51 protein-coding genes, 2 pseudogenes and 1 riboswitch are annotated in these 54656 nt (G+C 72.0%); of the genes and pseudogenes, 25 read left to right on the forward strand and 28 right to left on the reverse strand.

The features are described from left to right. Positions 1-96: 96 nt before the first annotated feature. Both ABZT12_RS25950 and ABZT12_RS25955 read right to left on the reverse strand, forming a co-directional pair. Positions 97-927 (reverse strand): alpha/beta hydrolase, encoded by an 831-nt coding sequence (locus ABZT12_RS25950; RefSeq protein WP_356388845.1) that lies wholly within the window; start codon positions 925-927, stop codon positions 97-99. A gap of 163 nt (positions 928-1090) precedes the next feature. Continuing rightward, positions 1091-1882 carry an LLM class F420-dependent oxidoreductase gene (locus ABZT12_RS25955; protein WP_356388847.1) on the reverse strand — a complete coding sequence of 264 codons (792 nt, stop codon included), beginning with the start codon at positions 1880-1882 and terminating at the stop codon, positions 1091-1093. Between the two features lie 339 nt (positions 1883-2221). Here ABZT12_RS25955 and ABZT12_RS25960 point away from each other — a divergent pair, with 339 nt between their 5' ends. The 6 genes from ABZT12_RS25960 to ABZT12_RS25985 all read left to right on the forward strand — a co-directional run bounded on the left by ABZT12_RS25960 (position 2222) and on the right by ABZT12_RS25985 (position 9955). Then, positions 2222-3208, forward strand: coding sequence for a cytochrome c oxidase assembly protein (locus tag ABZT12_RS25960; RefSeq protein ID WP_356388849.1), 987 nt, complete (start codon positions 2222-2224; stop codon positions 3206-3208). Between the two features lie 65 nt (positions 3209-3273). Then, on the forward strand, positions 3274-4476 hold the full coding sequence (locus ABZT12_RS25965; protein WP_356388851.1) for an MFS transporter: 1203 nt from the start codon (positions 3274-3276) through the stop codon (positions 4474-4476). 44 nt (positions 4477-4520) lie between these two features. Further along, positions 4521-4614, forward strand: a riboswitch (TPP riboswitch). Beyond that, entirely contained in the window at positions 4606-6045 is a 1440-nt protein-coding gene (locus ABZT12_RS25970) for a cytosine permease (RefSeq protein ID WP_356388853.1), read from the forward strand. It overlaps the preceding riboswitch by 9 nt. Further along, entirely contained in the window at positions 6042-6854 is an 813-nt protein-coding gene (gene thiD, locus ABZT12_RS25975; RefSeq protein ID WP_356388854.1) for a bifunctional hydroxymethylpyrimidine kinase/phosphomethylpyrimidine kinase, read from the forward strand. Before ABZT12_RS25970 ends, thiD begins: the two co-directional genes overlap by 4 nt. A 98-nt stretch (positions 6855-6952) precedes the next feature. Next, positions 6953-8392 (forward strand): NADP-dependent phosphogluconate dehydrogenase, encoded by a 1440-nt coding sequence (gene gndA, locus ABZT12_RS25980; protein ID WP_356388856.1) that lies wholly within the window; start codon positions 6953-6955, stop codon positions 8390-8392. A 204-nt stretch (positions 8393-8596) separates the two neighbouring features. Then, positions 8597-9955, forward strand: coding sequence for an RICIN domain-containing protein (locus ABZT12_RS25985; RefSeq protein ID WP_356388858.1), 1359 nt, complete (start codon positions 8597-8599; stop codon positions 9953-9955). Positions 9956-10033: 78 nt separating this feature from the next. On the opposite strand, the gene ABZT12_RS25990 is transcribed toward ABZT12_RS25985, so the two are convergent. Then, complete coding sequence (locus ABZT12_RS25990; RefSeq protein WP_356388860.1) at positions 10034-11668, reverse strand: MFS transporter; 1635 nt, start codon at positions 11666-11668, stop codon at positions 10034-10036. 355 nt (positions 11669-12023) lie between these two features. Between ABZT12_RS25990 and ABZT12_RS25995 the strand changes: the two genes are divergently transcribed. Beyond that, on the forward strand, positions 12024-12764 hold the full coding sequence (locus tag ABZT12_RS25995) for a maleylpyruvate isomerase family mycothiol-dependent enzyme (RefSeq protein WP_356388862.1): 741 nt from the start codon (positions 12024-12026) through the stop codon (positions 12762-12764). Positions 12765-13033: 269 nt separating this feature from the next. Here the strand turns inward: ABZT12_RS25995 and ABZT12_RS26000 are convergent, their stop codons facing one another. Beyond that, on the reverse strand, positions 13034-13426 hold the full coding sequence (locus ABZT12_RS26000; RefSeq protein ID WP_356388865.1) for a MarR family transcriptional regulator: 393 nt from the start codon (positions 13424-13426) through the stop codon (positions 13034-13036). Between the two features lie 87 nt (positions 13427-13513). Between ABZT12_RS26000 and ABZT12_RS26005 the strand changes: the two genes are divergently transcribed. Together ABZT12_RS26005 and ABZT12_RS26010 are read left to right on the forward strand one after the other, a co-directional pair. After that, positions 13514-15025 carry an MFS transporter gene (locus tag ABZT12_RS26005; protein WP_356388867.1) on the forward strand — a complete coding sequence of 504 codons (1512 nt, stop codon included), beginning with the start codon at positions 13514-13516 and terminating at the stop codon, positions 15023-15025. Positions 15026-15095: 70 nt separating this feature from the next. Beyond that, positions 15096-15380 carry a DUF6332 family protein gene (locus ABZT12_RS26010; protein WP_356388869.1) on the forward strand — a complete coding sequence of 95 codons (285 nt, stop codon included), beginning with the start codon at positions 15096-15098 and terminating at the stop codon, positions 15378-15380. Here ABZT12_RS26010 and ABZT12_RS26015 read toward each other — a convergent pair. The 3 genes from ABZT12_RS26015 to ABZT12_RS26025 are packed head-to-tail and all read right to left on the reverse strand — an operon-like array spanning position 15341 to position 18017. Further along, positions 15341-16006, reverse strand: coding sequence for a response regulator transcription factor (locus ABZT12_RS26015; RefSeq protein WP_356388871.1), 666 nt, complete (start codon positions 16004-16006; stop codon positions 15341-15343). The genes ABZT12_RS26010 and ABZT12_RS26015 overlap by 40 nt on opposite strands. After that, positions 16003-17238, reverse strand: a complete 1236-nt coding sequence (locus ABZT12_RS26020; RefSeq protein WP_356388874.1) for a sensor histidine kinase — start codon at positions 17236-17238, stop codon at positions 16003-16005. The genes ABZT12_RS26015 and ABZT12_RS26020 overlap by 4 nt, the downstream gene beginning before the upstream one ends. A 59-nt stretch (positions 17239-17297) precedes the next feature. Further along, positions 17298-18017 carry a TetR/AcrR family transcriptional regulator gene (locus tag ABZT12_RS26025; protein ID WP_356388876.1) on the reverse strand — a complete coding sequence of 240 codons (720 nt, stop codon included), beginning with the start codon at positions 18015-18017 and terminating at the stop codon, positions 17298-17300. A 176-nt stretch (positions 18018-18193) separates the two neighbouring features. Here ABZT12_RS26025 and ABZT12_RS26030 point away from each other — a divergent pair, with 176 nt between their 5' ends. Beyond that, positions 18194-18643, forward strand: a complete 450-nt coding sequence (locus tag ABZT12_RS26030; RefSeq protein ID WP_356388878.1) for a nitroreductase family deazaflavin-dependent oxidoreductase — start codon at positions 18194-18196, stop codon at positions 18641-18643. Here the strand turns inward: ABZT12_RS26030 and ABZT12_RS26035 are convergent. Next, the gene (locus ABZT12_RS26035) at positions 18633-19865 is read right to left on the reverse strand and encodes a geranylgeranyl reductase family protein (protein WP_356388880.1); all 1233 of its coding nucleotides are present in this window, start codon (positions 19863-19865) and stop codon (positions 18633-18635) included. The genes ABZT12_RS26030 and ABZT12_RS26035 overlap by 11 nt on opposite strands. Positions 19866-19998: 133 nt before the next feature. Here ABZT12_RS26035 and ABZT12_RS26040 point away from each other — a divergent pair, with 133 nt between their 5' ends. Both ABZT12_RS26040 and ABZT12_RS26045 read left to right on the forward strand, forming a co-directional pair. Continuing rightward, on the forward strand, positions 19999-21354 hold the full coding sequence (locus ABZT12_RS26040; protein ID WP_356388882.1) for a dipeptidase: 1356 nt from the start codon (positions 19999-20001) through the stop codon (positions 21352-21354). A 108-nt stretch (positions 21355-21462) separates the two neighbouring features. Continuing rightward, entirely contained in the window at positions 21463-22614 is a 1152-nt protein-coding gene (locus tag ABZT12_RS26045; protein ID WP_356388884.1) for a protein kinase family protein, read from the forward strand. A 17-nt stretch (positions 22615-22631) separates the two neighbouring features. On the opposite strand, the gene ABZT12_RS26050 is transcribed toward ABZT12_RS26045, so the two are convergent. From ABZT12_RS26050 to ABZT12_RS26060, 3 genes are all read right to left on the reverse strand, one after another. Further along, a complete protein-coding gene (locus ABZT12_RS26050; protein ID WP_356388886.1) occupies positions 22632-23675 on the reverse strand; it encodes an NUDIX domain-containing protein in 1044 nt (347 codons plus the stop codon). A gap of 139 nt (positions 23676-23814) precedes the next feature. Continuing rightward, complete coding sequence (locus ABZT12_RS26055) at positions 23815-24009, reverse strand: hypothetical protein (protein ID WP_356388888.1); 195 nt, start codon at positions 24007-24009, stop codon at positions 23815-23817. Between the two features lie 270 nt (positions 24010-24279). Next, positions 24280-25233 (reverse strand): ROK family protein, encoded by a 954-nt coding sequence (locus ABZT12_RS26060; protein ID WP_356388890.1) that lies wholly within the window; start codon positions 25231-25233, stop codon positions 24280-24282. A 179-nt stretch (positions 25234-25412) separates the two neighbouring features. Here ABZT12_RS26060 and ABZT12_RS26065 point away from each other — a divergent pair, with 179 nt between their 5' ends. After that, positions 25413-26495, forward strand: a complete 1083-nt coding sequence (locus ABZT12_RS26065; protein WP_356388892.1) for a LacI family DNA-binding transcriptional regulator — start codon at positions 25413-25415, stop codon at positions 26493-26495. 180 nt (positions 26496-26675) lie between these two features. Here ABZT12_RS26065 and ABZT12_RS26070 read toward each other — a convergent pair whose 3' ends face one another. The 5 genes from ABZT12_RS26070 to ABZT12_RS26090 all read right to left on the reverse strand — a co-directional run bounded on the left by ABZT12_RS26070 (position 26676) and on the right by ABZT12_RS26090 (position 31324). Beyond that, on the reverse strand, positions 26676-27980 hold the full coding sequence (locus ABZT12_RS26070; RefSeq protein ID WP_356389024.1) for an aldolase/citrate lyase family protein: 1305 nt from the start codon (positions 27978-27980) through the stop codon (positions 26676-26678). 173 nt (positions 27981-28153) lie between these two features. Then, positions 28154-29116, reverse strand: a complete 963-nt coding sequence (locus tag ABZT12_RS26075) for an electron transfer flavoprotein subunit alpha/FixB family protein (protein ID WP_356388894.1) — start codon at positions 29114-29116, stop codon at positions 28154-28156. A 55-nt stretch (positions 29117-29171) separates the two neighbouring features. Further along, complete coding sequence (locus ABZT12_RS26080; protein WP_356388896.1) at positions 29172-29957, reverse strand: electron transfer flavoprotein subunit beta/FixA family protein; 786 nt, start codon at positions 29955-29957, stop codon at positions 29172-29174. A gap of 232 nt (positions 29958-30189) precedes the next feature. Next, positions 30190-30702 carry a flavin reductase family protein gene (locus ABZT12_RS26085; protein WP_356388898.1) on the reverse strand — a complete coding sequence of 171 codons (513 nt, stop codon included), beginning with the start codon at positions 30700-30702 and terminating at the stop codon, positions 30190-30192. A 208-nt stretch (positions 30703-30910) separates the two neighbouring features. Next, positions 30911-31324, reverse strand: a complete 414-nt coding sequence (locus tag ABZT12_RS26090) for a thioredoxin family protein (protein WP_356388900.1) — start codon at positions 31322-31324, stop codon at positions 30911-30913. Between the two features lie 75 nt (positions 31325-31399). Between ABZT12_RS26090 and ABZT12_RS26095 the strand changes: the two genes are divergently transcribed. Together ABZT12_RS26095 and ABZT12_RS26100 are read left to right on the forward strand one after the other, a co-directional pair. Next, positions 31400-31816, forward strand: a complete 417-nt coding sequence (locus tag ABZT12_RS26095) for a DUF4395 domain-containing protein (protein ID WP_356388902.1) — start codon at positions 31400-31402, stop codon at positions 31814-31816. Positions 31817-32000: 184 nt separating this feature from the next. After that, complete coding sequence (locus tag ABZT12_RS26100; RefSeq protein WP_356388904.1) at positions 32001-32729, forward strand: lysophospholipid acyltransferase family protein; 729 nt, start codon at positions 32001-32003, stop codon at positions 32727-32729. 4 nt (positions 32730-32733) lie between these two features. On the opposite strand, the gene ABZT12_RS26105 is transcribed toward ABZT12_RS26100, so the two are convergent. From ABZT12_RS26105 to ABZT12_RS26125, 5 genes are all read right to left on the reverse strand, one after another. After that, complete coding sequence (locus ABZT12_RS26105) at positions 32734-33432, reverse strand: phenylalanine--tRNA ligase beta subunit-related protein (RefSeq protein WP_356388906.1); 699 nt, start codon at positions 33430-33432, stop codon at positions 32734-32736. Next, positions 33429-34013: a transglutaminase domain-containing protein gene (locus ABZT12_RS26110; protein ID WP_356388908.1), complete on the reverse strand. Its 585-nt coding sequence runs from the start codon at positions 34011-34013 to the stop codon at positions 33429-33431. The genes ABZT12_RS26105 and ABZT12_RS26110 overlap by 4 nt, the downstream gene beginning before the upstream one ends. 94 nt (positions 34014-34107) lie before the next feature. Further along, a complete protein-coding gene (locus ABZT12_RS26115) occupies positions 34108-35178 on the reverse strand; it encodes a low specificity L-threonine aldolase (RefSeq protein ID WP_356388910.1) in 1071 nt (356 codons plus the stop codon). Then, the gene (locus ABZT12_RS26120; protein WP_356388912.1) at positions 35175-35921 is read right to left on the reverse strand and encodes an SDR family oxidoreductase; all 747 of its coding nucleotides are present in this window, start codon (positions 35919-35921) and stop codon (positions 35175-35177) included. The genes ABZT12_RS26115 and ABZT12_RS26120 overlap by 4 nt, the downstream gene beginning before the upstream one ends. Positions 35922-35959: 38 nt before the next feature. Then, the gene (locus ABZT12_RS26125; protein WP_356388914.1) at positions 35960-37357 is read right to left on the reverse strand and encodes a DUF6421 family protein; all 1398 of its coding nucleotides are present in this window, start codon (positions 37355-37357) and stop codon (positions 35960-35962) included. Between the two features lie 449 nt (positions 37358-37806). Here ABZT12_RS26125 and ABZT12_RS26130 point away from each other — a divergent pair. After that, positions 37807-38490: pseudogene (locus ABZT12_RS26130) on the forward strand (glycerophosphodiester phosphodiesterase family protein). On the opposite strand, the gene ABZT12_RS26135 reads toward ABZT12_RS26130, so the two are convergent. After that, entirely contained in the window at positions 38491-39030 is a 540-nt protein-coding gene (locus ABZT12_RS26135) for a GNAT family N-acetyltransferase (RefSeq protein WP_356388916.1), read from the reverse strand. A gap of 68 nt (positions 39031-39098) precedes the next feature. Here ABZT12_RS26135 and ABZT12_RS26140 point away from each other — a divergent pair, with 68 nt between their 5' ends. After that, positions 39099-39491: a VOC family protein gene (locus tag ABZT12_RS26140; RefSeq protein WP_356388918.1), complete on the forward strand. Its 393-nt coding sequence runs from the start codon at positions 39099-39101 to the stop codon at positions 39489-39491. Positions 39492-39563: 72 nt separating this feature from the next. On the opposite strand, the gene ABZT12_RS26145 is transcribed toward ABZT12_RS26140, so the two are convergent. Beyond that, complete coding sequence (locus tag ABZT12_RS26145; RefSeq protein ID WP_356388920.1) at positions 39564-40154, reverse strand: MarR family transcriptional regulator; 591 nt, start codon at positions 40152-40154, stop codon at positions 39564-39566. Then, complete coding sequence (locus tag ABZT12_RS26150; protein WP_356388922.1) at positions 40151-41833, reverse strand: FUSC family protein; 1683 nt, start codon at positions 41831-41833, stop codon at positions 40151-40153. Before ABZT12_RS26150 ends, ABZT12_RS26145 begins: the two co-directional genes overlap by 4 nt. 186 nt (positions 41834-42019) lie before the next feature. Between ABZT12_RS26150 and ABZT12_RS26155 the strand changes: the two genes are divergently transcribed. The 3 genes from ABZT12_RS26155 (at position 42020) to ABZT12_RS26165 (ending at position 44426) form a co-directional block, all read left to right on the forward strand. Then, a complete protein-coding gene (locus ABZT12_RS26155; protein WP_356388924.1) occupies positions 42020-42580 on the forward strand; it encodes a DUF5134 domain-containing protein in 561 nt (186 codons plus the stop codon). A 120-nt stretch (positions 42581-42700) separates the two neighbouring features. Beyond that, positions 42701-43636, forward strand: coding sequence for a M56 family metallopeptidase (locus ABZT12_RS26160; RefSeq protein WP_356388926.1), 936 nt, complete (start codon positions 42701-42703; stop codon positions 43634-43636). A gap of 97 nt (positions 43637-43733) precedes the next feature. Continuing rightward, positions 43734-44426 carry an HAD-IA family hydrolase gene (locus ABZT12_RS26165; protein WP_356388928.1) on the forward strand — a complete coding sequence of 231 codons (693 nt, stop codon included), beginning with the start codon at positions 43734-43736 and terminating at the stop codon, positions 44424-44426. 1 nt (position 44427) lies between these two features. Here ABZT12_RS26165 and ABZT12_RS26170 read toward each other — a convergent pair. Further along, positions 44428-44696 (reverse strand): annotated as a pseudogene (locus tag ABZT12_RS26170) (DUF2630 family protein). Positions 44697-44956: 260 nt separating this feature from the next. Here ABZT12_RS26170 and ABZT12_RS26175 point away from each other — a divergent pair. Beyond that, positions 44957-45637, forward strand: coding sequence for a helix-turn-helix domain-containing protein (locus ABZT12_RS26175; protein WP_356388930.1), 681 nt, complete (start codon positions 44957-44959; stop codon positions 45635-45637). A gap of 23 nt (positions 45638-45660) precedes the next feature. On the opposite strand, the gene ABZT12_RS26180 is transcribed toward ABZT12_RS26175, so the two are convergent. Continuing rightward, complete coding sequence (locus ABZT12_RS26180; RefSeq protein ID WP_356388932.1) at positions 45661-46131, reverse strand: DUF6214 family protein; 471 nt, start codon at positions 46129-46131, stop codon at positions 45661-45663. Between the two features lie 483 nt (positions 46132-46614). Between ABZT12_RS26180 and ABZT12_RS26185 the strand changes: the two genes are divergently transcribed. Beyond that, entirely contained in the window at positions 46615-47595 is a 981-nt protein-coding gene (locus ABZT12_RS26185) for a polysaccharide lyase family 1 protein (protein WP_356388934.1), read from the forward strand. A 31-nt stretch (positions 47596-47626) separates the two neighbouring features. Further along, positions 47627-48430: a pectate lyase gene (locus ABZT12_RS26190; RefSeq protein WP_356388936.1), complete on the forward strand. Its 804-nt coding sequence runs from the start codon at positions 47627-47629 to the stop codon at positions 48428-48430. A gap of 348 nt (positions 48431-48778) precedes the next feature. On the opposite strand, the gene ABZT12_RS26195 is transcribed toward ABZT12_RS26190, so the two are convergent. Continuing rightward, complete coding sequence (locus tag ABZT12_RS26195) at positions 48779-49363, reverse strand: hypothetical protein (protein ID WP_356388938.1); 585 nt, start codon at positions 49361-49363, stop codon at positions 48779-48781. 269 nt (positions 49364-49632) lie between these two features. Between ABZT12_RS26195 and ABZT12_RS26200 the strand changes: the two genes are divergently transcribed. Beyond that, positions 49633-50718, forward strand: coding sequence for an exo-alpha-sialidase (locus tag ABZT12_RS26200; RefSeq protein WP_356388940.1), 1086 nt, complete (start codon positions 49633-49635; stop codon positions 50716-50718). Positions 50719-50830: 112 nt separating this feature from the next. On the opposite strand, the gene ABZT12_RS26205 is transcribed toward ABZT12_RS26200, so the two are convergent. Then, positions 50831-52111 (reverse strand): family 16 glycosylhydrolase, encoded by a 1281-nt coding sequence (locus tag ABZT12_RS26205; protein ID WP_356388942.1) that lies wholly within the window; start codon positions 52109-52111, stop codon positions 50831-50833. 787 nt (positions 52112-52898) lie between these two features. Between ABZT12_RS26205 and ABZT12_RS26210 the strand changes: the two genes are divergently transcribed. Next, positions 52899-54584, forward strand: coding sequence for a ribonuclease J (locus ABZT12_RS26210; RefSeq protein ID WP_356388944.1), 1686 nt, complete (start codon positions 52899-52901; stop codon positions 54582-54584). Positions 54585-54656 lie beyond the last annotated feature (72 nt).

The following is a 54656-nucleotide window of genomic DNA, read 5'->3' on the forward strand; positions in this document are numbered from 1 at the left end:
GGCCCCGCCCCCCCCGGCCGCCGGCCGGTGCCCCGGCCGCGGTGCGCCGGGCCCGGCGCACGGCGGCGCGCGGGCGGACGTGCCTCGCCCGCGGGCTCAGGCGGTCTCGTCGGGCTTGATGACGGTGTCCACGAAGTCGCCGATGGCGCCGAGGGTGGCTCCCAGCTGCTCGATGTGGGGGAAGTGACCGGCCTCCGCGATAGGCACGAAGCGGGCGTGCGGGAAGGAGTCCGCGTAGCCCCGGCCGTAGGTGACGGGCGCGATGCCGTCCTCCTCGCCCCAGACGACCAGCACGGGGAGGGTGATCCGGTGCAGGCGTCCGCGGAGCTTGGGGTCGTGGGTGAAGCCGGCGCCGCCGTAGATGGACTGGGTCTTCTGGTTGGCGGCCGCGGCGGCGCGCTGGGCGTCGCTGAAGGTGGAGAAGTCGGGGCGGAAGGCGGGGTTGGCGAAGGAGAGGTTGCCGACCTCGTTGGGGGCCATGGTGCGCGGGTCGAGGACCTGGTTGGCCTTGAGGTGGGCGTGGATGCCGACGCCGTTGAGGAGGGTGAGGGCGCCGAGGCGGCGGCGGTTGTCGCGCAGCGCCATCTCGGCGCCGATCCAGCCGCCCATGGAGTTGCCGATGACCATGACGCCGGTGAGGCCGAGCGCGTCGAGCAGGTCGAGGTAGACACCGGCCAGGTCGGGGACCGAGTCGCACCACTCGGGGCGGGGGGTGCCGTCGAAGCCGGGGTGGGTCGGGACGATCGCGTGGACGTGCTCCGAGAGCGCGGTGGCGAGGCCCGCCATCGTGCGGGGTCCGGCGCCGCCGTGCAGCAGGAGGACCCCGGTGCCCTCGGTGTTCTCGCCGTACTCTTGGATGGTGAGGGAGAGGCCGCCGGAGAGGTCGACGGTGCGGGTCGGGGCGGGGGCGGGGGTCGGAGAGGTCATGGTTTCCGTTCCTTCTTCGTAAGAGCCGACTCTCATCAACGTAGAGGACTCGCAGTCTTCATGCAAGTCCACTCTCACCACGATGGCGGACTTTCTGCGAGACATCGATACTGACGGGGCGGCGCGGGTGGCGCGGGCGGGGTGAGCCGCGTGGGCAGCGGGGTCAGAAGCCGGCGATGACCGGCACGATCTCCTTGCCGATCAGCGCCAGCCGCTCGGTCTCCCAGACCCGCGGGACGCGGCCGTGCGCCTCGGTGAAACCGAGCTCGGCAAGCCGTCGCAGCTGGTCCAGCAGGACGTCGATCCGCTCGCCCCGCTCGCCCGGGTCGAGGGAGAGCATGACCGTCTTCTCGACGTCGTCGTACGCCCGGCCCTCGGCCTCGCAGTGGCCGCGCAGGACGTCCAGCTTGTGTTCCAGACCGGGGCCGGCGAAGAGGTTGCACGCCTGCGCGTAGCGGGCGACCAGGCACAGCGTCTTCTTCTCTCCGCCGCCGCCGATCAGGATGGGCGGACGCCGGATCGGACGCGGCACGTTGAGCGTGCGCCCGAGCCGGTAGTGGCGGCCCCGGTACGGCCGTTCGTCGCCGCTCCACATCTGGAGGCAGATCTGCAACGTCTCCTCCAGCCGTTCGAACCGCTCGGCCGTGTCCGGGAAGGGGAGCCCGAGCCCCGCGGCCTCCGCGCCGTTCCAGCCGGCGCCGATGCCGAGCCAGGCGCGGCCCTCGGAAAGCACGTCGAGGGTGGTCACCAGCTTGGCGAGCAGACCTGGTGCCCGGTAGCTCACCGCCGTTACCCAGGCGAGGAGTTGGACGCGCGAGGTGCGCGCGGCGAGATAGCCGAGGGTGGTGTACGCCTCCAGCATGTCGTGCTCCGGCGGGCCGGCCACGCCGATCTGCCAGAGGTGGTCCATGACGCTGACCCGGGCGAACCCGGCGTCCTCGGCGGCCACCACCACCCGCGTCAGGTCATGGGCGAGCCGTCTCGGCCCGGCGGGATAGGTGATCCGAGATGTGCAGACCGAGTTCCACGGGTAGCACCCTTCGTGAGAGTTGACTCTCGTCAACTTAGAGGCCCCGCCTTCCTCATGCAAGTCAACTCTCATCACGAGAGATCGACACCATTGAAGTAAGAGGGGATCGCGTGCCGCCCTTGTCACCCCGGCGGTCCGGCCCCGGCGCGGTCCGGTGCCGCGAGGGCGCAGAGGTAGGGATTCGGTATGAACCCGGCGGCGTACAGTGCTGCGGCGGGTCCGCCGGAAGACGGTCCGACGCGCACGGCACGGAGGTAGATCGCGATGGGGAGTCCGCCGCAGCTCACGACCGGGCGGCTGTTCTCCGCGTGGGAACCGGACCTGCCCGCACTGCTGCTCGTCCTGCTGCTCGGCGGGCTGTACGCCTGGGGCGTCGTACGGCTGCGGCGCCGGGGCGAACCCTGGCCCGTCCCCCGCGTCGCGGCCTTCGCCCTGCTCGGGCTCGGCGCGCTCGTCGTGGCCACGATGTCCGCGCTGGCCGTCTACGACCGCGTGCTGTTCTGGCCGGCCGCCGTGCAGAACATCCTCCTCGACCTGGTCGCCCCGCTCGGCCTGGCGCTCGGCGATCCGCTGGGACTGGCCGTCCGCGCGCTGCCCGAGCGGCGGGCCGAGCGGGTCCGGCGGGCGATGACCGGGCGGCTGGTACGGCTGCTCACCTTCCCGCTGGTCAGCACCGCCCTGGTGCTCACGACCGAGCTGACGGTGTACTTCACCCCGTACTTCGAGACCGCCCTGCGCGTGAACTGGCTGCACCAGCTGATGTATCTCCATCTGCTGCTGGCGGGTTCCCTGTTCGTGGTGCCGGTGCTCACCCGCGAGGAGACGCTGCCGAGGTGGTGCACCCATCCCGTGCGGGCGGCGCTGGTGTTCCTCGACGGGATCTTCGATGCCGTGCCGGGCATCGTGGTGATGACGCACGGCACCCTGATCGCCGGAGCCTGGTACCTGAGCCACGCCCCGTCCTGGTCCCCCGACGTCCGGCACGACCAGCAGGTGGGCGGCGGCGCGATGGTCAGCATCGCCGAACTGGTGGCGCTGCCCTTCCTGTTGGCGATCCTGGTCCAGTGGGCGCGGACCGACCGCGCCGAGTCCGTCGCCCTGGACCGCCGCCTGGAGACCGAGCTGGTGCGGGCGGTGCCCACGGCTTCCTCGCCGGCCGGCACACCGGCGCCGGATCTCGTACGGCCGTGGTGGGAGACCGAGAACAGCGAGGTCGCACAGCGCATCAGGCAGCAGCGGCCGGAGCGCTGAGGCTGCCTCGCGGAAGGCGGCCGTTCCCTTGTGGCGCTCCCTCCCCCGCACCTAGCCTGCGTTTTGTGCCGCTCATAAACAAACCCAGCACGGCCACCCCCGCACCCGACCGCGCGCTCAGCCGGCTCCGGCTGGTCATCACCGTCTTCTTCGCCCTCGACGGATTCCTCTTCGCCGGGTGGATCGTCCGCATCCCCGCCATCAAGCAGCGGACCGGCGCCTCCGCCGGCACCCTCGGCCTCGCGCTGCTGGGCGTCTCGGCGGGCGCCGTCCTCACGATGATGGTCACCGGCCGCCTCTGCCACCGTTACGGCAGCCATCGCGTCACCGTCGGCTGCGCGGTGCTGCTCTCGCTGAGCATCGCCCTGCCGCCGCTCACCCACTCCGCACTCGCCCTCGGCGCCACGCTCGTCGTCCTCGGCGTGGGGTACGGCGGGCTCAACGTGGCCTTCAACAGCGCGGCGGTCGATCTGGTCGCCGCGCTCCGGCGGCCGATCATGCCCAGTTTCCACGCGGCCTTCAGCCTGGGCGGGATGATCGGCGCCGGCCTCGGCGGGCTGGTCGCCGGGGCCGTCTCGCCCACCCGGCATCTCCTCGGCCTGACGGTGACCGGCCTGCTGGTGACGGCCGTCGCCGGACGCGCCCTGCTCCGCATCGAACCCCCCGTGCCCGCCGACGCCCCGCGCCCCGGCAAAGGCACCCGCCGCCGTCTGCCGCCTCCCACCCGGTGGCTGGTCGTCGTCTTCGGCCTCATCGCCCTGTGCACGGCGTACGGCGAGGGTGCGATGGCCGACTGGGGTGCCCTCCACCTCCAGCAGGACCTCGGCGCCCGTCCAGGGCTCGCGGCGGCGGGCTACTCGTGCTTCGCGCTCGCCATGACGATCGGCCGGGCGAGCGGCACGGCCCTGCTGGAACGGCTCGGGCAGACCCGGACCCTGGTGGCGGGCGGTGCCACGGCCGCGGCGGGGACACTGCTCGGCGCGCTCGCCCCGTCCGTCTGGGCGGTGCTCGCCGGTTTCGCGATCACCGGACTGGGCCTCGCCAACCTCTTCCCGGTCGCCGTCGAACGCGCCGGCGCGCTCGCCGGGCCGAGCGGTGTGGCCATCGCCTCCACACTCGGCTACGGCGGCATGCTGCTCGGACCGCCCGCCATCGGGTTCATGGCCGACTGGTTCTCGCTGCCCACGGCGCTCACCAGCGTCGCGATCCTGTCGGCGGTCGCCGCGCTCATCGGGTTCGTGACCCGTCGGGTGGCGACGGCGGGCTGACTCCCGTACCGGCGTACGAGGGATTCGGGTTAGGCTCTGCGCCGTAACCGGACACGGGGTGCCCCCGCGAGGGCTGAGATCACACCCGTCGAACCTGAACCAGTTCGTACTGGCGGAGGGATGTCTTCCATGCCATTGGCGCATGTTCCCGGCGGGGTGCCCGCCGGCACCGGCCCGGACGTCTTCGACGGGCGGATGCCCTCGGCCCCCGGCGACCTCCGGGTGGAGGGCCACGGCATCGAGCCCGTCCCCGAGAACCGTCGCTACGGCGGCGCCGGGCGGCTGTTCACGGTGTGGTTCGCGCCGAATCTGACCATGACGGGCGTCTTCACCGGGACCATCGGCGGCACGCTCGGCCTGGACTTCGCCACCGCCCTCACCGCGGTGGTCGTCGGCACCTTGGTGGGCGCACTGCCCACCGCCTGCCTCGGCACCTGGGGCAGTCGCACCGGCGCGGGCCAACTGCCGCTCGCCCGGCTCGCGTTCGGCCGGTCGGTGACCGTGCCCGCGCTGTTGCAGTGGTTCTCCTCGATCGCCTGGGACGCGCTGATCGGACTCTTCGGCGGGGACGCGCTGGCCCAACTCTGCGGCTGGCCCTTCTGGTTCGGCGTGCTGGTGCTGATGGCCGGGCAGGGCGCGCTGGGCGTCCTCGGCTACGAGGCCGTCCACCGGCTCCAGACCGTGATGACGTTCGTGCTCGGGACCGCCTTCGCACTGATCGCCTGGCGTCTCCTCGACGGCGTCCACCTCACGACGAGCTCCACCGTCACCGGCGGCGACCGGGCCGGGGCGGCCGTGCTGACCAGCACCATCGCGCTCAGCCTGAGCCTGTCCTGGGCGCCGTACGCCAGTGACTTCAGCCGCTATCTGCCGAGCGGCACATCCCGGTCGCGGATGTTCGGGTGCGCGCTCGCCGGGCTCGTGCTGTCGTTCGTCGCCGTCCAGGCGCTCGGGCTGTGGGGTGCGTCGGTGCTGACCGACCAGACCGCCGGCGGGGTGCGCCGGCTGCTCGGCGGCGGGGTGGTGGGCGGATTCGGGCTGCTGGCCGTGGCGTTGGCGGCCCTGTGCAGCAACGCCATGAACGACTACAGCGGTTCCCTGGCAGCGCAGACCCTGGGGGTGCGGCTGCCGCGCCCGGCGGCGGCCGCCGTCGCCGCGGCGCTCGGCTTCCCGCTGGTGCTGTGGATGCACGCGGCCGACACGACTGCCCGCTTCCAGAACGTGCTGCTGTTCGTCGGTTACTGGATCCCCGGCTTCGTGGCGATCGTCGTCGTCGACTGGTTCGCCCGGTCCCGGCTGCGGGACGGCGACACCGTAGACCTCGCCGTCGAACTCGCCCGCCCGCAGGCGGGGTTGCCGCCCGTACTCGCCTTCGTCGGCGCCTTCGCCGCGGCGGTGCCGTTCATGGACACCGGCCTCTACGTCGGTCCGGTGGCCCGCGCGCTGCACGGCGCCGACCTCTCGTACTACGTGGCGTTCGTGGCCGCGCTCGCCCTGTACGCGCCGCCCCGCCTGCGCCGCGTCCGCTCGGGGACCGCCAGCGACGTCCGTACGGAGAGCGCCGTATGACCGCCCCGCTCCGGGTGCTGACGGTCGCCGGGTCCGACTCCGGCGGCGGTGCCGGCATCCAGGCCGACCTGAAGACGGCGCAGGCGCTCGGCGCCCACGGGATGAGTGTCCTGACCGCGGTCACCGCGCAGAACTCCCTTGGTGTGCAGGGCGCTTGGGAGCTGCCGGTGGAGGCGGTGCGGGCCCAGTTCCGCAGCGTGGTGGACGACATCGGGGTCGACGCCGTGAAGACCGGGATGCTCTCCTCCCCCGCCCTGGTGACAGCGGTGGCCGAACTGCTCGCGGGGGTGCGGGTGCCGGTCGTCGTGGACCCGGTCGGCGTCTCCAAGCACGGGGACCGGCTGCTGGCCGAGGACGCGCTGGACGCCGTACGGACCCGGTTGCTGCCGGTGGCGACGGTGGCCACGCCGAATCTCGGCGAGGTGGCGGAGCTGACCGGCGTCGTGGTCGAGGAGGAGGCGGACCTGCGGCGGGCCGCCGACGCGGTGTTGGCGTACGGGCCGCGCTGGGCGCTGGTGAAGGGCGGCCATCTGCCCGGGGACGCCGTGGACCTGCTCACCGACGGCCGGGAGGAGCACTGGCTGCGCGCGCCCCGGCACGACAACCGGCATACGCATGGCACGGGTTGCACCCTCGCGTCGGCCGTGGCGGTCGGTCTGGCCGGGGGGTTGCCGGTCCCGGAGGCGGTGCGGCGGGCCAAGAGCTACGTCACCGGGGCGATCGCGGCCGGGTTCGCGCTCGGCGGCGGGATCGGTCCGGTCGACCACGGCTGGCGGACGCGCGGAGGTTCCGCGGCGACCGATTCATGATCTTGGTGAACGCCTCGGGGGCCACCGTCCGTATCTGACCGGTACAGGGGCGGAACCGCGCCGAGCGCTCCGCCCGCCCGCCGCCCGAGGAGCACACCATGAAGGCGACCGCGCAGATCGGCGTCACCGGCCTGGCCGTGATGGGCCGCAACCTGGCCCGGAACTTCGCCCGGCACGGTTTCACCGTCGCCGTCCACAACCGCACGCCCGTCCGGACCCAGACCCTGGTCGAGGAGTTCGGGCACGAGGGCGAGTTCGTGCCGGCGGAGACGGCCGAGGAGTTCGTGGCGGCCCTGGAACGCCCCCGCCGCGTCATGATCATGGTGCAGGCGGGCGCGGCCACGGACGCCGTGATCGAGGAGTTCGCGCCGCTTCTGGAGCCCGGCGACATGATCATCGACGGCGGCAACGCCCACTTCGCGGACACCCGCCGACGCGAGGCGGCCCTGCGCGAACGCGGTCTGCACTTCGTCGGCGTGGGCGTCTCGGGCGGCGAGGAGGGCGCCCTGAACGGCCCGAGCATCATGCCCGGCGGCTCCCCGGAGTCGTACGCGGCGCTGGGGCCGATGTTCGAGGCGATCAGCGCGAAGGTCGACGGCGAACCCTGTGCCACCCACATCGGCACGGACGGCGCGGGGCACTTCGTGAAGATGGTGCACAACGGCATCGAGTACGCCGACATGCAGCTGATCGGCGAGGCCTACGACCTGCTGCGCCAGGTGGCCGGCTACTCGCCCGCGCGGATCGCGGAGACCTTCCGGCGCTGGAACGAGGGGCGCCTCGGGTCGTACCTCATCGAGATCACCGCCGAGGTGCTCGCCCACACCGACGCGGAGAGCGGCAGGCCGTTCGTCGACATCGTCGCGGACGCCGCCGGGCAGAAGGGCACCGGCCGCTGGACCGTGCAGACCGCCCTCGAACTCGGCTCGCCGGTCACCACCATCGCCCAGGCCACCTTCGCCCGCGCCGCCTCCGGGCAGCGCGAACTGCGCGCCGTCTACCGCGACCTGCCCGGCGGCACGACCTGGGACCTGACCTCCTACGAGTCCGAACGCTTCACCGCCCAGGTCGAGTTCGCCCTCTACGCGTCCAAGCTCATCGCCTACGACCAGGGCTGGAAGATGATCCTGGACGCCGCCGCCGAGTACGACTGGGACATCGACCTCGGTGCCGTCGCCAGGATCTGGCGCGGCGGATGCATCATCCGGGCGGCCTTCCTCGACCGGATCCGGGCCGCCTACGCGGTCGACCCCAAGCTGGTCAGCCTGCTCGCCGACCCCGGTTTCGCGACCGAGATCACGGACGCCCAGGTGCCGTGGCGCCAGGTCGTCGCCGCGGCGGCGCGCGGCGGCGTCCCGGTGCCCGCCTTCTCCGCCGCCCTCTCGTACTACGACACCCTGCGCGCCGAGCGGCTGCCGGCCGCCCTCACCCAGGGCCAGCGCGACTACTTCGGTGCCCACACCTACCGGCGTACCGACCGCGACGGCGCGTTCCACACCCTGTGGGGCGAGGAGGGCCGTGCGGAGACGCAGGCGTGATGCCCAACTCACGAGCACTGTAGGGCCGTTGCCGTCGCCGCTGGTCCGGGGCGGCGGCACCGGCCGTATGCAGCGGGCGGGTTCAACTGTTCACGGCCGGACACTGGTGCGCCACCCCTCCTCCGGTGTGTCATGCCTCTGTCACCTGATCGCCGCGTGACCGCATGACTCATGACCAAGATGACTTCGGTGGAAGGAACTCGCGTGCGCCTGCGCCCTCTTCTCGTTCTGGGCGGCACCGCCGTCCTCGCCCTGACCCAGCCCCTGTTCGCGCCGGTCCGGGCCGCGGCGGCGGTACCCGTGGCCTCGGTGTACCTGCAGAACTACGCGAGCGGTCTGAACGCGGCCGACAGCGGCGGCACGGTCGCCGCGCACAACCCCAAGGGCGGCGAGGACCACCAGCAGTGGACCCCCGCCGCGGTGAGCGACGGCTACCAGTTGAGGAACGCCGACGAGTCCGGGCGCTGCCTCGGCCGCAGCGGCACCTCCGCGGTGACCGCCGACTGCGGCGCGGACGGCACCACCTGGACCATCAGCGCGGGCGCGGACAACACGTACACCGTGGGCGTCCCCGGGACCTCGCAGTTCCTCACCGGCGTCGCGGGCTCCGCCACCGTGCAGACCGGCTCGGGCGGTGACCAGGCCCGTTGGTATCTCACCCCCGTCTCCTACGCCACCACGGGGATGCCGTCCGCCGACACCCGCACCCTGGACCAGGTCACGTTCCTCACCGCGCACAACGCCTTCGCCAACGGCGCGGACGGCAACTTCGCCTCGTTCCCAGTCAGTCTCTTCCCCAACCAGTCGCGCGGAGTGGCCCAGCAACTGACCGACGGGGTAAGGGGGTTCATGCTCGACGACTACACGGTCTCGGGCCGGGCCGTGCTGTGCCACAACAGCTGCGACGGGGTCAGCAATCCGGCACCGCTCGCCACCGACCTCCAGCGGATGGTGGACTTCCTGAAGGCCCACCCCGGCCAGTTCGCCACGGTCTTCCTGGAGGACTACGCCTCCTCGGACGTCCTCAAGTCCTCGCTCGCCTCCGTCAACGGCCTGTCCGACGTGCTCTACCGGCCCGACCAGGACGGCGTGGCCGCCAACGGCTGGCCGACCATGGCCGAACTCGCCTCGCGGGGCAAGCAGTTGCTCGTCTTCAGCGACCGGACACGGGCGAGCGACCTCGCCAGTGGCTACGCCACCCGGGACACCTTCGGCGTGATGTACCAGCGCGAGTGGACGGTGGAGAACTACTGGTCCATGGGCGCCGGGATCGGCGACTCCGACTGGTCCTGCTACAGCCGCTGGGGCACCGACCGGCCGCTGACCACGGACTCGGCCGCCTTCCACCCGCTCTTCGTGATGAACCACTTCCGTGACGTGCCGATCTCGGCGACGATCACCAACGACAACGGCAAGCTGCAGAACCGCGCACAGAACTTCTGCACGCAGGCGGCCCGCAAGAAGCCCAACTACCTTGCCGTGGACCGCTATGAGCTGGGCTCGCCGGCACCGCTCGGCACGGTCGACGCGCTCGACTCGTACGTTCTCGCGCCGGGTCAGTAACCGTCGCGACCAGGCGGTTGCCCGTCGGCGTCACGCACGGCCGACGGGCAACCGCCCCTCTGAGTAGGGCTGGTGAGGTCAGACGGCGCCCCCGGCGGCGGTCAGCCCGGAGGGGTCGACCGCCGGCACGGCCCCGGCCGGGATCTCGTCCGCTCCCCTGCGACGGACGCCGATGAGGACGAGGGCGACGACCGCGGCGGCCAGCATGCCGATGCCCCCGACGAGCGCGCAGGTGTGCAGCGCGTCGGTGAAGCTCGCACCGTAGGCCGCCTGGGCCCGGCCGGTGGCGTCCGGCGTCGCCAGGTGCAGGAACGCGCCCGCCTGGATACCGACGTTCGACACCAGCCCGTTGACCTGGCCCTGGTCGGCGGGGTTCAGCCCGGAGCCGGCGAGGTGGCCGGGCAGGGTGGCCAGCGTGCGGTGGGTGAGGACGACGCCGAAGACGGCGGGGCCGAGGGCGCTGCCGATCTGCCGGAGCGCGCTGTTGGCGGCGCCCGCCGTACCCGCGAGCTGGTGCGGCAGGCTGTTCATCGCGATCGTCGTGATCGGGGCGATGGCGAGGGCGATGCCGATGCCGAGCACCGCGATGACCAGGGCGGCGCCGCCGGTGCCGGTGGAGGCGTGGAAGAGGTTCACGCACAGGGCCCCGATGCCGCCGATCACCAGTCCGGTGACCAGGAGAAGACCGGGCGAGGTGCGGGTCATCAGCCGGCCGACGAGCGGGCCCAGCACGACGGTGAAGCCGTTGAGGGCGAGCAGCCGGAGCCCGATGTCCAGGGTCGAGGCGTGGTGGACGAGGCCGAAGTACTCACTGAGCGCGAAGACCAGACCGACCTGCGCGAACAGGGTGAGCGCCATGACGAGCGCGGCTCCGGAGAACGTCGGACTCTTGAAGAGCCGCATGTCCAGCATCGGGCAGGACGACCGCAGTTCCACCGCGACGAACGCCGACATGCCGACGGCCGCCACCACGAACGCGGTCACGACCTCGCCGGATCCCCACCCGGCGCTGCCGCCCTCGATGACGGCGTAGACCAGGCCGGTGATGGCGACGATGGCCAGCAGCTGGCCGGGGATGTCCAGGTGCCGTTCGCGGTCCGCGCGGGAGTCGGTCAGGGTGACGACGCCGACGACGGCGGTGAGCACGCCGAGGACCAGGGAGGGCAGGAAGATCCAGCGCCAGCTCGCGTGTTCCACGATCACGCCGTTGAAGAGCGGGCCGAGGGTGAGACCCAGTCCCAGCGACGCCGTCCACAAGGCTATCGCGCGGGCTCGCCGGTGCCGGTCGGGGCAGACGTGGCAGATCAGCGCGAGGGTCGAGGGCAGCAGGGCCGCGGTGCCCACACCGGTGAGCGCCTGGCCCACGCAGACCTGCGCCACGCTGTGGGCGGTGAGACAGAGCAGGCAGCCGAGGGCGAACAGCGTCAGGCCCGCGACGTACGTCTTCTTGCGGCCGTAGAGATCACCGACCATCCCGAAGGTCAGCAGCAGGGCCGCGGTCGGCAGGATGAACGCGTCGGTGATCCACTGGAGCCCGGCGGTGGAGGCGTCGAGCGCCTGCTGCATGACCGGCAGCGCGACGGAGACGCCGACGACCGGCAGGTAGGAGACGAAGACTCCCAGACAGGCCAGCGCGATGGTCCCGGTGATGTGCCGGGAGGGGAGGGACGGTTGCGGAGAGGGTGACGAGACGGGGGAAAGCGGGGTCGGCATGACACCTCTAGACGTCGTACGGGGCAGGGTGACAGGGCGTTTCGCTGACTGCGGGACGCGGTGTCACGGAGGGGCCGACGGTGCCGGCTCCGTCGGACGCGCCGCACGGCCGAGGCCATGACGTCGTCGCTCGGCTTGAATCTCCATTGACGTAAGCCATTTCCGTTCGGGGGAAATCGCTTCGGACCGTATACCGACCACCCGGTCCCGGAGATGCCGTTGGACCTGCAAACTAAGGTGAACAGCGGCGACGGCCGGTGCCGGATCAGCGCCCGGGGACGCCCGCCGTGACCGGCCCGGCAACGGTTCGGCCAGGGGGTCCCGTGACCGCCCGCCGTGCGGCACACTCGCTCCCATGGACGCCGCCGCACTGATCAGCACCCTGGACCGGGAGGGCCGTCTGCTGGCCGACGCCGCCGAGGAGGCGGGCACCGGCGCCCCGGTGCCGACCTGCCCGGGGTGGCAGGTGCGGGACCTGGTGCGGCACACGGGCATGGTGCACCGTTGGGCGACCGCGTTCGTCGCCGAGGGGTACACGGAGTACCGCCCCGGCGGCGGTCTGCCGGACCTCGACGGCGCCGCGTCCGTGGCCTGGTTCCGGGAGGGACACCGCCTGCTCGTGGACACCCTCTCCGCCGCCCCGCCCGACCTCACGTGCTGGCACTTCCTGCCGGCGCCCTCGCCGCTGGCGTTCTGGGCCCGGCGCCAGGCGCACGAGACGACCGTGCACCGGGTCGACGCCGAGACGGCACGCGGTGGCCAACCCAGCCCCGTCGCACGGGAGTTCGCCGCCGACGGCATCGACGAGCTGCTGCGCGGCTTCCACTCCCGCGCCCGGAGCGCGGTCCGCAGCGCGGAGCCCCGGGTGCTGCGGATCCGGGCGACGGACACCGACGACGCCCTGTGGACCGTACGGCTCTCCCCGGAACCGCCGGTGGCCGAGCGCTCCGGAGCCGGTGAGGCGGACTGTGAACTCGCCGGTCCCGTGGCGCGGTTGTACCTGGCGCTGTGGAACCGGGCACCGTTCCCGGACGTGACGGGGGAGGCGTCGCTCGCGGCGCTCTGGCGGGAGCGGTCCGCCGTCAGCTGGAGCTGAGCGGACGGGGCCGGCGCCACCCTCCGGCGGGCGTCGGGCGGTCGCTAGTGCTGTGACCGGGAAGGTTCACCGGCTCGCGACGCCCGGCACGGCACTCCCCCAGCCTTCGGCCGGGGGGACCCCCACGCCGCGTTGTCGCATCACCCGAGTACATCCAGTACGCGGGCAATGCTCCGCCTTGCGATGCTCCCCCACTGCCTGAAGGGCGTGGGAGGTGCCCCCAGCACCGGACGCCGCGAGCTTTCCGGCAAACCCTCCCGGCCACAGCACTAGCGGGCCAACATCCGTGTCAGCACCGCGCGTTGCACCGGAAGCACCTCGCGGTGCAGTGCGCGCCCCTTCGCGGTGAGGACCACGCGGACACTTCGCCGGTCCTCCGCGCACATGGCCCGCTCGACGAGCTCGTCCTTCTCCAGTCGCGCGATCAGCCGGGACAGCGCGCTCTGACTGAGGTGGACCCGCTCCGCGATCTCCTGGACCCGCAGAGCGCACTCGCCGTGCGCGGCGGGGACGTCGGCGAGGAGATCGAGCACCTCGAAGTCGCTGGCGCACAAGCCGTGTTGGTGCAGGGCGCGGTCGAGTTCGCACTGGGTGCGGGCATGCAGCGCCAGGATGTCCCGCCATCGGTCCACGAGCGCCCGCTCGGCCTTCTTCGCCGCCATGACAGCGGACCGTAGCAGAGAACGGAGTCTGTTGCATCGTCATTTAATGCATTTGCATTCGATGCATGCGCATGTACTGTCTCCGTCATGACCTCTCCGCTCTCCCCCTCCGCGTCCGCGCCCTCGGCGGTTCGCTGGACTCCCCGGCTGTGGGGCACTCTCCTGGTGCTCTGCGCCGCGATGTTCCTGGACGCGCTGGACGTGTCGATGGTCGGCGTCGCCCTGCCCTCCATCGGTTCCGAACTCGACCTCTCCACCTCGACGCTCCAGTGGATCGTCAGCGGCTACATCCTGGGCTACGGCGGCCTGCTCCTCCTCGGCGGCCGGACCGCCGACCTGCTCGGCCGGCGCCAGGTGTTCCTGATCGCCCTCGGCGTCTTCGCGCTCGCCTCGCTGCTCGGCGGAGTCGTCGACTCCGGCCCGCTGCTCATCGCCAGCCGCTTCGTCAAGGGACTCAGCGCGGCCTTCACCGCACCGGCCGGCCTGTCGATCATCACGACGACGTTCCCCGAGGGCCCGCTGCGCAACCGGGCCCTGTCGATCTACACCACCTGCGCGGCCACCGGCTTCTCGATGGGCCTGGTGCTCTCGGGTCTGCTCACCGAGTTCAGCTGGCGCTTGACGATGCTGCTCCCCGCTCCCATCGCCCTCATCGCCCTGCTCGCCGGCCTGAGGCTGCTGCCGCGCAGCGAACGGGAGAAGGACCACGACGGCTACGACATCCCCGGCGCCGTCCTCGGCACCGCCTCGATGCTGCTCCTCGTCTTCACCGTCGTACAGGCTCCGCAGGCGGGCTGGGCCTCGGCCCGCACCCTGCTGTCCTTCCTGGCGGTGGCCGTGCTCCTGACGGTGTTCGTCCTGGTCGAACGGCGTTCGCCGGGACCCCTGATCCGGCTGGGCGTGCTCCGCTCGGGCGACCAGATCCGCGCCCAGCTCGGCGCGATGGCGTTCTTCGGGTCCTACGTGGGCTTCCAGTTCATGGTCACGCTGTACATGCAGTCGCTGCTCGGCTGGTCGGCGCTGCACACGGCGCTCGCGTTCCTGCCGGCCGGTGCGGTGGTCGCGCTCTCCTCCACCAAGGTGGGCTCGGTCGTGGACCGGTTCGGCACCCAGCGGCTGATCGCGGCGGGCTTCGCGCTGATGGCCGTGGGGTACGCGCTGTTCCTGCGGGTCAGTCTCGACCCGGCCTACCCGGCGGTGATCCTGCCGTCGATGCTGCTGATCGGCGCGGCCTGCGCCCTGGTCTTCCCCTCGCTCAACATCCAGGCCACCAACGGGGTCGAGGACCACGAGCAGGGCATGGTCTCCGGGCTGCTCAACACCTCGGTCCAGGTGGGCGGCGCGATCTTCCTCGCCGTCGTGACCGCCGTCATCACGGCGGGCCCGCCCGCGCACCCGAATCCCCAGCAGATACTGGACAGTTACCGTCCGGGCCTGGTCGTGGTGACGGGCATCGCGCTGGCCGGCCTGCTGGTCACGCTGACCGGGGTGCGTACCCGTCGTCCGCACCCGTCCGTCGTCGTCGCCACGTCCACCGTCGCGACGGCGACGGAGACCAAGGCAGAGGCAGAGGCGGCGAGCGTGGCCGTCCGGAAGTAGAGACAGCTCCGAAGTGCGTGCCCGGCGGGCCATGTTGTCCCGCCGGGCGCCCTCCTGTGAGACTCGACGGATGACAGACTCCGGGGGACGGCGCACTCAGGCCGAGCGAGACGCGACGACCGTCGAGATCGGATACGCCCTGTGCAGCGCGGTGTTCGCCGCGGCGGTGGTCTACGGGGCGGTCGCCGGACCGGCGTTGCTGTTCCGACTGCCCGCGAGCACCGAGTGGTTGGCGCGGCGGGCCGGAACCGTTCTCGCGGTCGCCCTGTTCGCCGCCCGGGTGGTCGGCGTACTGGTCCGCCACCGCCGGGCGGCTCAGCCCAGCCAGCCCGGCCGGACCAGCCCCGACTCGTAGGCCAGCACGACGAGTTGGGCCCGGTCGCGGGCGCCCAGTTTCACCATCGTGCGGCTCACATGGGTCTTCGCGGTGAGAGGGCTGACCACCAGACGGCGGGCGATCTCCTCGTTGGAGAGGCCGATGCCGACCAGGGCCAGCACCTCCCGTTCCCGTTCGGTGAGCCGGGCGAGGGCACCGACGGCGGCCGGCTCCTTGGAGCGGGCGGCGAACTCGGCGATCAGCCGGCGGGTCACCCCGGGTGACAGCAGGGCGTCACCGTGCACCACCGCCCGTACGGCGCGCAGGAGTTCGTCCGGTTCGGTGTCCTTGACGAGGAAGCCGGAGGCGCCCGCGCGGATCGCCTCGAAGACGTACTCGTCGAGTTCGAAGGTGGTCAGCATGACGACCTTCACCTCCGCCAGCGCACGGTCGCCGGTGATCCGGCGGGTCGCCGCCAGGCCGTCGAGCAGCGGCATCCGGATGTCCATCAGCACCACGTCCGGGCGCAGTTCACGCACCTGACGCACGGCCTCCTCGCCGTCGGGGGCCTCGCCGGTCACCTCGATGTCCGGCTGCGCGTCGAGCAGTGCTCTGAAGCCGGCCCGCACCAGCGACTGGTCGTCGGCGAGCAGTACCCGGATCACTCGTCCTCCTCCTCGGCCCGCGCCGTCGACGGCAGTACGGCGAGCACCCGGAAGCCGCCGTCCGGGCGTGGGCCCGCCTCGATGGTGCCACCGAGCGCGGCGGCCCGCTCCCGCATCCCGGCCAGCCCGTTCCCGCCGCCGCCGGCGTCCGCCCCGGTCGCGGGCCCGTCGTCGTCGACGCGGAGCCGCAGCGCTCCCCGGGTGTGCTCGACCAGCACCCGCGCGTGCCGCGAGCCGGAGTGCCGAACGACGTTGGTGAGGGCCTCCTGGACGATGCGGAACGCGGCGAGGTCGGTGCCGGGCGGAAGGCGGGGTGTGCGGCCACCGAGTTCCACCGTGAGGCCGGCGCTCGCGGCCTGCTCCACCAGTTCGGGCAGGCGGTCGAGGCCGGGAGCCGGGGTGCGCGGGGCGTCGCCCGGGGTCCGCAGGGTGTCGAGGACCTGGCGGACCTCGCCGAGCGCCTCCTTGCTGGCGGCCTTGATGGTGGTGAGCGCGGTACGGGCCTGCTCCGGGTCGGAGTCGAGGAGGGCGAGGCCGACGCCCGCCTGGACGTTGATGACCGAGATGCTGTGCGCGAGGACGTCGTGCAGTTCGCGGGCGATCCGCAGCCGCTCCTCGTCGGCGCGCCGCCGGACCGCCCGGGCCCGCTCGGCCCGCTCCCGCGCCCACCGCTCGCGGCGCGTGCGGGCCAGTTCGGAGAGCGCGGCGACGGCGACGATCCCGGTGGCGACGGCCACCTCGCCGCCCCAGGGAGCGGCCCGGTCATGGGCCGGGGGCAGCCACCGATAGAGCCAGTGTCCGACCAGGAGGTGGGCGGCCCACAGCGCTCCGAGCGCCGTCCAGGCCGCCCAGCGGCGCCCGGCCACGACCGCGCCGAAGCAGCCGAGGCCCACGGTCACGAAGACGGGCCCGTACGGATATCCGGCACCGAGGTAGAGGACGGTCGTCAGCGCCGTACCGAAGGCCACCGCGACCGGGTGGCGGTGCCGCCACAGCAGCATCGCGCCGCCGGCGACGAGCAGGGCGCGCGCGCCGGCGTCCAGCGGTACGCGGCCGGGCTGGCCGCGCGCGGCGAAGGCGCTGCCGACGAGCACGGCGACGGTGATCAGCAGCGTCGAGCGCCACGGCAGGCGGGCGGCGCCGTCCACCGGGCCGCCGTCGGGGCCGTGCCACTCCGACGGCCCCTGGCGCCATCGGAGCGGTCCCGCGCCGCGTACCCGCTGCTCGTCCATGGCCGCCACGCTAGACGGCGGGCGGCGCCCGGGGCGTCGGCCGAGCGGGGTGATCACGCCTACTTCCCCGGGAGTACGTCCGGCTCCGGGTGGTCCGGGAGGCCCACCGTGTGGGCGAGGCGGCGCACCGAGTGGCGGAAGAACCGCTCACGCTCCTCCACCATGCGGTGGAACTGGCCGAACAGCTCGAAGCCGACCAGTCCGTAGAGCTCGGCCCAGGCCGCGACGAGGGCCGGGGCGACGGCGGGCGGCAGACCGGGAGCGAAGTCGGCGGCCATCCGCTCGGCCTCCGGGCGCAGTTCGGCGGGGAGCGGGGGGGTGGTGAGGACAGCGGCCTCGTGCGCGTCCCGGACGATGCCGATGAGGAGGAGGCCCACGCGCGCGGCGGCGGGGACGGTCGAGTCCGGCGCGGTGTAGCCGGGTACCGGTGTGCCGTAGATGAGCGCGTACTCGTGCGGATGGTCCTGCGCCCAGCCGCGTACGGCCTCGCAGACGGTGGTCCAGCGGTGGACGTGACCGGCGTCGGCCGCCTCGGAGTGCGCGGCCTCCGCCGTCTCGCCGAGGGAGTCGTACGCGTCGATGATGAGGGCGGTCAGCAGGTCGTCGCGGCTGGGGAAGTAGCGGTACAGCGCGGAGGACACCATGCCCAGCTCGCGGGCGACGGCACGCAGCGAGAGCTTCACGGCGCCGTCCGCCGCGAGTTGTCTGCGCGCCTCGTCCTTGATGGCGGCGGTGACCTCGATCCTGGCGCGGGCGCGGGCTCCCTGTGTGGTGCTCATGCGGTTCAGTGTGCCACGGAAGCGGAGCGGTGCACACAGAACAGATCGGCGCACCAAAGTGAGAGCATTGCTCTTGCGTTGACGTACCGATGCGGTGCAGACTGCCCACAAGAGAGAGCAGTGCTCACAACGAGGAGCGGCGCTCCCTCGTCCCCTCTCACCCACCGGAGGTCCCGATGAGCACACACGTCCAGAAGCCCGGCTGGTTCACCGTCAACGTCTTCAACCGGGCCGTCGCCTGGTTCACCCGGCGCGGTCTGAGCGTGTGGGGCTCCCGGATCCTCGCCGTGCGCGGCCGCAAGAGCGGCGAGTGGCGGACCACTCCGGTGAACCTGCTGACCGTCGACGGTCAGCGGTACCTGGTCGCCCCCCGCGGCCACGTCCAGTGGACGCACAACATGCGCGCCGCGGGCGGCGGTGAGCTGCGGCTCGGCGGGAAGTCCGAGGCGTTCTCCGCGACGGAGGTCACCGACGACGACAAGGTGCCGCTGCTGCGCGCCTACCTCAAGCGCTGGAAGGCCGAGGTCGGCGTCTTCTTCGGCGGGGTCGGCCCCGACTCCTCCGACGAGGAACTGCGGCGCATCGCCCCCGACCACCCGGTGTTCCGGGTCACCGTCACGAGCTGACCCCGTCGTCCGCCGACCGGCGGTCGAACGCGACGAGCGCGCGCTGGGCCATCGGATGGCTGCGCACCAGCTCGCCCAGCGACGTCGAACCCCGGGTGATGTCCATGAAGGCCTTCCAAGCCGGCCGGAAGCCGGTCAGGGCCGCGTGGAAGAGGCCGGGACGACGCTCGAAGGCCGCCAGCATGCTCTTGCCGACACTCATCTCCACACCGAGCCCGGCCTTCACCGCGAACGCGTAGTTCAGCGCCTGGCGGCGGGTGTCCACCGCGTCGTGCGCCTCCGCGATCCGCACCGCCCACTCCCCCGCGAGCCGCCCCGAGCGCAGCGCGAACGAGATGCCCTCGCGGGTCCACGGCTCCAGCAGCCCCGCCGCGTCCCCGCACACCAGCACCCGGCCCCGCGACAACGGCGAGTCGTCGGCACGGCAGCGGGTCAAGTGGCCGGAGGAGATGGTCGGTTCGAAGCCGGCCAGCCCGAGCCGGGCGATGAAGTCCTCCAAGTAGCGCTTGGTCGCGGCGCCTTCACCGCGCGCCGAGATCACACCGACGGTCAGGGTGTCGCCCTTGGGGAAGACCCACCCGTAACTCCCGGGCATCGGGCCCCAGTCGATGAGGACCCGGCCCTGCCAGTCCTCGGCGACCGTCTCCGGCACCGGGATCTCCGACTCCAGACCCAGGTCCACCTGGTCGAGCTTCACCCCGACATGCGCTCCTATGCGGCCGGCACTGCCGTCGGCGCCGACGACGGCCCGGGCCAGCAGGGTCTCGCCGCCCTGGAGGATCACGGCGACCGACCGCCGGTCCGGCACGGCCGAGCCGTGCTGCTCGACCCGCGAGACCGTGACCCCCGTCCGCAGTTCGGCGCCCGCCTTCTGCGCGTGCTCGACCAACTGGTGGTCGAACTCGGGCCTGTTGATCAGCCCGAAGAGCATCTGCCTGGACCGGCGGGTCCGCACGAAGCGCCCGTTGTTCGAGAAGGTGACCGCGTGCACCCGGTCCCGGAACGGCAGCTCGAAGCCGGGTGGCAGCGAGTCGCGTGAGGGTCCGATGATGCCGCCGCCGCACGTTTTGTACCGTGGCAGCTCGGCTTTCTCCAGCAACAGCACGCGCCGTCCCGCGACCGCTGCCGCATAGGCGGCCGAGGCCCCCGCCGGTCCCGCGCCCACCACGACGACGTCCCACACTTGCTGTACGTCGTCCGCCGAAGAGTTCTCGCTGCTCACGATGGTCTACTGCTCCCGATCAAGCCGCTGCCGCACCTGTCTCCCGCATCCTACGGCGGACGTCGCCGAAGTCCGCTGTGGGAGGATCACACCACTTCATCAGTACAACGTCGCACCCACAAGGAGCGTGCCCATGTCGTCGAATCCGGTCGCCGAGACCGTAGCCTCGCTGATGCCGAGGGCGAAGGCGGAGCTCACCGAACTGGTGGCCTTCGAGTCGGTGGCGGACTTCGGCCAGTTCCCGAGGAGCGAGAGCGAGGGTGCGGCCGACTGGATCGCCGGCGCGCTGCGCGCCGAGGGCTTCCAGGACGTGGCGCTGCTCGACACCCCCGACGGCACCCAGTCGGTCTACGGCTTCCTGCCCGGCCCCGAGGGCGCGCGGACCGTGCTCCTCTACGCCCACTACGACGTGCAGCCGCCGCTGGACGAGGCCGCCTGGACCAGCCCGCCCTTCGCACTGACCGAGCGGGACGGCCGCTGGTACGGGCGCGGTTCCGCCGACTGCAAGGGCGGCGTGATCATGCACCTCCTCGCGGTGCGCGCCCTCAAGGCCACCGGCGGTGTGCCGGTGCACATCAAGGTGATCGCCGAGGGCTCGGAGGAACAGGGCACGGGCGGCCTGGAACGGTACGCCGAGGAGCACCCCGAACTGCTCAGCGCCGACGCGATCGTCATCGGCGACGCGGGCAACCTGCGCACCGGCCTGCCCACGGTCACCACCACCCTGCGGGGCATGACCATGGTCCGCGTCCAGATCGACACCCTCGAAGGGAACCTGCACTCGGGCCAGTTCGGCGGCGCGGCGCCCGACGCCCTGGGCGCGCTGATCCGCGTACTGGACTCGCTGCGTACCGAGGACGGCTCGACGGCCGTCGACGGGCTCGCCTCGGAGACGGTGTGGGACGGCGTCCAGTACGACGAGGAGCAGTTCCGCGCGGACGCCCGGGTGCTGGACGGCGTGGAGCTGATCGGTTCCGGGTCGGTCGCCGACCGCATCTGGGCGCGCCCGGCCGTCACCGTCCTCGGCATCGACTGCCCGCCGGTGGTCGGCGCCACGCCGTCCGTGCAGGCACGTGCCCGCGCGCTGGTCAGCCTGCGGGTGCCGCCGGGCGTCGAGGCGGCCGAGGCGACCAAGCTGCTCCAGGCCCACCTGGAGGCGCACACGCCGTGGGGTGCCCGGGTGCGCACCGAACAGATCGGCCAGGGCCAGCCGTTCAGCGCCGACACGACCAGCCCGGCGTACGCGGCGATGGCCGACGCGATGGCGGTCGCCTACCCGGGCCGGCAGATGCGGTACGCCGGCCAGGGCGGCTCCATCCCGCTGTGCAACACCCTCGCGGACCTCTACCCGCGGGCGGAGATTCTCCTCATCGGCCTGAGCGAGCCGGCGGCCCGCATCCACGCCGTCGACGAGAGCGTCTCTCCCGAGGAGCTGGAGCGGCTCTCGGTGGCGGAGGCCCTGTTCCTGCGCAACTACGCGGCGAGTTGAGCCGCCCGGCCGTCGCCGGAGGGTTCCCGGGCACGGACCGGGCCTTCGGGCCACGGCACTTCGCGGACCGCCGGACAGGTACGGCGGTCCGCGCCGAGGATGGCTGCCATGTCCCGCGCCGCGCGCCTCTCCGCCCACAGTGACCTCGCCACCTCCCTCGCCCTGCTCTCCGACTCCGAGCTCGCCGAACTGACCGACACCGCCCCGACGTCGGCGACGGGGATCGGCGGCCGTTCGGCGCTGGTCGAGGTGGACGGCCGCACGGTCTTCGTGAAACGGATGCCGCTCACCGACACCGAGCGGCGCCCCGCGAACGTACGGTCGACGGCCAACGTGTTCGCTCTGCCCGCGTTCTGCCACTACGGCATCGGCAGCCCCGGTTTCGGCGTCTGGCGGGAGCTGGCCGTGCACACGATGACGACCAACTGGGTACTGTCCGGCGCCTTTTCGGGGTTCCCGCTGCTGCACCACTGGCGCGTCCTGCCCGATGTGCCGCAGCCCGCGCACGAGCAACTGGCCGACGTGGACCGGGTGGTGGCGTACTGGGGCGGCAGCGACGGGGTACGGAAGCGGGTCGAGGAGCTGCGGACGGCGACCGCGAGCCTGACGCTGTTCCTGGAGTACTTTCCGCACACCCTGCACGACTGGCTCGGCGAACAGTTGCGCGGCGGCGACCCGGACGCCGCGTGTGCCCTCGTCGAGCGGCGCCTGCGGTCCGTCACCGACTTCCTCCACGGGCAGCGGCTCCTGCACTTCGACGCCCACTTCGAGAACATCCTCACCGACGGCGACGACCTCTACCTCACCGACTACGGCCTGGCGCTCTCCGCCCGCTTCCGACTGGCGCCGGACGAAAGGGAGTTCTTCGACCGACACCAGCGCTACGACCGCCACTACAGCACCGGCCGGCTGGTGAACTGGCTCGTCACCGCCCTTACGGACACGACCGGCCGGAGCGCGAGGCCTACGTGCTGGCGTGCGCCGCCGGCGAACGCCCCACCGGAATCCCGTCGGCCGCCGCCTCCATCCTGGTCCGGCACGCCCCCCTCGCCGCCGTGCTGGTCGGCTTCCACCGCGGGGTGCAGAACGAGAGCAGGCTCACCCCGTATCCGTACGACGCGCTGCGCGCCGCCTACAACAGCTCGACGCTCTCCGCGTAGTGACAGGCGACGGGATGGCCGCCGCCCCGGTCGACCAGCGCCGGTGCCTCCTCGACGCAGGCGAGGACCCGCCAACTACCCTGCTGCGTTGGTGATTTGACAAGCAGCCGGCGCCCGTCAACCGACCGGGACACCGGCCTCCAGATAGAGCGCCGCACCGCGTTCCCGGGCCCTCAGCGCCCAGCGCAGCCGCTCGTAGCGGACCGGCGGCAGCAGTTCGGCGGCCTCCTGCTCGGTGACGAAACGGCAGTCGCGCAGTTCGGGTCCGGGCAGCAGCAGCCGGCCCGCCTCGGCCGCGTCCAGCCGTCCGCCGTCGAAGAGCAGCCGCAGCCCGCCGTAGCCGGGCGGCACGGGCGACTCCCAGTCGACCACCAGCAGCCGGGGTACGTCGGCGAGCCGGATGCCGGTCTCCTCCTCCACCTCGCGGATACCGGCCCGCGCGGGCGCCTCGCCGCGTTCCACGACCCCGCCGGGGAACTCCCAGCCGGCCTTGTAGGTGGGGTCGACGAGCAGCACCCTGTCCCGCTCGTCGAAGAGGAGCACCCCGGCCGCGAGGGTCTCGGAGGCGGGCTCCGGTGTCTGCACGATGTCGCAGACGGGCGCCGCCCCGCTGCCGACGGCCTCGGCTATCCGGACGGCCGTCTCGTACGGGGTGAGCGCGCTGGTGTCGATCGGGTGGGCGTCGGCGGTGAGCCAGGAGGAGAGCGCGGCACGGTACGGCTCGATGTGGTCGTAGGCCCACTGCCCCTGCCGCGACTCGCTGTCGGGACGGTCCGGGACGGTCTCCCGGCCGGCTATCCGCGCACGCAGGATCGTTTCCGCCGGAGCGAGGAGAACATGCCGGACCGCGATCCGGCGGGCGGCGAGGCCGCCGAAGATCTCGTCCCGGTACTCCTGGCGGAGGAGGGTCATGGGGACGACGAGGGTCCCGCCGAGTTCGGCGAGCATCGCGGCCGCCGTGTCGATCACGAGCCGCCGCCAGATCGGCAGGTCCTGGAAGTCACCGACCTCGGCCAGGCGCTTGGGCGGCAGCAGCTGTGGAAGCGCGCCGCCGATGATCTCGGGGTCGAAGAACGTGCTGTTCGGGATCAGGTCGATCAGTTCCCGTGCGGTGGTGGTCTTCCCCGCACCGAACGCACCGTTGATCCAGACGACGGTCACAGGTCCCCCTCTTCTGTTGGCCCCCTGGGGCTTGCCCGCTCCACCCTGCCACGGAAACCAGCTGCCGTTGAGGGCGCGCAGACGGCGGCGCCGGTGCTCCCGCCCTGGGACCACCGGCGCCGCGTTCCGACCGCGGGTATCAGCTGTTGTGTCCCAGAGCGTCCTCGCCGCCGCTGAGGCTGTCCTGGCTGACGAAGTGGTCGACCGCGCCGACGGAGTCCTTGACGTGCAGGTCTCCGAGTACGTCGTGGTCGTGGGCGTGCGACGGGGTGACCGCGGCGACGACGAATCCGGTGGCGAGGGAGGCGATGGCCAGCATGCTGCGCTTCTTCATGCCCGGCTCAACTGACGAAGGGCGCGGGAGTCACGCCCGCGGCCCGGAAATGGTGCGCGCGGACCGGCTCCGCCACGCGGACCGTGCGGCGCCGAGGTGGTCCGGCCGGTCGTCACCGACGGCGGCGAGGCGACGGCCTCCACCCCGACCGCGCGGACCGGTCCGACGCTCAACTCGCCTGCGTGGACCCGCTGTTACCGCCCCGACGCACCGGGCGGTGAGCCGGGCCCACCGCCCCAAAGGCGCGGAGCGAACGTTTCCGCCGTCCGCTCACACCACGGCCCCGGTCGCGTTCGCCCGCCCGGTGAGCGCTGCCGCCGCCGCGCCGACCAGTCCGGCGTCCGTCCCCATCTGGGCCGGCGTGACCGTCAGCCGGCGTACGAAGGAGAGCGTCGCGTAGTCACTGAGGGCCTTGCGCAGCGGGGCGAAGAGCACGTCGCCCGCCTTGCCGACGCCCCCGCCGATCACGGCGATGTCGATCTCGACCAGGGTCGCGGTGGCCGCGATCCCGGCGGCCAGCGCCTGGGCCGCGCGCTCGAAGGAGGCCACGGCGACCGGGTCGCCCGCGCGGGCCGCGTCGGCCACCGCCGCGGCCGAGGCGTCACCGTCCGGGCCGGGCCGCCAGCCGCCCTCGACCGCGCGCCGGGCGATGTTGGGGCCGCTGGCGATCCGTTCCACGCAGCCGCGCGACCCGCACGGACAGGGGTCGCCGTCCAGGTCCACGCTGATGTGGCCGATGTGCCCCGCGTTGCCGGTCGGCCCGGGGTGCAGCTGTCCGTTCAGCACCAGGCCGCCGCCGACGCCGGTGGAGACCACCATGCACAGCGCGTTGTCGTGTCCGCGGGCCGCGCCCTGCCAGTGCTCGGCCGCGGTGATGGCCACGCCGTCGCCGATCAGCTCGACGGGCAGCCCGCCGGTCGCCGACCGCACCCGTTCGACGAGCGGATAGCCGCGCCAGCCCGGCACGTTGACCGGGCTGACCGTGCCCGCGGAGGCGTCCACGGGCCCCGCGCTGCCGATGCCGAGGGCGCCGGCGCGGGGCCACAGCGGGGAGGCGGTCAGCTCACCGAGCACCTCCTCGACGGCCCTCATCACGGTGTCGCCGTCCGCCTGACCGGGCGTCGGGCGCTGCGCGCGCACCAGGATTCTGCCGTCGCGGTCCACCAGCCCTCCGGCGATCTTGGTGCCGCCGATGTCGAGCGCGCCCACGAGGTCGGTGTGCATCACTGTCGGTTCTCCCCGTCAAACATGAGAAATCCCCCGTCAGGAGGGAGCGGAAGGTGCGGATACGGCGAGCCGGTCTCGCGGTGGGGGCGCAGGCCGGAGATAGCGGTGGACAGTCTCTCTCGCACATGACAACGTTGTCCAGGCTCTATGCTCGACGCCACATCCTCATACAACCCATGGAGTTACGCACCCCCGTGGACGACAGGACAGGACAGCGCATCGTGCCAGAGACCGCCCGCCGCCCCGAGAGCCGCTACGGCAACCGTCCGACCATGAAGGACGTGGCCGCCCGGGCCGGCGTCGGACTCAAGACCGTCTCGCGGGTGGTCAACGGCGAACCCGGCGTCACACCGGACACCGAGCGCCGCGTCCAGGAGGCCATCGACGCGCTGGGCTTCCGCCGCAACGACAGCGCGCGGGTCCTGCGCAAGGGCAGCACCGCGAGCATCGGTCTCGTCCTGGAGGACCTCGCCGACCCGTTCTACGGCCCCCTCAGCCGCTCCGTGGAGGAGGTGGCCCGCGCGCACGGCGCCCTGCTCATCAACGGGTCCAGCGCCGAAGACCCGGACCGGGAGCAGGAGTTGGTGCTGGCGCTCTGCGCACGCCGGGTGGACGGCCTGGTGGTGATCCCGGCCGGTGACGACCACCGCTACCTGGAGCCGGAGATCAAGGCGGGCGTGGCCACGGTGTTCGTGGACCGGCCGGCCGGCCGGATCGACGCCGACGTCGTCCTCTCCGACAGCTACGGCGGCGCCCGGGACGGCGTCGCCCATCTGATCGGCCACGGGCACCGGCGGATCGGGTTCATAGGCGACATGCCCCGCATCCACACCGCCGCCGAGCGGCTGCGCGGTTACCGGGCGGCGATGGAGGACGCGGGCATCGTCGTGGAGCCCGAGTGGATGTCCCTCGGGGTCACCGATCCGGTGCGGGTGCGGCGCGCGGCCGAGGAGATGCTCACCGGCCGCTCCCCCGTCACGGCGATCTTCGCGGGCAACAACCGGGTGACGGTCACCGTGGTGCGGGTTCTCGCCGAACACACCCGCCGGGTCGCACTGGTGGGCTTCGACGACTTCGAGCTGGCCGACCTGCTCCAGCCGGGCGTGACGGTCGTGGCGCAGGACGCGGCGGCGCTGGGCCGTACGGCGGCCGAGCGCCTCTTCCGGCAGTTGGACGGGACCCTCATCACACCCGAACGCATCGAGCTGCCGACCCGGTTGATCACCCGCGGCTCGGGCGAGCTGCCCCCTTCGGACTGACCGGGCCCCGAACGAGGGCGTGGGGAACGGCAGTTGCGGACCACAGGCTCATGCGGGACGGCAGGTGCCGACGCCCGCCCGCGCCCAACGAAGGCTGCGAGAACCGCCGTTGGGGTGGTCGGGACCGCACGGGCCGCCCACGGTGACAGCGGAGAGGCAGCAACGGCCGCGCCGCGTCCGCTACTTGACGGACGAGGTGAGGTCGCCGCGCGGGGGCGTGGCGAACGTCCGCAACTCCGCCCGGGTCAGTCCGGTGGCCGCGGTGACCTCGGCGAGGTCGAGGGCCCCGCAGTCCAGGCCGCGCAGCAGATAGCCGCTGAGCGCCTTCGCGGTGGCGGGCTCGTCCATGACGTCGCCGCCGGCCCGGTTGACGTAGCGGTCGAGCCGGGCGGCGGCCTGCTCGAAGCCCTCGCGGTAGAAGGCGAAGACGGCCGCGTAGCGGGTCGGCAGGTGGCCGGGGTGCATGTCCCAGCCCTGGTAGTAGGCGCGGGCCAGCGCCCGCCGGGTGAGGCCGTAGTGCAGCCGCCAGGCGTCGTGGACCTGGGCGGTGGGGCCGACGGGCAGCACGTTGGTGGAGCCGTCCGAGACGCGTACGCCGGTTCCGGCGGCGGCGACCTGCATGACCGCCTTGGCGTGGTCGGCGGCCGGGTGGTCACTGGCCTGGTAGGCCGCGGAGACGCCGAGAGAGGCGCTGTAGTCGAAGGTGCCGTAGTGCAGGCCGGTGGCGCGGCCCCCGGCGGCCTGGATCATCCGGGCGACGGTGGCGGTGCCGTCGGTGGCGAGGACGGCCTGGCTGGTCTCGATCTGGATCTCGAAGCCGATCCGCCCGGGTGCGAGTCCGCGGGCCCGCTCGAAGGCCTCCAGCAGCCGCGCCATCGCGGTGACCTGCTCGGCGTAGGTGACCTTGGGCAGGGTCAGGACCAGCCCGTCCGGGAGGCCGCCGGCGTCCATCAGCCCGGTGAGGAAGATGTCGAGGGTACGGATGCCCCGGTCGCGCACCGGCGCCTCCATGCACTTCATGCGGATGCCCATGCGGGGAGTCGCCGTGCCCTTGCGGTACGCCTCCGCGAGCAGCCGGGCGGCGCGGGCCGCCGCCGCGTCCTCCTCGGCGTCCGGGCGCGGGCCGTAGCCGTCCTCGAAGTCGACGCGCAGGTCTTCGATCGGCTCGCGCTCCAGCTTGGCGCGCACTCGCGTGTACACGGACTCCGCGAGGGCGTCGGGGAGGGCGAGCACGGCCGCGAAGGAGGCGGCGTCGGGGGCGTGTTCGTCGAGGGCCGCGAGGGCCCGGTCGCCCCAGGAACGGACGGTGCCGGCGGTGAGGACGTCAGCGGGTACGTAGACGGTGTGGACGGGCTGGCGGGTGCCGGGGTCTCCGGGGTACCGGCGCGCCAGCTCCGCGTCGACCGGCGCGAGGGAGGCGCTGATCTCCTGGCCGACCGCCGCGGCGAGGCTCGTCGCCGGCTTCTCCTGCTCGCCCTGGCCCATTCCCACGCCTCCACTTTTCCGCTGGGCGGAATCCGCAATCCGCAGAACGAAGTTATCCGTGGAGCTTCCCCCTGGTCAACACCCGGTCCGAGGGCTCGTGGCGGGCGTGTCGCCGGATGCGCGAGGCCCCCGCGACCGGATCGGTGGCGGGGGCCTCGCACGGTCGAAGGGGATCAGCCCTTGCGGGACTTGACCTCTTCGGTGAGCTGCGGGACGACGTCGAAGAGGTCGCCGACGACGCCGTAGTCGACGAGGTCGAAGATGGGGGCTTCGGCGTCCTTGTTGACGGCGACGATGGTCTTGGAGGTCTGCATGCCGGCGCGGTGCTGGATGGCGCCGGAGATGCCGTTGGCGATGTACAGCTGGGGGGAGACGCTCTTACCGGTCTGGCCGACCTGGTTGGAGTGCGGGTACCAGCCGGCGTCGACGGCGGCGCGGGAGGCGCCGACGGCCGCGCCGAGGGAGTCGGCGAGGGCCTCGATGATCGCGAAGTTCTCCGCGCCGTTGACGCCTCGGCCGCCGGAGACGACGATCGCGGCCTCGGTCAGCTCGGGCCGGCCGGTCGACTCGCGCGGGGTGCGGGCGGTGACCTTGGTGGCGGTGGCCTGGGCGGAGAAGGTGACGGCCAGCGGCTCGACGGTGCCGGCGGCCGGGGCGGCCTCGACGGCGGCGCTGTTGGGCTTCACCGTGATGACCGGGGTGCCCTTGGAGACACGGGTCTTGGTGGTGTAGGAGGCGGCGAACACCGACTGGGTGGCCACCGGACCCTGCTCGCCGGCTTCGAGGTCGACGGCGTCGGTGATGATGCCAGAGCCGATGCGCACCGCCAGACGGGCGGCGACCTCCTTGGCCTCGGCGGAGGACGGCACCAGTACGGCGGCCGGGGAGACGGCCTCGTAGGCGGCCTGGAGGGCGTCCACCTTCGGTACGACGAGGTAGTCGGCGTACTCGGCGGCGTCGTGGGTGAGGACCCGGACCGCGCCGTGCTCGGCGAGGGCGGCGGCGGTGTCGCCCGCGCCGGGGCCGAGGGCGACGGCGACGGGCTCGCCGATGCGGCGGGCCAGGGTCAGCAGCTCCAGGGTGGGCTTGCGGACGGCGCCGTCCACGTGGTCGACGTAGACGAGAACTTCAGCCATGGGAATGCTCTCCTGCGTGCGTGCGAAGTCTGAGGGGGCGGTGGCGCGTTGGGGCTTAGATGAACTTCTGGCCCGCGAGGAACTCGGCGAGCTGCTTGCCGCCCTCGCCCTCGTCCCTGACGATCGTGCCGGCGGTCCGCGCCGGGCGCTGGGCCGCGGAGTCGACCGCGCTCCACGCGCCGCCGAGGCCGACCTCGTCGGCCTCGATGCCGAGGTCGGAGAGGTCCCAGGACTGAACCGGCTTCTTCTTGGCGGCCATGATGCCCTTGAAGGAGGGGTAACGCGCCTCGCCGGACTGGTCGGTGACCGACACCACGGCCGGGAGGGAGGCCTCCAGCTGCTCGGAGGCGGTGTCGCCGTCCCGGCGGCCCTTGACGACGCCGTCCGCGACGGAGACCTCGGAGAGCAGCGTGACCTGCGGGACGCCCAGGCGCTCGGCGACCAGGGCCGGGAGCACGCCCATGGTGCCGTCGGTGGAGGCCATGCCGGAGACGACCAGGTCGAAGCCGGCCTTCTCGATCGCCTTGGCGAGCACCAGCGACGTGCCGATGACGTCCGTGCCGTGCAGGTCGTCGTCCTCGACGTGGATCGCCTTGTCCGCGCCCATCGACAGGGCCTTGCGCAGCGCGTCCTTGGCGTCCTCGGGACCCACCGTCAACACGGTGATCTCCGCGTCGTCGGCCTCGTCCGCGATCTGCAGCGCCTGCTCGACCGCGTACTCGTCGAGCTCGGAGAGCAGACCGTCCACGTCGTCCCGGTCGACGGTCAGGTCATCGGCGAAGTGCCGGTCGCCGGTGGCGTCGGGCACGTACTTCACAGTGACAACGATCCTCAAGCTCACGCCGGCTCTCCTACTGCATCGTCATTTTCGGCTGCCTACTTCCAGGCAGCATAGGCGCCTCGTCCGGCCGGTCCCGGTGTGGGCGGCCAGTGCTCCGAGCGAAATATTACTCGCCAGTACGCGCTACTACGTTCCCCCAGGACGTTCCCGCTAAGCAAGCGCTTTGAACTGTGACCTTCGCAACGCAGCGTAATCGGAGTCCGTCCACCCCGCACCGGGAGGGACGGGCGGTTCAGTCGCGCAGGCCGTTGAAGCGCCCCTGGTGATAGAGGAGCGGGCGGCCCGGGTCGGCGTGGTCGCCGAGGACGACCTCGGCCAGCACGATCCGGTGGTCGCCCGCCGGCACCCGGGCGACGACCCGGCAGACGAGCCAGGCGAGGACCCCGTCGAGGACGGGGACACCCTCGGGACCCTCGCGCCAGGCGGTCGGCTCCCCGAAGCGGTCGGCGCCGCTGCGGGCGAAGGTGCCGGCCAGCCGCTCCTGGTGCTCACCGAGGATGTGGACGCCCACGTGGTCGGTACGGGATATCGCGGGCCAGCTGGAGGCGCCGGCACTGATACCGAAGGAGAGCATCGGGGGCTCGGCCGAGACGGAGCTGAGCGAGGTGGCGGTGAAGCCGACCGGGCCGGCGGCACCACGTGCGGTGATCACCGCGACCCCCGCCGCGTGCCGGCGGAAGACGGAGCGGAGCAGGTCGGGCGAGGCGAGCTGGGGGGTGGTGCCGAGACCGGGCGTGGCCGTCATGGGAATGTCCTTCTCGGGGAGGGAGCGATCGGGTCCGCGGGTGCTCAACAGCCCGGACAGCGCGCGCTCGCGGTACGGACGAGGTCGACGTGGACCCGTCCGACGAGAAGGAGATCTCTGGACATACGGTCAGGCTGACGATAGGTGGTGCGCGCAGTCAAGTGCGTTCCGGCATATGGGAGATGCCTCACCATTCCCGCCTCCACCGTCAAACCGCCTCCCCGAGGGCGGCGATGACATCGGCCCTGCGCGGCTGGCCGGTGGCCCGGCGCACGACCCGTCCACCGGCGTCGAGGACGAGCACGGTGGGGGTCTTGAGAATGTCCAACTCCCGCACCAGACGGAGGTGTTCCTCGGCGTCCAGCTCGACGTGGGTCACCCCCGGCACCATTCCGGCCACCTCACCGAGCACGCGCCGGGTCGCCCGGCAGGGTGCGCAGAAGGCGCTGGAGAACTGCACCAGCGTGGCCCGCTCCCCCAACTGTGCGCCCAACTCGGCCCCGCTGAGCCGCTTTCCGTCGTCGCGCACACGCACGCGCACCCTTCCGTTCCGCCGCCGATGCAGCACTCCGTAGGCGCTCGCCGCCGCGAGCACCACCACACACACCACAAAACCGGTCACAACTCGCTCCAGCGTTTACCGGACTGCAAACATTCCCGGGTCCTCGAACCCTCTCCCGTGCGGAATGCTTGATTCATGGACATCGACGTAAGAGGGCCGCGCTTCGGGGCGGCCGTGACGGCTCTGGTGCTGGCGGCCGTACTGATCACCGGGAGCGTCTGGCTGCTGGCCTGGCAGACGCTGGCGTTCGCGCTGGGCGCGGCCGGTGGGGTGGGCGCATCGCCGTACGGCCTGCTGTTCCGCGCGGTTGTACGGCCCCGGCTGGGGCCGCCGACCGAGTTCGAGGCACCGGAGCCGCCCCGGTTCGCGCAGGCGGTCGGGCTGGTCTTCGCCGCCGTGGGTCTGGTCGGTTTCGGCCTGGGTCCGGCCTGGCTCGGACTCGTGGCGACCGGGGCCGCGCTCGCCGCCGCGTTCCTCAATGCGGCGTTCGGGTACTGCCTGGGATGCGAGTTCTACCTGCTGGTTCGCCGGGTGACGGTCCGTACGGAGTAAAGCCGCGTTAAAAGGCCGAGGTGGATCACGTGCCGGACGTGACGAGAATCTCGCCGTCGTCCGGCACCAGGGCTGGCTCCTCAACCGTTCTTGGGGCACCATCTGCGCAATGCCGTAAACCTACGGCTGCGTAACTTCCGCCGGGAGACTCCTTCCCAGGCAGAAAGAAGGGTCCACCCCGTCCATGGCTGAGATTGTCTACCGTCCCGTCATCGGTCTTGCCCGAACGTTGTTCAAGGCCTGGGACCTCAAGATCGACTGCAAGGGATCGGAAAACATCCCGCGCTCGGGCGGCGCCGTGCTGGTCAGCAACCACATCAGCTACCTGGACTTCATCTTCGACGGTCTCGCCGCCCTGCCGCAGAAGCGCCTCGTCCGCTTCATGGCGAAGGAGTCGGTGTTCCGGCACAGGATCTCCGGGCCGCTGATGCGGGGCATGAAACACATCCCGGTCGACCGCGAGCAGGGCGAGACGGCGTACCAGCACGCGCTGGAGTCGCTGCGCGCCGGCGAGATCATCGGCGTCTTCCCCGAAGCGACCATCTCGCAGTCCTTCACCCTGAAAAGCTTCAAGTCGGGCGCGGCGCGGATGGCCCAGGAGGCCGGCGTGCCGCTGATCCCGATGGCCCTGTGGGGCACCCAGCGGCTGTGGACCAAGGGCCACCCGCGCAACTTCAAGCGCAGCCACACCCCGATCACCATCCGGGTGGGCGAGCCGGTGGAGGCCCCTGAGGATCAGTACGCGGGCGCCATCACCCGGCGGCTGCGGGAGCGCGTCCAGGAACTGCTGGAGTCCGCGCAGCGCGCCTATCCGGTCCGCCCCAAGGGCGCGGACGACACCTGGTGGATGCCCGCGCATCTCGGTGGCACCGCGCCCACCCCCGAAGAGGTGAAGGCGGCCGAGGCACGCTGAATCGTCACTCCGGGGCGTGCACGGTGACGCTCGCCCCGGGGGTCAACTTGCCCAGCAGCTCGACGAGTTCGGCGCCCGCCGCCTCCACGTCGGCGACCGGCACCGGCACCGGCGCCAGGCTCTCCAGCAGGAAGAGCGCGGACGTCGACTCCTCGGTGAGCCTGGTGCGGGGGCCCTGGCGCCAGTTCCAGCGCCGGCAGGTGACGCCGGCCGCGTCGCGCCAGACCACCTCGCCCGCGTCCGGGTGCTCCACGGTCCGCTCGCCGCCCGCGACGGTGACGAACTCCTCGTCGCCGGTGGCGCGCAGGAGTGTCATCCCGCCCTCGATACGGTCCGCGTCCTCGCCGCCGACCGGGATCAGGTGGGCGACGCTGATCGCGTTGTAGAGGTCGACCAGCAGATTGATCCGGGGCAGGCCGCCGTCGGCCGTGGCCCGCCGGGCCAGCGCCTCGGCGGAGTTGCGGGTGCGCGACGGCTTCGCCCCGAACGCCGTGTACACCTCGCGCCAGGCCGCCATGTGCGGGTCCTCGTGCGGGGCACGACCGTCCAGTCGTACGGCGAGACGGCGGGCCGCGTCGTCGAGGAGGGCCGAACTCTCCTCCGTACTGGGCCCGTTGACCACCCCGTGCGCCTCGATCGCGAGGTGGGTGAAGCCGGGCGCGAGGGCGCGGACCTCTTCGGAGACGGTCAGCTGGAGCGTCATGGGGTGCCTCGGAGTGCGGTCGGGAGCGTCTGCCACAGGTGGGCCCGGTCGGTGGCCGCCCGCAGGGCGCTCAGCACGTCCGGGTGCGGTTCACTGTACAGGACCGGAAGGTCCAACTCGTTGGACTCCGGATCCGGCGTGAAGGCCAGCCGCTCGCCGTCCAGGGAGAACTGGGCGTTCACCCCCGGCTTGTTGCCCCGGGGGTCCTGCCGGTGCCAGGCCCCGTTGAACCGCACCGCGACCAGGCCGTGGATCACCCCCAACCGCTGATAGCAGAACGCCGTGGGGATGTCCTCGGCGCGCAGCAGGGCGGCGAGGGCGTGCGCCTTGGCGAAGCAGATGCCGGTGCCCTGCTCCAGGACGTCGGAGGCCCGCCAGGTGACCCGCGGGTCACCGGAGTCCTGCGAGTGCGGGATGGTGTCGCGGACGAATTCGAAGGCCAGCCGCGCATAGGCATACGAGTCCGAGGCCCGTCCGGCGAGCAGTGCGGCTGTCTCCCGTACGCGGGGATGGTCGTGGTCGACGACCTCGTCGGCAGCCAAGTACGCGGACAGGTCAGGGGTGTTCTGGATCAGCTCCATAGCCGCAGAGCATAGGAACGCGATCACCCATCAGTCAATGACTTTCCAGGTGACCGCATAACTATGCGCGACTGCGGCATCGCGACCGCGTCGGCTACCGCGCCGTCTCCTCCTTGAGCGCGGCCACGAACGCGTCCACGTCGTCCTCGGTCGTGTCGAAGGCGCACATCCAGCGGACGTCGCCGGCGGACTCGTCCCAGAAGTAGAAGCGGAAGCGCTCCTGCAGTCGCAGGCTCACCTCGTGCGGCAGGCGTGCGAAGACCGCGTTGGCCTGCACGGGATAGAGGATCTCCACACCGTGCACCGCGCGCACGCCCTCGGCGAGCCGCTGGGCCATCTCGTTGGCGTGGCGGGCGTTGCGCAGCCACAGGTCCTTGGCGAGCAACGCCTCCAACTGCACTGACACGAAACGCATCTTGGAGGCGAGCTGCATGGACAGCTTGCGCAGGTGCTTCATGTGGCTGACGGCGTCCTGGTTGATCACCACGACCGCCTCACCGAAGAGAGCGCCGTTCTTGGTGCCGCCGAGGGAGAGGATGTCGACGCCGACCGCGTTGGTGAACGACCGCATCGGCATGTCCAGGGAGGCCGCCGCGTTGGATATCCGGGACCCGTCGAGGTGCACCTTCATGCCGTGCGCGTGGGCGTGGTCGCAGATCGCGCGGAGCTCCTCCGGCGTGTACAGCGTGCCGAGTTCGGTGCTCTGGGTGACCGAGACGACCTGCGGCATCGCGCGGTGCTCGTCGTCCCAGCCGTACGCCTGACGGTCGATCAGCTCAGGGGTGAGCTTGCCGTCGGGCGTGGGCACGGTGAGCAGCTTGAGGCCGCCCATGCGCTCGGGGGCGCCGCCCTCGTCGACGTGGATGTGCGCGCTCTCGGCGCAGATCACCGCGCCCCAGCGGTCGGTGACCGCCTGGAGCGCGACGACGTTGGCGCCGGTGCCGTTGAAGACCGGGAACGCCTCCGCCGTGGCGCCGAAGTGGCCACGGACGACGCCCTGGAGGCTGTCGGTGTACACGTCCCCGCCGTACGCGACCTGGTGGCCGCCGTTGGCCAGGGCCAGCGCGGCGAGCACCTCCGGGTGCGCACCGGCGTAGTTGTCGCTGGCGAAGCCGCGGACCTCCGGGTCGTGCCGGCGGCGGGCGTCGGTCCTCGGTGGGTTCACGGCTTCTCGGTCAGCCACAGCCGGGTTCCGTTCACTTCGGCGGCGGGCTTGTCCCAGACGCCGGCGATGGCCTCGGCCAGCTCCCTGACGTCCGTGAAGCCCGCGAACTTCGCGTTCGGGCGCTCGGCGCGCATGGCGTCGTGGACCAGTGCCTTGACCACCATGATCGCGGCCGCGGCGGCGGGACCGTCCTCGCCGCCGGACTTGCGGTAGCCGTCGGCCATGGCCAGGGTCCACGCCTCGGCGGCGGCCTTCGACGCGGAGTACGCCGCGTTGCCCGCGGTGGGCTTGCCCGCGCCGGCCGCGCTGATCAGCAGATAGCGGCCGCGACCGCTGCGCTCCAGGCCGTCGTAGAAGGCCAGGGAGGTGTGCTGCACGGTGCGGATCAGCAGCTTCTCCAGCAGGTCCCAGTCGGCGAGGTCGGTGTCGGTGAAGCCGGCGCTGCCGCGCCAGCCGCCGACGAGGTGGACCAGTCCGTCGACGCGGCCGAAGTCCTTCTCGATGCGCGCCGCCCACTCCCGGGTCGCCCGCAGGTCGAGCAGGTCGACGGTGTCGCCGACCACGGTCGCACCGCCGTGCGCGTAGCGGGCCGCGTCCACGGCCTCCGCCAGCCGCTCCGGATGCGCGTCCGCGCCGACGACGGTCGCGCCCGCCTCGGCGAGCCGCATCAGCGCCGCGCGGCCTGCCGGCCCGCCCGCTCCGGCCACCGCGATCACCGCGCCGTCGAGCGCCCCGTTCCCCATGGTCCTCGCCTCCTGAGCCACTTCTGTCGTGCGGTCGCTCACGCGGCGATCCGCTCGGCGCTCTCCGCCGTGATGCCCCTGGTCGAGGCGATCACATTCTTCAGCTTCTTGGCCAGTGCTTCATAGAACATGCTCAGCGGAAACTCGTCAGGCAGCACGTCGTCGACGAGTTTGCGCGGCGGCAGGCTCAGGTCGAGCGCGTCCGGGCCCTTGGCCCAGCGGGAGCCGGGGTGCGGGGCGAGGTAGCCGGCGACCAGTTCGTAGGCCTTGAACCAGTGGACGAGCTTGGGGCGGTCGATGCCGGCCCGGTAGAGGTCCTCGATCTCGGCGCAGAGCCGGTTGGTGATCTCGGGGGCGCGCCGCCAGTCGATGTGCAGCCTGTTGTCGGTCCAGCGGACGACGTCGTTGCGGTGCAGGTAGGCGAAGAGGAGCTGGCCGCCGAGGCCGTCGTAGTTGCGCACCCGCTCGCCGGTGACCGGGAAGCGGAACATCCGGTCGAACAGGACCGCGTACTGCACGTCACGGGCCTGCGGAACGCCGTCGGCCTCCAGCTTCACGGCCTCCTTGAAGGCGGTGAGGTCGCAGCGCAGCTCCTCCAGGCCGTACATCCAGAACGGCTGCCGCTGCTTGATCATGAACGGGTCGAAGGGCAGGTCGCCGTGGCTGTGGGTGCGGTCGTGGACCATGTCCCACAGGACGAACGCCTCCTCGCAGCGCTTCTGGTCGTGGACCATGGAGGCGATGTCCTCGGGCAGTTCCATGCCGAGGATGCCGACGGCGGCCTCGGTGACCCGGCGGAAGCGGGCGGCCTCGCGGTCGCAGAAGATGCCGCCCCAGCTGAAACGCTCGGGGGCCTGCCGTACGGCGATGGTCTCGGGGAACAGGACGGCCGAGTTGGTGTCGTAGCCGGCCGTGAAGTCCTCGAAGGTGATGCCGCAGAACAGCGGGTTGTCGTAGCGGGTCGCCTCCAGCTCGGCCAGCCAGTCGGGCCAGACCATGCGCAGGACGACCGCTTCGAGGTTACGGTCGGGGTTGCCGTTCTGGGTGTACATCGCGAAGACGACCAGGTGCTGGAGTCCGTCCTCGCGGTGTGCGGCGGGCTGGAAGGCGAGCAGCGAGTCGAGGAAGTCCGGTACGCCGAAGCCGCCGTCGGCCCACCGGCGCAGGTCCTCGACGAGCGCCTCGTGGTAGGCCCGGTCGTGCGGGAGCAGCGGCGACAGCTCCTCGACGGCGGCTATGACCCGGCGGACGGCCAGTTCGGCGTCGGCGTGGTCCGGGGCGTCCGTGGCCGCGAAGTCGATCGAGCCGTCCTTCGACTGCCATGGCCGGATCTGCTCCACGGCATTCTTGAGCACGGGCCATGCCGGGTGCTCCACCACCCTGGTCAGCGGAGGAAGCAGTCCCTCGACACTCGCCTGCACAAGAATTTCCGTCATGTCCCATCCTTATCGGGAGAAGCTCGCGTATGGACACCGTATGCGGTGGAGCTTTCTCCCAGCAAGGGGGAGCTCGGGAGATCGTCCGGCGCGACCCCGGTCTTCACCGCTTTTTTTCCTGCCGGACACGGTGGAGGCGATTACTTCCGCTCCGGCCGGGGAAGCGCTCGGCGTCACCGGGCCCCGGGGCCGACGGGGTCGGGAACCGGCCATCGCGGCGCACCGGCGCGACGCGGGCGGCGCCCGGGTCCGTGACGGGGCGTCCACGGATGTCCCTGGGGGCCGTGCGCGCCGGGCGCGCCCTGCCGCCGCCAATACCCCGATCCCCCCGGTACGCACGGGTTCATCGCCGGGCGGGGCCGTTAGGCTGCGGCTCTGCCGCGTGGACAGCGCCGTCCGGCCGCCTCCGCGCGCTTGCCCAGCCGACGTCGACGGAAGCGAGTTGAACCTTGAACTTCCTTACCATCGGTCACCGCGGAGTCATGGGTCTCGAACCCGAGAACACGCTCCGTTCCTTCGTCGCCGCCGAGCAGGCCGGCCTCGACGTCCTCGAACTCGATCTGCATCTGAGCAGTGACGGCGCCCTCGTCGTCATGCACGACGCGGACGTGGACCGCACGACGGACGGCACCGGACCGGTCGCCGAGAAGACCTTCGACGAGTTGCGCGCGCTGGACGCCGGACACGGGGAGCGTGTGCCCGTCTTCGACGAGGTGCTGGACGCCGTCGACTCCCCGCTCCAGGCCGAGATCAAGGATCTGGCGGCGGCCCGCGCGCTGGCCGAGGTGATGCACCGGCGGGATCTGGTGGGGCGGGTGGAGGTGTCCTCGTTCCACGACGAGGCGATCACCGAGATCGCGCGGCTGGTGCCGGGCGTACGGACCGCGCTGATCGCGAGCCGCTTCGGCGCCGACGTGGTGGACCGCGCCGTCGAGGCCGGCGCCGGCACCCTCTGCCTCAACATCCGCCGACTCACCCTGGAAACCGTCGAGTTGGCGCGCAAGGCGGACCTGAAGGTGATCGGCTAGGTGGTGAACACCCAGGACCAGCTGCGCCTGGTACGGGCCCTGGGGCTCGACGGCGCGACCACCGACTACCCGGAGATCAAACGCACCGGCCGGTTCACCGCGTGATCACCCGAGTTCCTTGACCAGCAGCTCGAACCGCAGGTCGTCGCGGCGCGGGATGCCGAAGCGCTCGTCGCCGTACGGGAACGGGGTCATCCGGCCCGTACGGCGGTAGCCGCGGCGCTCGTACCAGGCGATGAGGTCGTTCCGTACGGAGATCACCGTCATGTGCATCTCCCTGACCCCCCAGGTCTCCTGGGCGATGCGCTCGGCCTCCGCGATGATCACCTTGCCGAGTCCGCCGCCCTGGAGGCTCGGGCTCACCGCGAACATCCCGAAGTAGGCGTGCTCGCCCCGGTGTTGAAGCTGACAGCAGGCCACCACCCTGCCGTCCTGTTCGACGGCGAGCATCCGGCTGTCGGGCGCCTCGACCACCGCCAGCACCCCCTCGGGGTCCGTCCGCCGCCCTTCGAGGATGTCCGCCTCGGTGGTCCAGCCGGTCCGGCTGCTGTCGCCCCGGTACGCCGACTCGATCAACTCGACCAGGGTGTCGACGTCGGCCGCGGTGGCGTCGCGGAAGGTCGGTGCGGGGGCGGCGATGTCCATGGTGCGTCTCTCCGATCAGGGCCGGCTCGGGCTGGCACGAGAGTAACGCGGTACTACTCTCGGACCGCATGGTGCATGTACTGAGCAGTCGCGTCCTGTTGTCCCCCACCGACTTCGAGCGGTCCCGCTCCTTCTACGGCGAGCAGTTGGGGCTCGCCGTCTACCGGGAGTTCGGCACGGAGGAGTATCGCGGAGTCGTCTACTTCCTCGGCGGAGGCTTTCTGGAGGTCTCGGGGCGGGCGGAGACACCGTCCGACCCGCCCGTGCGGCTGTGGATGCAGGTCGACGACGTGACCGCCGCGCACGAGGAACTCGTGGCCAAGGGGGTCGAGATCGTGCGTCCGCCGGTGAAGGAGCCGTGGGGGCTGGTGGAGATGTGGCTCGCGGACCCGGACGGAACGCGGATCGTCCTGGTGGAGGTGCCCGCCGATCACCCGCTGCGGTACCGGCCCGGCGTGTAGCGCGGGGAGACCGGCCCGGGGCCGCCGCCGGCTCCCGGGCCGGAGCCCGCCGGGGTGCCCGGGTGTGCCCGGTCAGAGCCGCGGCACGCTCAGCCGGCCTTCCAGCTGGCCGAGCAACTCGCCCAGCAGTGCGGCGAGTTCGCCCTGTCCGCCGGTGTCCAGGCCGGAGAGTACGGCGGTCTCGTAGGTGAGCTGTTCGGGCAGGATGCCGTCGACGAGGTCGCGTCCGGCGTCCGTGAGGCGCACGTGGGCGACCCGGCGGTCACGGGTGTCGCCCCGGCGCTCCACCAGCCCGCGCTCGGTCAGCTGCTTGAGGCGCTTGGTGACGGCCGCTCCCGAGGAGAAGGTCTCCCGGGCCAGTTCGCTCGGCGTCAGCTCGTGCCCGGTCCGGCGGAGCGCGCCGAGCAGGTCGAACTCGGGCCGGGTGAGTCCGGCGCGGCGCAACGGCGCGTCCTCGGCCTGCTGGAGCAGGGCGGCGCACCGGTTGATCCGCCCGATGATCTCCATCGGCCCGGTGTCGAGTTCGGGGTGCACGGCCTGCCACTGCCCGACGACGGCGGCCACGGTGTCACGCCGGCGCGCGGCGGGCTCGTGCGCCGGTCCGGACCCCGGCCGCCGGGTCGGGCCGTCGCCGGCCGCCGGCCGTCCGTTCGTTGCCGTCATGGCCGTATGTCCTCCGTTGGCGTGCCGGTGCGCCGGTCCGCGACCGGCCAGGAGTCCGCCTCCTGGCGCCGCACCGTAGCGGCGAGCGTACGGTGCGCGGACTGTTCGGCCGGCACCACCCGCTCCTGGGGCAGGGCACGCTGCCACCACTCGCCGGACGCGGCCTCGGCGGTGGCGCGCAGTTCGACGAGCGCGGCGGCCAGTCGGCGATGCGCTGAGCGCACGGCTCCGGGGGCGGGAGCCGGCTCGGCGAGCCGGCGGGCCGCGTGTTCGCGGGCCCGTTCGACGGCCGTGAGGGCGTCTTCCAGGCGGTCACCGGCCCGGCGGTTGGTCACGGCGACGGCCGCGAGGAGGCCGACCAGCGCGCCGACGAGGGTGTCCAGGACCCGTTCGGTGATCAGCTCGCCGGGCTGCTGGACCTTCGCGAACTCGGTGATGAGCAGCGCCATCGGGGTCACGCAGACGCTGCCGAGCCAGTAGTTGCGCCCGATCAGGGCCTCCGCGCCGAAGTTGAGCGCGAGACAGCACAGCACCAGGGCGGCCGGGTGGGCGTGCGTGAGCGGGACGAGGGCGGCGAAGGCGAGCACGCCGACGAGGTTGCCCACGACGCGCTGCACGCCCCGGCTCCAGGTGAGGGTGACGTTGGCCTGGTAGAGGGAGGCGGCGGTGACCAGGGCCCAGTAGGGGCGGCCGACACCGAGGGCGAGGGAGACGTATCCGGCGAGGGCGCAGCCGAGCGCCGTGCGCAGCACGACCGGGGCCAGCGGGCCGAGCCTGGTCCACAACGGGCTTGCGGGGGTGGCGAGTTCGGCATCCACACCGAGGAGTTCACCGTCCGCGGGGACGTCGGCCGGCGGCACCGGGCCGTTGCCGCGCAGCTCCCGCGCCCAGGCGCGCAGCCGCTCGGGGTCCGTGTCGGCGGGCGCCGCGAGGGCGACCTCGGCGCGGACGAGGAGCCGGTCGAGGGCGTGCCGGAGCGCCGGACGGGCGCCGGTCGAGAGCAGCGACTGCCAGGCGGTGTGCACGGCGGCAGCGGCGGCGGCGCGGGCCCGTGCGTGGCCCTCCCCGGTGCCGTGTGTGTCGGCGTACGCGGCGGCGGCCAGCAGCGCGTGCGCGGTCGCCCGGCGTTCGGGGCCGTGCGGCCGGACCAGTGCGGGCGCCATGCCGACGAGCCACGCCCAGACGCCCGCAGCGGCGGCCAGCGCCAGATGGCCGGGGACCTGGCCGGTGGTCTGCGGTACGAAGAGGGAGGCGGAGCTGATGAAGGCGAGCACCACATTGCCGGGCGGCCCGACCCGGGTGGCGTCGCACACCGCCTTCTGCGCGGCGGCCAGGAGGGCGCCGACGGTGACCAGCACGACGGCGTTGGCGGTGAGCGAGGCCGTGACCAGGGCGACGGCGAGGCCGCCGACCATGCCGAGCACCACCCGGGCGAGGACGCGGGCCCGGGCGGCGTACGGCCGGCTGTGGGCGTAGAGGGCGCACAGGGAACCGGCCATCGTGTACATCGCCAGGTCGAGCCGGCCGAGCGCCAGCAGGGTCAGGTTGGGGGGCGCGACCGCGGCGACCACGCTGAGCGCGGGCTTGAACCAGATGTCGGAGGGCCGGCCGAGGCGCAGCACCCCGGCGAGCGGCAGTCGTCGTCGGAAAGTGGGGGTGGTGGGGGTCGCACTGCTCATGAAGGACAAGTTTAGCAGGTGTTTTACTCGTAAAGGATTGCCTCTGACGTGCTGTGCTCCGTCCAGTGCTCCCCGCGTACACCCTTGCGCTTGGTTGCGCACCGCGCGGCAGGGGCATCTCTTGACCGACCGTGGACCGCCCGATCGCCCACCGGTCGTCCGAGATCACCGAGTTGGGGGATTCGCGTGCGCGGACCGGATTCGCCGGGCTGGCTGCTGGTCGCGCTCTGCGCGGCGACCGGCGCCTACTGTCTGCTGCGCATGCGCAGCACCGTCGAGGAGCAGCGCCGGGCGGCGGGCGGTGAGGCGCTGATGGGGTTCGGCATGGCGGCGATGGCCGTACCCGCCGCCGCGTTCTCCCCGCCGCCCTGGGCCTGGCCCGCCTACGCCGGCGTCTTCACCGTGGCGGCGCTGCGCGCGCTCTGGGCGGCGCGCACCGGCCCGCACCATCTGCACCATCTGCTGGGCACCTCGGCCATGGTCTACATGGCGGTCGTGATGACCCTCTCCCCCGGACCCCACCACCACGGGCACGGCGGCTCCGGCGTCCCGCCCGTGACGGGCACGCTGCTCCTCTACTTCGCCGGGTACGTCCTGCTCTGCGGCGCCCGTCTCGTGCCCGTCGCCGGGGTCACCGCGGGGACCGCCGGCAGCCGCGCCGTCGGCTGGGGCGACCGGCCGGAACTCGCCCGGGCGTGCCGGCTGTCGATGGCCATCGCCATGGTCGCCATGCTGCTGACCCTGTGAGACCCGGGCGGCCACCGCAACCGGCCGCACCGGCCCCGGACCGGCAGGCCGCCGTGGCCTGCGTCACTTTGCTCCGGGAAGCCGTACCCGTGGGCGGCACGGCGCTCATAGGGTGCTCCCATGATGGTCCCCGCGGCACTGTTGCTGCTCGGCGCGCTGACCGCCGTCGTCGCTCCCCGGCTGCTGGCCCGGGCCGAGTGGCCGGACCGCGAACCGGTGGTGGCGCTGTGGGTGTGGCAGTGCGTGGTGGCGGCCGTCCTGCTGTGCTGCGTCCTGTCGATGACGTTGAGCGCGGCGGCGGCCTGGCAGGCGGTGCGCGGCCATGTGTTCGCCAGCGCCCCGCACGCGGTCGCGGACGCCTACTTGCCCGGCGCGCGGGGCCCTTGGGCGGCGGTGACCGCGGTGGTTCTCGCCTGCGGTGGCCTGTGGACCGCGGCGATGCTCGTCCGGGAGGTCCTACGGGCCCGGGGGCGCCGTCGGCGGCGCCGTACCGAACTCCTTGTCCGCGCCCCCCTGTTGCCCGGCGAGGAGGCGGGCGACGACCCTCTGGTGGTACTGGAGGGAGTGCGGCCCGACGCCTGGTGGCTGCCCGGCTCCGCGCCCCAACTGGTCATCACCACCGCCGCGTTGCGACGCCTGAAAGGGCGTCAGCTCGACTCGCTGCTCGCCCATGAGCAGGGCCACGCGCAGGCCCGGCACGACTGGCTGCTGCACTGCTCGGCCGCGCTGGCCACCGGGTTCCCGCGGGTACCGGTGTTCGCCGCGTTCCGCGACGAGATGCACCGACTGGTCGAACTCGCCGCCGACGACATGGCGTCCCGCCGCTTCGGCCGGCTGACGACCGCGCTGGCACTGGTCGGACTCAACGAGGACCGCGGGGTGTTCGGGCCGTGCCCCACCCCGCAGGCCCATGTCCCGCAGCGGGTGAGCCGGTTGCTCACTCCCCCGGACCGGCTCACCGCCGTCCGGCGCCTGGGGCTGACGGCGACGGCCGCGCTGGTGCCGGCGGTACCGGTGCTGGTGGCCTTCGTGCCGGGCCTGCGGGCACTCCACTGACGGAAACCCGGCGCCCGGTCTCGGTGGCGGGCACCGTCCCGCCCGGTCACCTCCGCGCGGGACGGGCCGCGGGAACCCCGTTCCGTAGGATCGGCGCATGACCGCCGTCCTCTTCGACTTCTCCGGGACCCTCTTCCGGATCGAGTCCACCGAGTCCTGGCTCCGCGCCGTGCTGAGCGAGACCGGGATCACGCTCCCGGAAGCGGAGACGGCCGAGGCCGCGCGCGCCCTGGAGCGTGCCGGGGCGATGCCGGGCGGCGCGCCACCGCTGCGGCTGCCCGAGGAGTTGGCCGAGGTGTGGTCGGTGCGGGACCGGAGTGCCGAACTCCACCGGGCCGCGTACACCGGCCTCTCCCGTCAAGTCCCGCTCCCCGAACCGGGGTTGCACGACGCACTGTACGACCGGCACATGACGCCGGACGCGTGGACGCCGTACCTCGACACGGTGGAGGTGCTGCGCACGCTGCGCGAGCGCGGGATCGACGTGGGAGTGGTCAGCAACATCGGCTGGGACCCGCGCCCCGTCTTCCGCGCCCACGGCGTCGACGGCCATGTGAACACGTACGTCCTGTCTTACCAGCACGGCATCCAGAAGCCGGATCCGCGGCTCTTCGAGATCGCCTGCGCGGAGCTGGGCGCGGATCCCAAGGACGTGCTGATGGTCGGTGACGACCGGAGGGCGGACGGCGGGGCGGCGGCGCTGGGCTGCGCGGTGCACTTCGTGGACCACCTGCCGGTGACCGAACGCCCCGACGCGCTGCGGCCCGTGCTGGAGCTGGCCGGGCGCTGACTCAGCAGGCTCCGGTCACCCCTGGTAGCCCTTCGGCCCAGGACTCCGGCCGGGCCCGCGCCTCGGCCGGGTTCTCCCCGAACTCCGCCTTCGCCCGACGCTGCCTCAACAGGTCCCAGCGCTGGTCGAGTTCGCGCTCCAGCTCGCCGAGCCGCGCGTGTTCGGTGGTGCTGCCGACCGCTCCCGACGCGACGGCTTCCCGGAGTCTGCGCTGCGCTCGTCGTCGACCCTCGCGTTGATCCGCGCCAGAACTTGCTTGGCCTGCTCCATGCCCGTACGCCTCCCCGGCTCGACACCGGTGCCCACTTCAGGGACGAATCACGTCCTGTGCGACACCTGTGTGAAGGGGGCGCCGGGGCGCCGGGCCGGAAAGTCGCCCGAGGCCACCATCAGCGGAAAAAGGGCCGCCCGCCTGGGACGATCCCCCGCGTCGCCCCAGACGGACGGCAGCATGCACCAGGCCCGCTCTGCGGCGGACCCGACTCCCTGAGTATAGTTGGCTGGCAGCCAGTCAACGCAGGAGTTACAGCATGTCCCCGCGCAGCGCCTCGGTCAATGAAGAGTTGCGACGGCGTTCCCGCGAGCGGCTTCTGCAGGCCGCGGTCGAACTGGTCGGGGAGCGCGGCTACGAGGCCACCACCCTCGGCGACATCGCGGACCGGGCGGGTTCGGCGCGCGGCCTGGTCTCCTACTACTTCCCCGGCAAACGCCAGTTGGTCCAGTCGGCGGTGCACCGGCTGATGCACCGCACGCTGGAGGAGGCGCTGGAGCGCGAGCCCCGCACCACGGACGGCCGGGAGCGGATGGCCCGCGCCATCGACGCGATCCTGGGCCTCGCGCACGACCGTCCGGTCCTCATGCGCCAGCACATGGCGGGGCTCCTCCAGGCCGAGGGCTTCGTGCAGTGCCCGGAGCAGCGCCGGCTCTCCGAACTGCTCGGCGACACCGTCACCCGCTACGGGTCGGAGAACGTCCCCTCCGACTATCCGATGCTGCGGGCCCTGCTCATGGGCGCGGTGTACTCGGCGCTGGTGCCGGGGGTGCCGATGCCGTTACTGGTGCTGCGCAAGGAACTGTTCCAACGGTACGGACTGGAATGGGAGTTGGGCGTCCCGCCGGACGCCGGAACGGGCACCGGGAGCGGCGTGGCCGACACGGATCTCTCCCGCTTCTTCGCCACCGACGACCGCCCGGAGGACGAGCGGACGTAGACGAGTCCTCCCCACGCGCTCATCTAGCGTTTTACGTGACGGGGCGTCAGAAGGCCCGCGTCGCGCGCTCGGGAGATCAGTCCGAGTGAGCGGCGGCGGCTGTGGCCGGTCGCGCACATCACCGCGAGGACGGGATCGGCCCCCTCGCCCTGAGCGGCGAGGTACTCCTGGGCGACCAGCCGGCACCCCTCGATCCCCCGCGGCCAGGCGGCCCGGGCCCGGTGCGCGCCACCGCTCCCCGCGTCCTCCCCGTCCACCGATCCGCCGTGCGGGCCGCACGCCTCGAAGAGCGGGGTCTCGATCCACTCGGCCAGTGCCGTCAGGTCGTCCAGCGAGAGCGCGGGCCGGGCCCGGACGTCCTCGACCGACACAGCCTCCGCCGACACCACGGCGAGCGCGTCCACCCGGGCGCCGTCGGCGAAGAGCAGCCGGACGTGGAACCACGAGGTGACACCATCCCGCTCCCGCACTTCCCACGCGGGCCACACGGACACCGCGCCATCCGTCGGACAACGATCAGAAAGATTAAGAAAGGATGCTTCTAGCACACACGCAACGTAACCGCATGATCACATCCCTTACGGACGGACACGCTCGCCCGTACACCTCGCGGGTGAGCGGGGGGCCGCGACAGCTCCGCCGGGTCGCGCACGATCGGCGGGACGCAACGGGTGCGCGGGTCCAGCCACCTTCGGGCGAGCCGGTGACGGTGGGGGTCCGGCCCGCACCCCGCGCGTATGCCCGCCGCGCGTCCCGCAGCCCTCTTTCGGACAGTTCTCGCGAGCCCGGGGTCCGTCCGAATGTCTTCTGCGCGAAGCGTTGACTAGAAAGCGCTTTCACCCTACGTTCCGTTCAGCAGCGTGACCGCTCCGTGCCCGAATGAACGCCCACGGCCGCTCTGCCCGTGAACGACATTCAACATGGCGAATGCCGTTCACGTACCCAACCAAAGAAGCCCTCCTGAAGGGACCCACCCCATGCGTGTTCTCCCCCCACGTACACACGCGCAAAGGCCTGCCCTGGCGGTCGCCGTCACCGCCGCTCTCGCGACGGTGGCCGTGCTCGCGCTCCCGCACTCCGCCTCGGCGGCCGACACCTCGCCGGTCGGATTCGGTGCCGGGACGACCGGCGGCGGCAGCGCCGGCGCGATCACGGTCTCGACACTCGCCGCCTTCAAGACGGCCGTCACCGGCAGCACTTCGAAGGTGGTGAAGGTCAACGGCCTGATCACGCTGAGCGGTCAGGTCGACGTCGGGTCCAACACGACGGTCCTGGGCGTCGGTTCGTCGTCCGGCTTCACCGGCGGCGGCCTGCGGCTGAAGAACGTGACGAACGTCGTCGTCCGCAACCTCAACATCAGCAAGTCGGTCGCACCCGCCGACGGTGTCACCGTGCAGGCGTCGACGAAGGTGTGGCTCGACCACAACGCCTTCTCGTCCGACCTCGACCACGGCAAGGACTACTACGACGGCCTGGTCGACATCACCCACGGGTCCGACTACGTCACCGTCTCCTGGAACACCTTCAAGAACCACTACAAGGGCTCGCTCGTCGGCCACAGCGACAGCAACGCGAGCGAGGACACCGGGCATCTGCGGGTGACGTACCACCACAACTGGTTCAACGACGTCAACTCCCGTATCCCCAGCCTCCGTTTCGGCACCGGGCACTTCTACGACAACTACGTCGTGGGCGCCGACACCGCCGTGCACTCGCGGATGGGGGCCCAGATGTTCGTCCAGAACAACGTCTTCCGGGACACCGACGTCGCCGTCACGACCAACCGGGACAGCGACGTGGACGGCTACGCCAACCTCAGCGGCAACGACCTCGGCGGCGCGACGACCGAGATCTCCCAGGTCGGCACGTTCACCAGCCCGCCGTACAGCTACACCGCCGAGCCCGCCTCGACCGTCGTCGCCTCGGTGACCTCCGGCGCGGGCACCGGCAAGATCTGACCCTCCCCCACCTCGGAGAAGGAATCGGGACATGACTTCTTCCGTACCCCCACGCGCCCGCCGGCGCGCGCTCACCGGAGCCGTGGCCGCCCTCGGGCTTTCGGTTGGCATGATCATGACTATCGGGGCGCCCCCGGCGGGCGCGGCCACCTGGCCCACCGCCAGTGGCAGCCAGGCGGTCACCTCGACCATCTCGGTCTCCGGCACCAAGGACTACGGGATGCTGCGCCTGTACGGCAGCGGCGACCTGGGCTCGGGCAGCCAGGACGAGGACCAGGGCCCCATCCTCGAACTGGCCGCGGGCACCGTCCTCAAGAACGTCATCATCGGCGCCCCCGCCGCCGACGGCATCCACTGCCTGGGCAGCTGCACGCTGCAGAACGTCTGGTGGGAAGACGTGGGCGAGGACGCGGCGACCTTCCTGGGCTCCTCGTCCTCCAACGTCTACACCGTCTCCGGCGGCGGCGCGAAGGAGGCCAGCGACAAGGTCTTCCAGTTCAACGGCGCCGGCACCCTGAACGTCTCCAACTTCGCGGCGCAGACCTTCGGCACGTTCGTCCGCTCGTGCGGCAACTGCAAGACGCAGTACAAGCGCACGATCAACCTCAACTCCATCGAGGCGACCTACAAGGGCAGCCGGATCGTCGGCATCAACACCAACTACGGCGACAGCGCGACCCTCAAGGCCATCACGATCGTGGGCGACACCAGCAAGAAGATGATCCCGTGCCAGAAATACATCGGGAACAGCACGGGCGCGGAGCCGACGACGAACGGCACCGGACCCGACAGTACCTACTGCAAGTACGCCTCCTCGGACATCACCTACAAGTGACCTTCCCCCCACGGTGACGGCGGCCGTACGAGGTGCCCCTGCACGGCACTCCGTACGGCCGCTCCGGCTGTGCCGGGCCGACTCCGCCCGGCATCTCAGCCGTCAGGCCACCGGGCCGGCCCCGGCTCGGTCGCCGACACGTTGCGCGCCACCCGCCTGGAGGGCGACCGGGGACACCCCTGGGCGCCCTCCGTGACACCGCCGGCCTCAACAGCATCCTCAACTGCGCTCTGGAAGACGGCGGTTGACACCGCAGCCAGCCGTCCCACCCCTCGGCCTCTCTTGCAGATGCGGACCCGCGAACGGCGGCCCCGTTCGACGAAACGGAGGCCGGTCCCTCGTGCCGTCTCAGCCCGTCTTCCGCCCCCACAGCGGGCCGAAGCGGGCCCATTCGGTGTCCCACTGTTCCATGCGCCGGTGTTCCAGGCGGCCACGCAGGAAACGGCCGCCGGCGAAGGGGACGGTCGCCGCGGCAAGGCCGATGAGGACGCCCATCAGGGAGGCGCGCAGGCGGGCCTGGGACGCGCTGGCGGGCTGGGTGACCAGGTGTCCCTGCGGGTCCGTCCACACGGAGACCGGTGTGCCGACCGGGCTGCCGGACTCGACGCGGACCTGGCCCGTGTGCGAGGAGCCGTTGCCGGTCGTCCAGCGCACCCTGGCCCAGATGCGTTCACCGGCGGGACTGTCGGTCTGTGCCGGGTGGGGGCCCGGCACGTCCTGGGTCACGTGGGCGACCACCGCTCTCCAGTCGACCCGTTCCTGGGCCAGTCCGTTCTCCACGGAACGGGCGGCGGTCATTCCGGCGAGCTCTCCGGCGGCGAGCGTGACCAGCCACGCGCCGAGGACGACCCAGGACTCCACCGCGTCGGCGGGGCGTTTGAGCGGGTTGCGCCGCCACCTCCACAACCACACCTTCGGACCACGGAACGCCATCGAGGGCATCCTCCTCACGACCGCACGGACCTGCCGAACCGACTACCCATACGGGGAAGGAGTACGCGATGCTCACGCGGAACCCCGAACCGGCCGCTCCCCCGGCCTCCGGGCGGCGCGAACGGGCCCCGCGGAAGAGCTCCGCACGGGGTCGCACCGGTCGGCATCCCCGCTCTGACCTGCTACGACGCCTGGCCGGGGGGTGACTGTCAGTGGTGGGGTGCAGACTGGCCCGTATCTGAGACAACGTCGTCACGGAGGTGATCGGCATGACCGAGGTACTGCTCGCCGTGGGCACGCGCAAGGGTCTGTTCATCGGGCGCAGGCGGGGTGGCACCTGGGAGTTCGACGAAGCTCCGTACTTCAACGCGCAGGCCGTGTACTCGGTCGCCGTCGACACCCGGGGCCCCGCCCCGCGACTGCTGGCCGGCGGCGACAGCGCGCACTGGGGTCCGTCGGTGTTCCACTCCGACGATCTGGGCCGCACCTGGGCCGAGCCGGCCCAGCCGGCCGTCAAGTTCCCGAAGGAGACGGGGGCTTCGCTGGAGCGGGTGTGGCAGCTGCATCCGGCGGCGGCCGAGCCGGACGTGGTGTACGCGGGCACCGAACCGGCCGCGCTGTACCGCTCGGAGGACCGCGGGGAGAGCTTCGAACTGGTCCGGCCCCTCTGGGAGCACCCCACCCGTTCCCGGTGGGTGCCGGGCGGCGGCGGAGAGGGTCTGCACACCGTGCTCACCGACCGGCGTGATCCACGGGCGGTGACCGTCGCCGTCTCGACCGCCGGGGTGTTCCGCACGCGCGACGGCGGGGCGAGCTGGGAGCCGTCCAACTCCGGCGTGTCCGCGGTCTTCCTGCCGGATCCGAACCCGGAGTTCGGCCAGTGCGTGCACAAGGTCGCGCAGGACGCCGCCACCCCGGACCGGCTGTATCTGCAGAACCACTGGGGGGTGTACCGCAGCGACGACGCCGGTGCCCACTGGACGGACATCGGCGAGGGGCTGCCGTCCACGTTCGGCTTCGCGGCGGCCGCCCACCCCCACCGGGGCGGCACGGCCTACGTGTTCCCGATCACCGCCGACTCCGACCGGGTCCCCGCCGGCCGGCGGTGCCGGGTCTACCGCACGGCGGACGCGGGCGCCAGCTGGGAGCCGTTGTCGGCGGGCCTGCCGGCCGAGGACCACTACGGCACGGTGCTGCGCGACGCGCTGTGCACGGACGGCGCCGACCCGGCGGGCGTGTACTTCGGCAACCGCAACGGCGAGGTGTTCGCGTCGGCCGACGACGGGGACAGCTGGCGGCAGTTGGCCTCCCATCTACCGGACGTGCTCTGCGTCCGCGCCGCGGTGGTCGACTGATGCCGCGGGCCCGCCGGATGACCGAACTCCCGCTCAGGAGCGACCAGTTCGGTCATCCTCGGGCGGTGGGCACGCCACCCGGCGCCGCATCGACGGCGCTGCCGCCAACTGGTCAGCCGATGGTCCACTTCTGATTGGCGTTGCCCGAGCACGTCCAGGTCTGCAGACGGGTGCCGTCGGCCGAGGAGTTGCCCTTGGCGTCGAGGCACTTGTCGGCCCCGACGTTGGTCAGGTCGTGAGCGGCGCTGTAGGTCCACTCCTGGGCCTTGGTGCCGTTGCAGCTGTAGAGCTGGACGACCGCGCCGTCATCGTGCGAACCGGCCGCGACGTCCAGGCACTTACCGAGGGCGCGCACCGTGCCGTCGCTGCCCAGGGTCCACTTCTGGGCGTCGCCGCCGGTGCAGTCGTGCAGCTGGATCGGGGTGCTGTCGGCGGTACTGGCACCTGCGACATCCACGCACATGCCGCCGATGCCCTTGATGGCGCCGGACAGGTTCGTGCCGCCTGAGCCGGTGTCGGAGCCGGAGTCCGAGGTGGTGACGTGGACGTAGTCGACGGTCATCGTCTGCGGGAAGGAGGTGGTGGAGTCGGGGCTGCCGGGCCAGTCACCGCCGACCGCGAAGTTCAGGATGATGAAGAACGGGTGGTCGTAGACCCACTTGTTGCCGTTGACGTCGGAAGGGGTGCGGGTCTCGTAGACCTGGCCGTCCACGGACCAGACGATCTTCGAGGGGCTCCAGTCGACGGCGAAGACGTGGAAGTCGTCGGCGAAGGACTTGCCGTTCGGCAGGGTGTACGCGGCGCCGATGCCGCCGGCGCCTGAGTAGCCCGGGCCGTGGATCGTGCCGTGGACGGTGCCGGGCTCCATGCCGACGTTCTCCATGACGTCGATCTCGCCGCTGTTGGGCCAGCCGGCGCTGCCGAGGTCGTCGCCCAGCATCCAGAAGGCCGGCCAGACGCCCTGGCCCCGCGGGACCTTGATGCGGGACTCGAAGTGGCCGTACTTCTGGGTGAAGGTCTTCGCCGTGTTCAGGCGTGCCGAGGTGTACTGGCAGGTGCCGTTCCAACACTGGAGGCCGGAGTCGGTGTTCTTGCGGGCGGTGAGGACCAGGTTGCCGTTGCCGTCGAGGGCGGCGTTGCTGGTGCTGTTCGTGTAGTACTGCAGCTCGTGGTTGCCGTTGCCGCCGCCGCCCGTCTCCAGAGTCCACTTGGCGGAACTGGGCGCACTGCCCGCGCTTCCGTTGAAGTCGTCGGACCATGTCGTCGTGGTGGCGGCGTCCGCGCGGTTCGTCGCCGAATCCGAGGTGTTGATGAGGATCGCGGAGGCGAGGGCGGCGGACATCAGCACCGCCAGCCCTCCGAACGACCATCTGCGTGCGCGATGAGCGGCCATGGGGTGAACACACCTTGTCTTAGGGGGGACTTCCGGGTCGGGCGTCGGACGGTGCACGCGACGGGCGCGGACAGGCGGAGACCTGAGAGCGCTCTCTCCTTGCACGGCGGGCGCCACCGGTGGGCCAGACGATACGCACGATCGTTGCCCCAGCCAACCGGAGCGCGAGGCCCTCAAACGCCCCTGACCTGCGCCTTCTTGCGAAGTCATGACTGCCCGGAGCACGTTTAAGCCGTCTTTAACCCGGGCTTAAGAACGGGGAGTTGAAGTAATGCGCGCGCTGTCAGCGGGGATGTGCGGAGTGTGGTCACGGGTCGGCCCGCCCCGCTACCGCCTCCAGCGCGACCTTGCCGACGAGCGCGAGACCCGCGCCCTCGGCTGACTGGTCACCGCCGCCCTCGACGTCGACGGACCCGAACGGCACAGCGCTCCATCACCACCACCGTCGTCGCGCGGCCCAGCCGTACGAGGGCGGCCACCCCTGGTGCGATCTCGGCCACTTTCCCTCGCACAGCGCCGACGGCACCGCATCCTGCTGCGACCGAGTGGACCGGCATCAGGGCCTACCGGGAAGCCGTCGAGGCCGGTCACCAGGGCGAAGAACGCGAGACCGCCCCCAGCACGCCCGCCCCAGGCGCGGCTACCGGCGGCGGGCGCGCCACCACCTCGGCCGCTCCCTGCCCGCCCCCACCACGGGGACCGTGGACAGCCGGGTGTCGCACCGCGCCCCGGCGTCCAGAGTGCAGGCAGTGGATCACACCGGCGGACTCTTCGGTAACGTGAGGCTATGAGCCATCCGCACCCAGAACTCAAAGCCGCCCCTCCTCTGCCCGAAGGCGGGCTGAGGGTGACCGCCCTGGGCGGTCTGGGCGAAATCGGCCGCAATATGACCGTCTTCGAGCATGCCGGCAAGCTGCTGATCGTGGACTGCGGTGTCCTGTTCCCGGAGGAGAACCAGCCGGGCGTGGACGTGATCTTGCCCGACTTCACCTCGATCCGGGACCGCCTCGACGACATCGTGGCCATCGTGCTCACGCACGGCCACGAGGACCACATCGGCGGCGTTCCCTACCTGCTGCGGGAACGGACGGACATCCCGGTCGTCGGCTCGAAGCTCACCCTCGCCTTCCTGGAGGCCAAGCTCAAGGAGCACGGCATCAGGCCCCGCACGGTGCGCGTGCGGGAGGGCGACCGGCGCGGCTTCGGTCCGTTCGACTGCGAGTTCGTGGCCGTCAACCACTCCATCCCGGACGGGCTCGCGGTGGCCCTGCGTACCGGAGCCGGGCTGGTGCTGCACACCGGTGACTTCAAGATGGACCAGTTCCCCCTGGACGACCGGATCACCGACCTGCGTGCCTTCGCCCGCCTCGGCGAGGAGGGTGTGGACCTCTTCCTCACCGACTCCACCAACGCCGAGGTCCCCGGCTTCACCACCTCCGAACGCGAACTGAACCCCGCGATCGAACAGGTCCTTCGCACCGCCCCCCGCCGGGTCATCGTCTCCAGCTTCGCCAGCCACGTGCACCGCATCCAGCAGGTCCTGGACGCCGCCCACCTGCACGGCCGCAAGGTGGCCTTCGTGGGCCGTTCCATGGTCCGCAACATGGGCATCGCCCGCGACCTGGGCTACCTCAAGGTCCCCTCCGGCCTCGTCGTGAACATCAAGGAACTGGAGAAGCTCCCCGACCACAAGATCGCCCTGGTGTGCACCGGCTCGCAGGGCGAGCCCATGGCAGCCCTGTCGCGGATGGCCAACCGCGACCACGCGATCCGTGTCGGCAAGGGCGACACCGTCCTGCTCGCCAGCTCCCTCATCCCCGGCAACGAGAACGCCATCTACCGGGTGATCAACGGCCTGACCCGGTGGGGCGCCAACGTCGTCCACAAGGGCAACGCCAAGGTGCACGTCTCCGGCCACGCCAGCGCCGGTGAACTCGTCTACTGCTACAACATCGTCCGCCCCCGCAACGTCATGCCCGTCCACGGCGAGTTCCGTCACCTGCGGGCCAACGCCGACCTCGCCATCCGTACCGGCGTCGACCCCGACCGGGTCGTCGTCGCCGAGGACGGTGTCGTCGTCGACCTCGTCGACGGCCGCGCCTCCATCACCGGCAAGGTGCCCGCCGGGAACGTCTACGTGGACGGCATGGAAGTCGGCGGTGCGACCGAAGCGTCCCTCAAGGACCGGGTCACCCTCGCCCAGGAGGGTGTCATCACGGTCGTCGCCATCGTCGACGCCGACACCGGCGCCCTCGCCGAGGCACCCGACTTCCTGGCCCGCGGCTTCGTCCACGACGAGACCACCTTCGAGCCGGTCGTCCCCGTCATCGAGAAAACCCTGGCCAACGCCGCGCAGGAAGGTGTCGGCGACGCCCACCAGCTCGAACAGCTCATCGCCCGCGCCGTGGCGAACTGGGCCTTCCGCGCCCACCGTCGCCGGCCACTGGTCATCCCGGTCATCATCGACGCCTGACCCGGCCGCCGCCCCGTCCCCGCTCCTCCACCGGAGCGGGGCGTCCGTCGTGAACGCGACGACTGCGCCGAC

This window comes from Streptomyces sp. NPDC005423, assembly GCF_040606415.1.
Taxonomy (GTDB): Bacteria; Actinomycetota; Actinomycetes; order Streptomycetales; family Streptomycetaceae; genus Streptomyces.

Excerpts from the sequence above, each read along its gene's own strand:
- ABZT12_RS25950 (WP_356388845.1), bottom strand. The coding sequence starts at position 927 with ATGACCTCTCCGACCCCCGCCCCCGCCCCGACCCGCACCGTCGACCTC.
- ABZT12_RS26120 (WP_356388912.1), bottom strand. The coding sequence starts at position 35,921 with ATGGGGAACGGGGCGCTCGACGGCGCGGTGATCGCGGTGGCCGGAGCG.
- ABZT12_RS26040 (WP_356388882.1), top strand. The coding sequence starts at position 19,999 with ATGTCGTCGAATCCGGTCGCCGAGACCGTAGCCTCGCTGATGCCGAGG.
- ABZT12_RS25960 (WP_356388849.1), top strand. The coding sequence starts at position 2,222 with ATGGGGAGTCCGCCGCAGCTCACGACCGGGCGGCTGTTCTCCGCGTGG.
- ABZT12_RS26185 (WP_356388934.1), top strand. The coding sequence starts at position 46,615 with ATGCGTGTTCTCCCCCCACGTACACACGCGCAAAGGCCTGCCCTGGCG.
- ABZT12_RS26065 (WP_356388892.1), top strand. The coding sequence starts at position 25,413 with ATGGAGTTACGCACCCCCGTGGACGACAGGACAGGACAGCGCATCGTG.
- ABZT12_RS26150 (WP_356388922.1), bottom strand. The coding sequence starts at position 41,833 with ATGAGCAGTGCGACCCCCACCACCCCCACTTTCCGACGACGACTGCCG.
- ABZT12_RS26135 (WP_356388916.1), bottom strand. The coding sequence starts at position 39,030 with ATGGACATCGCCGCCCCCGCACCGACCTTCCGCGACGCCACCGCGGCC.
- ABZT12_RS25990 (WP_356388860.1), bottom strand. The coding sequence starts at position 11,668 with ATGCCGACCCCGCTTTCCCCCGTCTCGTCACCCTCTCCGCAACCGTCC.
- ABZT12_RS26200 (WP_356388940.1), top strand. The coding sequence starts at position 49,633 with ATGACCGAGGTACTGCTCGCCGTGGGCACGCGCAAGGGTCTGTTCATC.
- ABZT12_RS26105 (WP_356388906.1), bottom strand. The coding sequence starts at position 33,432 with ATGACGCTCCAGCTGACCGTCTCCGAAGAGGTCCGCGCCCTCGCGCCC.
- ABZT12_RS26145 (WP_356388920.1), bottom strand. The coding sequence starts at position 40,154 with ATGACGGCAACGAACGGACGGCCGGCGGCCGGCGACGGCCCGACCCGG.
- ABZT12_RS26000 (WP_356388865.1), bottom strand. The coding sequence starts at position 13,426 with ATGGCGGCGAAGAAGGCCGAGCGGGCGCTCGTGGACCGATGGCGGGAC.
- ABZT12_RS26010 (WP_356388869.1), top strand. The coding sequence starts at position 15,096 with ATGACAGACTCCGGGGGACGGCGCACTCAGGCCGAGCGAGACGCGACG.
- ABZT12_RS26060 (WP_356388890.1), bottom strand. The coding sequence starts at position 25,233 with ATGCACACCGACCTCGTGGGCGCGCTCGACATCGGCGGCACCAAGATC.
- ABZT12_RS26005 (WP_356388867.1), top strand. The coding sequence starts at position 13,514 with ATGACCTCTCCGCTCTCCCCCTCCGCGTCCGCGCCCTCGGCGGTTCGC.
- ABZT12_RS26205 (WP_356388942.1), bottom strand. The coding sequence starts at position 52,111 with ATGGCCGCTCATCGCGCACGCAGATGGTCGTTCGGAGGGCTGGCGGTG.
- ABZT12_RS26195 (WP_356388938.1), bottom strand. The coding sequence starts at position 49,363 with ATGGCGTTCCGTGGTCCGAAGGTGTGGTTGTGGAGGTGGCGGCGCAAC.
- ABZT12_RS26075 (WP_356388894.1), bottom strand. The coding sequence starts at position 29,116 with ATGGCTGAAGTTCTCGTCTACGTCGACCACGTGGACGGCGCCGTCCGC.
- ABZT12_RS26160 (WP_356388926.1), top strand. The coding sequence starts at position 42,701 with ATGATGGTCCCCGCGGCACTGTTGCTGCTCGGCGCGCTGACCGCCGTC.
- ABZT12_RS25995 (WP_356388862.1), top strand. The coding sequence starts at position 12,024 with ATGGACGCCGCCGCACTGATCAGCACCCTGGACCGGGAGGGCCGTCTG.
- ABZT12_RS26100 (WP_356388904.1), top strand. The coding sequence starts at position 32,001 with ATGGCTGAGATTGTCTACCGTCCCGTCATCGGTCTTGCCCGAACGTTG.
- ABZT12_RS26125 (WP_356388914.1), bottom strand. The coding sequence starts at position 37,357 with ATGACGGAAATTCTTGTGCAGGCGAGTGTCGAGGGACTGCTTCCTCCG.
- ABZT12_RS26095 (WP_356388902.1), top strand. The coding sequence starts at position 31,400 with ATGGACATCGACGTAAGAGGGCCGCGCTTCGGGGCGGCCGTGACGGCT.
- ABZT12_RS26070 (WP_356389024.1), bottom strand. The coding sequence starts at position 27,980 with ATGGGCCAGGGCGAGCAGGAGAAGCCGGCGACGAGCCTCGCCGCGGCG.
- ABZT12_RS26110 (WP_356388908.1), bottom strand. The coding sequence starts at position 34,013 with ATGGAGCTGATCCAGAACACCCCTGACCTGTCCGCGTACTTGGCTGCC.
- ABZT12_RS26190 (WP_356388936.1), top strand. The coding sequence starts at position 47,627 with ATGACTTCTTCCGTACCCCCACGCGCCCGCCGGCGCGCGCTCACCGGA.
- gndA (WP_356388856.1), top strand. The coding sequence starts at position 6,953 with ATGAAGGCGACCGCGCAGATCGGCGTCACCGGCCTGGCCGTGATGGGC.
- ABZT12_RS26030 (WP_356388878.1), top strand. The coding sequence starts at position 18,194 with ATGAGCACACACGTCCAGAAGCCCGGCTGGTTCACCGTCAACGTCTTC.
- ABZT12_RS25970 (WP_356388853.1), top strand. The coding sequence starts at position 4,606 with ATGCCATTGGCGCATGTTCCCGGCGGGGTGCCCGCCGGCACCGGCCCG.
- ABZT12_RS26055 (WP_356388888.1), bottom strand. The coding sequence starts at position 24,009 with ATGAAGAAGCGCAGCATGCTGGCCATCGCCTCCCTCGCCACCGGATTC.
- ABZT12_RS26140 (WP_356388918.1), top strand. The coding sequence starts at position 39,099 with ATGGTGCATGTACTGAGCAGTCGCGTCCTGTTGTCCCCCACCGACTTC.
- ABZT12_RS26020 (WP_356388874.1), bottom strand. The coding sequence starts at position 17,238 with ATGGACGAGCAGCGGGTACGCGGCGCGGGACCGCTCCGATGGCGCCAG.
- ABZT12_RS26210 (WP_356388944.1), top strand. The coding sequence starts at position 52,899 with ATGAGCCATCCGCACCCAGAACTCAAAGCCGCCCCTCCTCTGCCCGAA.
- ABZT12_RS26165 (WP_356388928.1), top strand. The coding sequence starts at position 43,734 with ATGACCGCCGTCCTCTTCGACTTCTCCGGGACCCTCTTCCGGATCGAG.
- ABZT12_RS26045 (WP_356388884.1), top strand. The coding sequence starts at position 21,463 with ATGTCCCGCGCCGCGCGCCTCTCCGCCCACAGTGACCTCGCCACCTCC.
- thiD (WP_356388854.1), top strand. The coding sequence starts at position 6,042 with ATGACCGCCCCGCTCCGGGTGCTGACGGTCGCCGGGTCCGACTCCGGC.
- ABZT12_RS26085 (WP_356388898.1), bottom strand. The coding sequence starts at position 30,702 with ATGACGGCCACGCCCGGTCTCGGCACCACCCCCCAGCTCGCCTCGCCC.
- ABZT12_RS26175 (WP_356388930.1), top strand. The coding sequence starts at position 44,957 with ATGTCCCCGCGCAGCGCCTCGGTCAATGAAGAGTTGCGACGGCGTTCC.
- ABZT12_RS26025 (WP_356388876.1), bottom strand. The coding sequence starts at position 18,017 with ATGAGCACCACACAGGGAGCCCGCGCCCGCGCCAGGATCGAGGTCACC.